This window comes from Tenacibaculum sp. MEBiC06402, assembly GCF_049239625.1.
Classification (GTDB): Bacteria; Bacteroidota; Bacteroidia; order Flavobacteriales; family Flavobacteriaceae; genus Polaribacter.
Map to the genome: position 1 here is coordinate 1 of NZ_JBMKKT010000099.1, position 57,671 is coordinate 57,671.

The 57,671-nt window shown below is 31.9% G+C and carries 55 protein-coding genes and 1 tRNA gene (1 of these 56 running past the window's edge); 39 read left to right on the forward strand and 17 right to left on the reverse strand.

Features of this window, described 5'->3' with window-relative positions; all coding sequences use genetic code 11:
- The first annotated feature begins 98 nt into the window (after positions 1 to 98).
- The 4 genes from ACOSP6_RS11820 to ACOSP6_RS11835 all read left to right on the forward strand — a co-directional run bounded on the left by ACOSP6_RS11820 (position 99) and on the right by ACOSP6_RS11835 (position 5,178).
- A complete protein-coding gene (locus tag ACOSP6_RS11820; RefSeq protein ID WP_422094630.1) occupies positions 99 to 2,252 on the forward strand; it encodes a tetratricopeptide repeat protein in 2,154 nt (717 codons plus the stop codon).
- An 84-nt stretch (positions 2,253 to 2,336) separates the two neighbouring features.
- A complete protein-coding gene (locus ACOSP6_RS11825) occupies positions 2,337 to 3,707 on the forward strand; it encodes a DUF1800 domain-containing protein (protein ID WP_422094631.1) in 1,371 nt (456 codons plus the stop codon).
- Positions 3,708 to 3,718: 11 nt separating this feature from the next.
- On the forward strand, positions 3,719 to 4,915 hold the full coding sequence (locus tag ACOSP6_RS11830) for a DUF1501 domain-containing protein (RefSeq protein WP_422094632.1): 1,197 nt from the start codon (positions 3,719 to 3,721) through the stop codon (positions 4,913 to 4,915).
- A gap of 98 nt (positions 4,916 to 5,013) precedes the next feature.
- Positions 5,014 to 5,178 (forward strand): hypothetical protein, encoded by a 165-nt coding sequence (locus tag ACOSP6_RS11835; RefSeq protein ID WP_422094633.1) that lies wholly within the window; start codon positions 5,014 to 5,016, stop codon positions 5,176 to 5,178.
- Between the two features lie 80 nt (positions 5,179 to 5,258).
- Here ACOSP6_RS11835 and radA read toward each other — a convergent pair whose 3' ends face one another.
- The 6 genes from radA to panC all read right to left on the reverse strand — a co-directional run bounded on the left by radA (position 5,259) and on the right by panC (position 10,490).
- The gene (gene radA / locus ACOSP6_RS11840; RefSeq protein ID WP_422094634.1) at positions 5,259 to 6,620 is read right to left on the reverse strand and encodes a DNA repair protein RadA; all 1,362 of its coding nucleotides are present in this window, start codon (positions 6,618 to 6,620) and stop codon (positions 5,259 to 5,261) included.
- 38 nt (positions 6,621 to 6,658) lie between these two features.
- Positions 6,659 to 7,330, reverse strand: coding sequence for a hypothetical protein (locus ACOSP6_RS11845; protein WP_422094635.1), 672 nt, complete (start codon positions 7,328 to 7,330; stop codon positions 6,659 to 6,661).
- A gap of 21 nt (positions 7,331 to 7,351) precedes the next feature.
- The gene (locus tag ACOSP6_RS11850; protein WP_422094636.1) at positions 7,352 to 8,212 is read right to left on the reverse strand and encodes a hypothetical protein; all 861 of its coding nucleotides are present in this window, start codon (positions 8,210 to 8,212) and stop codon (positions 7,352 to 7,354) included.
- A 71-nt stretch (positions 8,213 to 8,283) separates the two neighbouring features.
- Complete coding sequence (locus tag ACOSP6_RS11855) at positions 8,284 to 9,231, reverse strand: lysylphosphatidylglycerol synthase transmembrane domain-containing protein (RefSeq protein WP_422094637.1); 948 nt, start codon at positions 9,229 to 9,231, stop codon at positions 8,284 to 8,286.
- A gap of 12 nt (positions 9,232 to 9,243) precedes the next feature.
- A complete protein-coding gene (gene panD / locus ACOSP6_RS11860) occupies positions 9,244 to 9,594 on the reverse strand; it encodes an aspartate 1-decarboxylase (RefSeq protein WP_422094638.1) in 351 nt (116 codons plus the stop codon).
- Between the two features lie 44 nt (positions 9,595 to 9,638).
- Positions 9,639 to 10,490: a pantoate--beta-alanine ligase gene (gene panC / locus ACOSP6_RS11865; protein WP_422094639.1), complete on the reverse strand. Its 852-nt coding sequence runs from the start codon at positions 10,488 to 10,490 to the stop codon at positions 9,639 to 9,641.
- A gap of 93 nt (positions 10,491 to 10,583) precedes the next feature.
- On the opposite strand from panC, the gene ACOSP6_RS11870 reads away from it, so the two are divergent.
- Genes ACOSP6_RS11870 through glmS form a run of 3 tightly spaced genes read left to right on the forward strand, consistent with a single transcriptional unit; the run spans position 10,584 to position 14,846 of the window.
- On the forward strand, positions 10,584 to 11,405 hold the full coding sequence (locus tag ACOSP6_RS11870; protein WP_422094640.1) for a glycogen/starch synthase: 822 nt from the start codon (positions 10,584 to 10,586) through the stop codon (positions 11,403 to 11,405).
- A gap of 16 nt (positions 11,406 to 11,421) precedes the next feature.
- Positions 11,422 to 12,963 (forward strand): DUF4270 domain-containing protein, encoded by a 1,542-nt coding sequence (locus ACOSP6_RS11875; protein ID WP_422094641.1) that lies wholly within the window; start codon positions 11,422 to 11,424, stop codon positions 12,961 to 12,963.
- Positions 12,964 to 12,989: 26 nt separating this feature from the next.
- Positions 12,990 to 14,846 (forward strand): glutamine--fructose-6-phosphate transaminase (isomerizing), encoded by a 1,857-nt coding sequence (gene glmS, locus ACOSP6_RS11880; protein WP_422094642.1) that lies wholly within the window; start codon positions 12,990 to 12,992, stop codon positions 14,844 to 14,846.
- Between the two features lie 47 nt (positions 14,847 to 14,893).
- Here the strand turns inward: glmS and ACOSP6_RS11885 are convergent, their stop codons facing one another.
- Both ACOSP6_RS11885 and prfA read right to left on the reverse strand, forming a co-directional pair.
- Positions 14,894 to 15,844, reverse strand: coding sequence for an endonuclease/exonuclease/phosphatase family protein (locus ACOSP6_RS11885; protein ID WP_422094643.1), 951 nt, complete (start codon positions 15,842 to 15,844; stop codon positions 14,894 to 14,896).
- A 50-nt stretch (positions 15,845 to 15,894) separates the two neighbouring features.
- Entirely contained in the window at positions 15,895 to 16,971 is a 1,077-nt protein-coding gene (prfA, locus tag ACOSP6_RS11890; protein WP_422094644.1) for a peptide chain release factor 1, read from the reverse strand.
- Between the two features lie 85 nt (positions 16,972 to 17,056).
- Here prfA and ACOSP6_RS11895 point away from each other — a divergent pair, with 85 nt between their 5' ends.
- From ACOSP6_RS11895 to ACOSP6_RS11910, 4 genes are all read left to right on the forward strand, one after another.
- Positions 17,057 to 17,482: a hypothetical protein gene (locus ACOSP6_RS11895; protein ID WP_422094645.1), complete on the forward strand. Its 426-nt coding sequence runs from the start codon at positions 17,057 to 17,059 to the stop codon at positions 17,480 to 17,482.
- A 15-nt stretch (positions 17,483 to 17,497) separates the two neighbouring features.
- Positions 17,498 to 18,019, forward strand: coding sequence for a hypothetical protein (locus ACOSP6_RS11900; protein ID WP_422094646.1), 522 nt, complete (start codon positions 17,498 to 17,500; stop codon positions 18,017 to 18,019).
- Between the two features lie 90 nt (positions 18,020 to 18,109).
- Positions 18,110 to 18,670, forward strand: a complete 561-nt coding sequence (locus ACOSP6_RS11905; RefSeq protein WP_422094647.1) for a YceI family protein — start codon at positions 18,110 to 18,112, stop codon at positions 18,668 to 18,670.
- Positions 18,671 to 18,672: 2 nt separating this feature from the next.
- Entirely contained in the window at positions 18,673 to 19,734 is a 1,062-nt protein-coding gene (locus tag ACOSP6_RS11910; protein ID WP_422094648.1) for a hypothetical protein, read from the forward strand.
- A 60-nt stretch (positions 19,735 to 19,794) separates the two neighbouring features.
- Here ACOSP6_RS11910 and ACOSP6_RS11915 read toward each other — a convergent pair whose 3' ends face one another.
- A complete protein-coding gene (locus ACOSP6_RS11915) occupies positions 19,795 to 20,973 on the reverse strand; it encodes an AIR synthase related protein (RefSeq protein ID WP_422094649.1) in 1,179 nt (392 codons plus the stop codon).
- A gap of 204 nt (positions 20,974 to 21,177) precedes the next feature.
- Between ACOSP6_RS11915 and ACOSP6_RS11920 the strand changes: the two genes are divergently transcribed.
- Positions 21,178 to 21,372, forward strand: a complete 195-nt coding sequence (locus ACOSP6_RS11920; protein WP_422095725.1) for a hypothetical protein — start codon at positions 21,178 to 21,180, stop codon at positions 21,370 to 21,372.
- Positions 21,373 to 21,388: 16 nt separating this feature from the next.
- Here the strand turns inward: ACOSP6_RS11920 and ACOSP6_RS11925 are convergent, their stop codons facing one another.
- The gene (locus tag ACOSP6_RS11925) at positions 21,389 to 23,572 is read right to left on the reverse strand and encodes a glutamine synthetase III (RefSeq protein ID WP_422094651.1); all 2,184 of its coding nucleotides are present in this window, start codon (positions 23,570 to 23,572) and stop codon (positions 21,389 to 21,391) included.
- A 156-nt stretch (positions 23,573 to 23,728) separates the two neighbouring features.
- On the opposite strand from ACOSP6_RS11925, the gene ACOSP6_RS11930 reads away from it, so the two are divergent.
- Positions 23,729 to 24,739, forward strand: a complete 1,011-nt coding sequence (locus tag ACOSP6_RS11930; protein ID WP_422094652.1) for a glutamine synthetase beta-grasp domain-containing protein — start codon at positions 23,729 to 23,731, stop codon at positions 24,737 to 24,739.
- A gap of 65 nt (positions 24,740 to 24,804) precedes the next feature.
- Here ACOSP6_RS11930 and ACOSP6_RS11935 read toward each other — a convergent pair whose 3' ends face one another.
- Positions 24,805 to 25,746, reverse strand: coding sequence for a calcium/sodium antiporter (locus tag ACOSP6_RS11935; protein ID WP_422094653.1), 942 nt, complete (start codon positions 25,744 to 25,746; stop codon positions 24,805 to 24,807).
- A gap of 518 nt (positions 25,747 to 26,264) precedes the next feature.
- Between ACOSP6_RS11935 and ACOSP6_RS11940 the strand changes: the two genes are divergently transcribed.
- The 6 genes from ACOSP6_RS11940 (at position 26,265) to ACOSP6_RS11965 (ending at position 29,522) form a co-directional block, all read left to right on the forward strand.
- On the forward strand, positions 26,265 to 27,596 hold the full coding sequence (locus tag ACOSP6_RS11940) for a hypothetical protein (protein ID WP_422094654.1): 1,332 nt from the start codon (positions 26,265 to 26,267) through the stop codon (positions 27,594 to 27,596).
- Positions 27,597 to 27,699: 103 nt separating this feature from the next.
- Positions 27,700 to 27,852, forward strand: a complete 153-nt coding sequence (locus ACOSP6_RS11945; RefSeq protein ID WP_422094655.1) for an SsrA-binding protein — start codon at positions 27,700 to 27,702, stop codon at positions 27,850 to 27,852.
- A gap of 17 nt (positions 27,853 to 27,869) precedes the next feature.
- Positions 27,870 to 28,097, forward strand: coding sequence for a putative signal transducing protein (locus ACOSP6_RS11950; RefSeq protein WP_422094656.1), 228 nt, complete (start codon positions 27,870 to 27,872; stop codon positions 28,095 to 28,097).
- Between the two features lie 44 nt (positions 28,098 to 28,141).
- Positions 28,142 to 28,215 (forward strand) — tRNA-Arg (locus tag ACOSP6_RS11955).
- A 196-nt stretch (positions 28,216 to 28,411) separates the two neighbouring features.
- Positions 28,412 to 28,930: a hypothetical protein gene (locus tag ACOSP6_RS11960; protein WP_422094657.1), complete on the forward strand. Its 519-nt coding sequence runs from the start codon at positions 28,412 to 28,414 to the stop codon at positions 28,928 to 28,930.
- A gap of 37 nt (positions 28,931 to 28,967) precedes the next feature.
- The gene (locus tag ACOSP6_RS11965) at positions 28,968 to 29,522 is read left to right on the forward strand and encodes a hypothetical protein (protein ID WP_422094658.1); all 555 of its coding nucleotides are present in this window, start codon (positions 28,968 to 28,970) and stop codon (positions 29,520 to 29,522) included.
- A 35-nt stretch (positions 29,523 to 29,557) separates the two neighbouring features.
- On the opposite strand, the gene ACOSP6_RS11970 is transcribed toward ACOSP6_RS11965, so the two are convergent.
- The 3 genes from ACOSP6_RS11970 to ACOSP6_RS11980 are packed head-to-tail and all read right to left on the reverse strand — an operon-like array spanning position 29,558 to position 33,610.
- Positions 29,558 to 32,137: a carboxypeptidase-like regulatory domain-containing protein gene (locus ACOSP6_RS11970; protein ID WP_422094659.1), complete on the reverse strand. Its 2,580-nt coding sequence runs from the start codon at positions 32,135 to 32,137 to the stop codon at positions 29,558 to 29,560.
- Positions 32,138 to 33,046 carry a FecR family protein gene (locus tag ACOSP6_RS11975; protein WP_422094660.1) on the reverse strand — a complete coding sequence of 303 codons (909 nt, stop codon included), beginning with the start codon at positions 33,044 to 33,046 and terminating at the stop codon, positions 32,138 to 32,140. It lies immediately after the preceding gene.
- Positions 33,047 to 33,100: 54 nt separating this feature from the next.
- Positions 33,101 to 33,610 carry an RNA polymerase sigma factor gene (locus ACOSP6_RS11980; protein WP_422094661.1) on the reverse strand — a complete coding sequence of 170 codons (510 nt, stop codon included), beginning with the start codon at positions 33,608 to 33,610 and terminating at the stop codon, positions 33,101 to 33,103.
- Positions 33,611 to 33,903: 293 nt separating this feature from the next.
- Here ACOSP6_RS11980 and ACOSP6_RS11985 point away from each other — a divergent pair, with 293 nt between their 5' ends.
- From ACOSP6_RS11985 to ACOSP6_RS12000, 4 genes are all read left to right on the forward strand, one after another.
- Positions 33,904 to 34,239 carry a hypothetical protein gene (locus tag ACOSP6_RS11985; RefSeq protein WP_422094662.1) on the forward strand — a complete coding sequence of 112 codons (336 nt, stop codon included), beginning with the start codon at positions 33,904 to 33,906 and terminating at the stop codon, positions 34,237 to 34,239.
- Positions 34,240 to 34,515: 276 nt separating this feature from the next.
- Positions 34,516 to 35,421 carry a hypothetical protein gene (locus tag ACOSP6_RS11990; RefSeq protein ID WP_422094663.1) on the forward strand — a complete coding sequence of 302 codons (906 nt, stop codon included), beginning with the start codon at positions 34,516 to 34,518 and terminating at the stop codon, positions 35,419 to 35,421.
- Between the two features lie 103 nt (positions 35,422 to 35,524).
- Positions 35,525 to 37,066: a glycine--tRNA ligase gene (locus ACOSP6_RS11995; RefSeq protein ID WP_422094664.1), complete on the forward strand. Its 1,542-nt coding sequence runs from the start codon at positions 35,525 to 35,527 to the stop codon at positions 37,064 to 37,066.
- Between the two features lie 81 nt (positions 37,067 to 37,147).
- Positions 37,148 to 37,363 (forward strand): hypothetical protein, encoded by a 216-nt coding sequence (locus ACOSP6_RS12000; RefSeq protein ID WP_422094665.1) that lies wholly within the window; start codon positions 37,148 to 37,150, stop codon positions 37,361 to 37,363.
- Between the two features lie 52 nt (positions 37,364 to 37,415).
- On the opposite strand, the gene ACOSP6_RS12005 is transcribed toward ACOSP6_RS12000, so the two are convergent.
- On the reverse strand, positions 37,416 to 39,074 hold the full coding sequence (locus tag ACOSP6_RS12005) for a G-D-S-L family lipolytic protein (RefSeq protein WP_422094666.1): 1,659 nt from the start codon (positions 39,072 to 39,074) through the stop codon (positions 37,416 to 37,418).
- Positions 39,075 to 39,086: 12 nt separating this feature from the next.
- Positions 39,087 to 41,936: a TonB-dependent receptor gene (locus ACOSP6_RS12010; RefSeq protein ID WP_422094667.1), complete on the reverse strand. Its 2,850-nt coding sequence runs from the start codon at positions 41,934 to 41,936 to the stop codon at positions 39,087 to 39,089.
- A gap of 182 nt (positions 41,937 to 42,118) precedes the next feature.
- Here ACOSP6_RS12010 and ACOSP6_RS12015 point away from each other — a divergent pair, with 182 nt between their 5' ends.
- Both ACOSP6_RS12015 and serS read left to right on the forward strand, forming a co-directional pair.
- A complete protein-coding gene (locus ACOSP6_RS12015) occupies positions 42,119 to 43,051 on the forward strand; it encodes a bifunctional riboflavin kinase/FAD synthetase (protein WP_422094668.1) in 933 nt (310 codons plus the stop codon).
- A 59-nt stretch (positions 43,052 to 43,110) separates the two neighbouring features.
- Positions 43,111 to 44,385 (forward strand): serine--tRNA ligase, encoded by a 1,275-nt coding sequence (serS, locus tag ACOSP6_RS12020; RefSeq protein ID WP_422094669.1) that lies wholly within the window; start codon positions 43,111 to 43,113, stop codon positions 44,383 to 44,385.
- A 65-nt stretch (positions 44,386 to 44,450) separates the two neighbouring features.
- Here serS and ACOSP6_RS12025 read toward each other — a convergent pair whose 3' ends face one another.
- Complete coding sequence (locus tag ACOSP6_RS12025; protein WP_422094670.1) at positions 44,451 to 44,594, reverse strand: hypothetical protein; 144 nt, start codon at positions 44,592 to 44,594, stop codon at positions 44,451 to 44,453.
- A 120-nt stretch (positions 44,595 to 44,714) separates the two neighbouring features.
- On the opposite strand from ACOSP6_RS12025, the gene ACOSP6_RS12030 reads away from it, so the two are divergent.
- The 14 genes from ACOSP6_RS12030 to ACOSP6_RS12095 all read left to right on the forward strand — a co-directional run.
- Positions 44,715 to 46,490, forward strand: coding sequence for a tetratricopeptide repeat protein (locus tag ACOSP6_RS12030; RefSeq protein WP_422094671.1), 1,776 nt, complete (start codon positions 44,715 to 44,717; stop codon positions 46,488 to 46,490).
- Positions 46,491 to 46,508: 18 nt separating this feature from the next.
- Positions 46,509 to 46,838 carry a DUF4286 family protein gene (locus ACOSP6_RS12035; protein WP_422094672.1) on the forward strand — a complete coding sequence of 110 codons (330 nt, stop codon included), beginning with the start codon at positions 46,509 to 46,511 and terminating at the stop codon, positions 46,836 to 46,838.
- 2 nt (positions 46,839 to 46,840) lie between these two features.
- Entirely contained in the window at positions 46,841 to 47,569 is a 729-nt protein-coding gene (gene bla, locus ACOSP6_RS12040; RefSeq protein WP_422094673.1) for a subclass B1 metallo-beta-lactamase, read from the forward strand.
- A 17-nt stretch (positions 47,570 to 47,586) separates the two neighbouring features.
- Positions 47,587 to 48,411: a 16S rRNA (adenine(1518)-N(6)/adenine(1519)-N(6))-dimethyltransferase RsmA gene (gene rsmA, locus ACOSP6_RS12045; RefSeq protein WP_422094674.1), complete on the forward strand. Its 825-nt coding sequence runs from the start codon at positions 47,587 to 47,589 to the stop codon at positions 48,409 to 48,411.
- The gene (mgtE, locus tag ACOSP6_RS12050) at positions 48,380 to 49,729 is read left to right on the forward strand and encodes a magnesium transporter (RefSeq protein ID WP_422094675.1); all 1,350 of its coding nucleotides are present in this window, start codon (positions 48,380 to 48,382) and stop codon (positions 49,727 to 49,729) included. The genes rsmA and mgtE overlap by 32 nt, the downstream gene beginning before the upstream one ends.
- 4 nt (positions 49,730 to 49,733) lie before the next feature.
- Complete coding sequence (locus ACOSP6_RS12055) at positions 49,734 to 50,288, forward strand: Crp/Fnr family transcriptional regulator (RefSeq protein ID WP_422094676.1); 555 nt, start codon at positions 49,734 to 49,736, stop codon at positions 50,286 to 50,288.
- 273 nt (positions 50,289 to 50,561) lie between these two features.
- On the forward strand, positions 50,562 to 51,323 hold the full coding sequence (locus ACOSP6_RS12060) for an SDR family oxidoreductase (RefSeq protein ID WP_422094677.1): 762 nt from the start codon (positions 50,562 to 50,564) through the stop codon (positions 51,321 to 51,323).
- 11 nt (positions 51,324 to 51,334) lie between these two features.
- Positions 51,335 to 52,558, forward strand: a complete 1,224-nt coding sequence (locus ACOSP6_RS12065) for an acyl-CoA dehydrogenase family protein (protein WP_422094678.1) — start codon at positions 51,335 to 51,337, stop codon at positions 52,556 to 52,558.
- A complete protein-coding gene (locus tag ACOSP6_RS12070; protein ID WP_422094679.1) occupies positions 52,558 to 53,625 on the forward strand; it encodes a phosphotransferase family protein in 1,068 nt (355 codons plus the stop codon). The genes ACOSP6_RS12065 and ACOSP6_RS12070 overlap by 1 nt, the downstream gene beginning before the upstream one ends.
- A gap of 18 nt (positions 53,626 to 53,643) precedes the next feature.
- Positions 53,644 to 54,465, forward strand: a complete 822-nt coding sequence (locus ACOSP6_RS12075; protein WP_422094680.1) for an SDR family NAD(P)-dependent oxidoreductase — start codon at positions 53,644 to 53,646, stop codon at positions 54,463 to 54,465.
- A 120-nt stretch (positions 54,466 to 54,585) separates the two neighbouring features.
- Positions 54,586 to 55,293: a hypothetical protein gene (locus ACOSP6_RS12080; RefSeq protein ID WP_422094681.1), complete on the forward strand. Its 708-nt coding sequence runs from the start codon at positions 54,586 to 54,588 to the stop codon at positions 55,291 to 55,293.
- A 180-nt stretch (positions 55,294 to 55,473) separates the two neighbouring features.
- Positions 55,474 to 57,126: a SulP family inorganic anion transporter gene (locus ACOSP6_RS12085; protein WP_422094682.1), complete on the forward strand. Its 1,653-nt coding sequence runs from the start codon at positions 55,474 to 55,476 to the stop codon at positions 57,124 to 57,126.
- Positions 57,127 to 57,212: 86 nt separating this feature from the next.
- On the forward strand, positions 57,213 to 57,581 hold the full coding sequence (locus ACOSP6_RS12090) for a DUF2200 domain-containing protein (RefSeq protein WP_422094683.1): 369 nt from the start codon (positions 57,213 to 57,215) through the stop codon (positions 57,579 to 57,581).
- A gap of 87 nt (positions 57,582 to 57,668) precedes the next feature.
- On the forward strand, positions 57,669 to 57,671 hold the 5' portion of the coding sequence (locus tag ACOSP6_RS12095; protein ID WP_422094684.1) for a DUF4287 domain-containing protein. 540 nt of this gene lie beyond the right edge of the window; only the first 3 of its 543 coding nucleotides appear in the window; it begins with the start codon at positions 57,669 to 57,671; its stop codon lies off the right edge, out of view.

Genomic DNA, 57,671 nt, shown 5'->3' on the forward strand with positions numbered 1-57,671 from the left:
AAAACAAAAACCTCACGAATTCGTGAGGTTTTTGTTTTTTATAGTTTTTATCTAAATTAGCTTACCAACTTAATTCATACTATTAACGCTTCATTTACATGACTCAAGAGGGAAATAACAGCGAGAAAAAATGGCAAAAAGTTCTAAAATTTTTAGCAGCATATTTAGTTGCTGCCTGGACTTTTTTACAATTTGTTGACTGGGCATTAGTACGCTATAACATTTCTCCTTACTGGGTGGATATGCTACTTTGGATTTTTATTGGAGTTATCCCTTCTCTTTCTATTTACCTTTACAATAAAGAGAGGATTAATAAGAAAATTCTTAAACTTAGAGAAAAAATAATTTTTCCGTTAAACGGTCTTGTAGTTGCTCTTGTGCTGTTTTTTGGGTTTGGTAATAGCGATTTAGGCTCTACAACCAAAGATGTTAGCTATACAGACGACCTTGGTGAATTACAAACCGCTACAATTACAAAAGAAGAATTTAGAGTTGGTGCTCCAATTTATAATTTTCAACAAAAATCAAAAGACAGTGTTAATTCATGGCTTGGAAACACCATTAATAAACTCTTAGAATTAGATTTAAAACAGGATAAAAATATTTCTTCAGAAGCATGTTATGCAGAAAACACCATTGATAAAATTAAATCAAGTTCTGTGTTTAATAAATATTATGTTGATGGTTCTTATGAATTAAATAATGGAACTTATTCTATTACTCCTGTTATTCATAATAGTAAAAACGGAAAAGAAATCTCGAAAAAGACCTTTACTGGCTCAGATTTTTTTGAATTAATTGATCAAATAAGTATTTACATTAAAGACAACGTTGGAATAGTTGAAGAAATGCGAGATCGTTATATAGATTTGAGTATTAAAGAGATGACTACTGAATCTATGGAAGCACTTAAAGCATGGGCAAACAAAGATTATGATGAAGCAGTTAAAAAAGATAGTTCTTTTACATTAGCATACTTTTATAATGCGGTTCGTAGAAATAGATTTAGCCATGGTGAACTAGAAGAAAAGTATTTGATTGACAAAGCCTATGACTTAAAAAACAATCTACCAATTCAGAGTCAATTCGAAATTTTAATGTATAAACATATCATCTACAACAGATGGTCTGATGCCGAAGAGTTAATAAAATATCAGCTAGAAATAGAACCGAATAACGAAGATTTTAATAGGTTACTAGAAATGGTTTTTAGCGAAACTCAGAATATTGAAGGCTATTACAAGCATGCTTTAAAAAGATTCGATAAGTCCAAAAATGAAGATAATGCAAGAAGTTATTACATGTCATTAATCCTAAATGAAAAGTATGACGAAGCCATTAATTTAATCAAAGCCTATGAGTTACTATCACCAAATACGGAAGAGGTACAACGTATTAAAGCTTATTCTTATTTGGCTGCAGGAAGAATAGGAGAAGCTAAAAAAATCTATTCCAAAATTAAACTCACCTGGCCTGAAGAATCTATCTATCAAAAAACAATTGACGATTACATTGACAAAAAGCAAAACAAAACTCTAAATTTTGACAACGAGTCATTTAATGGAATTTACAGGTCAACCGCTTCTGAACAAGAAGTAAATTACTTCGAAAAAGGGAATACTCATTTTTTACATTATAAAAATCAACTATTAAATAAAGCATTTGTTTATGATACTAATGTATTATTATCTTTTGATGCAGGTTGGGTTTCAGGAACAAAGCATGTATTCCAAAAAGACAGCTTGGGTAAAGTATATAGAGTGAAAGTTGATCAATTCAACCGAAATAGACTGTCTAACTTTTATTATTATGCTGAAACTAATGAAATTACGGAAGCATATAATTTACTCAAATCTCATCAATATGAAAATCTTGATAAAGTTTTTGAAAGTTTAATTTTGAAATATCCGGAGCATTGGTTTTTAAAGGACGCCTTGACTCATATTCTATATAGAAATAATATTGAAAAAGAAGGGCTCTTGGAACAATTCGAAAATATAGCGGGAACCTATGGAGCCAGAAAGTTCTGGGTAGAAAAAGGAAAACTATTTTATAAAAGAGATAATTTACCTAAGGTAGAGCTTTATCCTATAGCAAAAAATAGATATATCAATTTATCAAACTACGAAACCCATTATGGTTTCGAAACAAATGACAATCAAAGAATGGCTTCTTTTTCATGGTCTTTTGATGTCGAAAAACAAAAATGGATAAAAGCAGATAACGATACAAATTACCTGTTAAAAAATTAATACAATTCTAAAAACCAAACTATTCAGTTTGGTTTTTTTTATGTTTTAGATTAAACTTTAATATAAAATTAAAGTCATAATTATATGGATAAAAGACACTTATTACATCTGTATAATCGAATTGGTTTTGGAATTCTCCCAAAAGAATTAAACAAATTGTCTTCTAAGAATCGTGTAGAAATAATAAACGAAATCTTTGATTCATCAGAAAAAACTAATCCAATACAAATTGATATTAGTTTTTTAAATTCTTATTCAAGAGGTTTGAAAAACAAATCTGATAAACAGCAACTCAAAAAACGTAGTCGGATAAAAATTAAAGAACTAAATGCTCTTTGGATCGATCGATTTGTATCTAACGATGCAATGCTCAGAGAAAAAATGACTTTGTTTTGGGCTAATCACTTTGTTTGTGAAGACAAAAACATATTGCATGTTTTACAATATAACAATACACTTAGACAACATGCATTAGGCAACTTCGGTGATTTTGTAAAAGCTATTTCGAAACAAGCGGCAATGCTCAAATATTTAAACAATAAACAAAACAGGAAGAGCAGTCCAAACGAAAATTTTGCACGTGAACTCTTAGAACTTTTTACACTAGGTCAAGGAAACTATACTGAAAGAGATATTAAAGAAAGTGCAAGAGCTTTTACTGGATATAATCATGATTTTAGCGGTGTATTTAAATTCAGGAAGAAGCATCACGATTTCGGAGAAAAATCGTTTTTAAATGAAACTGGAGATTTTGATGGAGACGATATCATCGATATTATTCTAAAGCAAAAACAATGTGCCCGTTTTATATGCGAAAAAATATATAAATATTTCGTAAGTGATAAAATCAATCCAGAAAAACTAGAGGAAATGACCACTGTTTTTTTTCGTGACTATAACATTAAAAACCTCATGAATCATGTGCTTTTATCAGATTGGTTTTATGATGATACATACATTGGGATTAAAATAAAATCACCTATTGAATTACTTGTTTCTATAAAGAAAACAGTTCCCTTTACCTTTATAAAATCAAATCATCAACTTCTTATTCAAAAGCTTTTAGGTCAAATTTTACTTTCTCCACCAAATGTAGCTGGTTGGAAAACTGGAAAAGGATGGATTGATAGTAATACAATGGTTACTAGACTCAGGTTAGCATCTATTTTGCTTAATAACGCAGAAATAACATACTCTGATAAAAATGACTTTAAAGCAGTTGTAAATTCTGTCAAGAGAAAAGAAAGGACAAAAAAAACCTTTATAAAAACAGAAACAAACTGGGAAGTATTTTACCTAAATTACAAAGATATTTCTAATGAAAAGCTTTTAGATAGTTTAATTATTTCTCCAATTTCTTCTGGAACTAAAGAGCTTATTAAAGATTATATGGAATTACCAAAAAAGGACTTCTGCGTTCAATTAATGTCGTTACCTGAATATCAACTTTGTTAACTATAAAAAACATGAAAAGAAGAAACTTTATAAAAAGAACATCATTGGCTTCTGGAGGTATGTTTTTTATACCTCAATTTCTTAAAGCCTTTGAAAATAATGCGCTAAACTTAACGAGTAACAAAAAACTTGTTATAATTCAACTTAAGGGTGGTAATGACGGTTTAAATACCATTATTCCGTTTCGAAATGATTTATATTATAAGAATCGAGAAAAAATAGCCATTCAAAAAAACAACTTGTTGTATTTAAATACCGAGTTAGGATTTCATAATAGTTTACTTCCATTTAAACGATTATACGATAAAGGTTACGTTAGCATTATCAATAACGTAGGATACCCAAATCCTAATCGATCTCATTTTAGATCTACTGATATTTGGCAAACTGCAAGCGACAGCAACCAATACTTACAATCTGGATGGATAGGTCGATTTTTAGATGAAACAAACGCCAAACCCTACAAAGCTATTGAAGTAGATGAAAGTTTATCTTTAATGCTAAAAGGGAACAATTTAAATGGACTCGCAATTACAAATCCTAGATTATTCCATCGACTATTAAATCAACCTTTTTTTGATAATGTTTTTAATAACTATACTCAAGATGCTCATTTAAGTGAACACAACCTTGGTTATTTATACAATACCATGATTGATGCGAAATCTTCTGCCTCCTATATTTATGAAAAAACAAAGATGAAATCATCAAGCGTAACTTATCCTAAAAATGCTTTTGCCAAGCAACTAAAAACAATCTCTGAGTTTATTTCTTCTGGATTAGACACGCAAGTTTACTATGCTGGTTTAACTGGTTTTGATACACATGCCAACCAGAACAATCGACAGTCACGACTATTAAAAGTTTACGCGGAAAGCATAGAAACTTTTGTAAAAGATTTAGAAAAGAATGATATGTTTAAAGACACATTGATTTTAACTTTTTCGGAATTTGGAAGAAGAGTAAAGCAAAATGGATCTAACGGAACGGACCATGGAACTGCAAATAACGTGTTTGTTATTGGAAAGAATTTAAAGCAAAATGGAATTTATAACAACTTACCAAATCTAACTGATTTAGATATGAATGGCGATTTAAAATTTTCAATTGATTTTAGAGAGGTTTATGCTACGTTATTAGACAAATGGCTTTTAGTTGACAATAAAAAGATTCTAAACAAAAAGTTTTCAAACCTAGATTTCATCTAAATAAAAACGGTTCTACAGCATTTTACATATTCTCCTGATATAATTATTTGACTTTTTTTCATAACTTACTAGAAATTAACCTCATTAAAATGAAAATTATGTTAAAAAACATTTCAAACTTAGGAACACCATTAAGTAAAAACGAACAAAAAAACGTTAACGGAGGCTGGATTTATATCATGTGCAGCGAAATTCATTGCTATGAACCATTACCACGTGGTTACATTTGCATGAATGAAATACCGTGTGGTATTCCTTACTAAAATCAACAAAGCATTTATTTAAAAATGAATAACTATTTTACTTTAGTATGCAATAGCTGCATCGAAGTAAAATAGTTTTTTTATGCAAATAATGTAGCAAAGGCTTCTTCTATTTTACCAACCAAAATTAATTTGATAGCGTAATTCTTTGAAGTAATTTTATTGTATTTAGAGGTTACAAAGGTTTTATATCCTAACTTCTCGGCTTCTACAATTCTCTGGTCTATTTTTGGTACTGGACGTATTTCACCAGCTAAACCTACCTCAGCGGCAAAACAAACATCAGGATTTATAGCTATGTCTTGGTTTGAAGATAAAATTGCTGCTACAACAGCTAAATCAATTGCCGGATCATCAATATAAATTCCACCAGTTACATTTAAAAACACATCTTTAGCTCCCAGTTTAAAACCAGCTCGTTTTTCTAAAACCGCTAAAATCATATGTAAACGTTTTAGATTGTAACCCGTTGTAGAACGTTGTGGAGTACCATATACTGCAGTACTCACTAGCGCTTGTATTTCTATCATTAATGGACGAACCCCTTCTAAAGTTGAAGCAATGGCTGTTCCACTTAAATCGTTGTCTTTTTTTGAAATTAAAATCTCTGACGGATTCGTAACTTCTCTTAAACCATCCGACAACATTTCGTAAATTCCTAACTCTGCGGTTGATCCGAATCTATTCTTTTGAGACCTTAAAATTCTATACGTATGGTTTCTATCTCCTTCAAACTGAAGAACTACATCAACCATGTGTTCTAAAATTTTTGGTCCAGCAATATTTCCTTCTTTATTAATATGGCCAATTAATAAAACTGGAGTATTGGTTTCTTTAGCAAACTTTATTAACTCAGCAGACGTTTCTTTAATTTGAGAGATACTTCCTGGAGAAGCTTCAATGTTATTTGTGTATAATGTTTGAATAGAATCAATTACCAACACATCGGGTTCGACTTCTTCAACATTTCTAAAAATCTGTTGCGTATTTGTTTCGGTAAGCACTAAGCAATTCGAGTTTTGATTCGCCAAGCGCTCCGCTCGCATCTTAATTTGAGATTGACTTTCCTCTCCTGAAACATACAATACTTTTTCAGTAATTTGAAGTGCAATTTGAAGCAATAACGTTGACTTTCCTATTCCCGGTTCACCTCCCAACAGAACAACAGATCCTTTTACCAATCCACCTCCTAAAACAGTATCAAGTTCATTGTTCTTAGTATAGATCCTTTCCTCCGTATTCAATTCAATTTCTTGAATTTTTAAAGGCTTACTTACTATTTTTTGGGAATTTGATGGAGATTTCCAGTTTCGCTTTTCTTCTTTTTGAACTACTTCTTCAACAACTGTATTCCATTCTTTACAATTTGAGCATTGTCCGACCCATTTAGAATGTTGCGCTCCACAATTTTGACAGAAATACGTTGTTTTAATTTTAGGCATTTAGAAGTAATTAAAAAATCAATACAAAGAAAAGAAATTTATAGGTATCGATCTTTTAAAACTTCCCACTCATACATTTCTGTTAACTCTGAAAGTTTCTTCAAACCATTATTAAGTTTAATATTCAAAACCTCTTCTTTATCTTCTTTTGAATCTTCTGAAATATTACCAGACTTAATCGTCAATTTCTTCTTTTTAAAATCATATACTAACTCCTCCAAATCACCTGATGCAGCATGAACACTATTAGTTTCAGCTCCTACTAAGCATACGTTATTCTCAATCATCTCAAACCTATAACTCTGGTTTCCTCTTGTGTACTGATAATAAATTGTAAATTGATAATTATCGAAATGAATTTCAGGTTTTAAATTAGACATCATTCCTCTTTCATCTCCACGAGCAATAAACGTATTATTTTGAACAACAACTCTACCATCAACTAAGACTACCAATATTCTCGCTGTATTCTTTCTTACCTTATCTCCTGCTCGTTGTTCTCCTATATTATCTTTCGATTCTAAAACTAAAACGGCGTCCTTTATTTCATTTTTATTTAAAAATCCTTCTACTTTCGTTAGAACATTCCAATTTTTATAAATTGACAGTTTTTCTAAACTATAATTTAAAAATTCAGGATACGTTTTATCATCCTGTGAATATGCAAATAGCACACTAAGTATTAATACAACTTCTAATAATCTTTTCATTTTTTTATTGATGTATAATTATTACTCAAAAAATTCTTTTAGTAAATCTGATTTTAAAGCAACACTGTCTTTAACAGTTTTACTTGGTGTTTGTTGCATAATAAACCTACTACTCTTGTAAATCCCAACATACCTCTTGTAAAACTCGTCCTTTAAGACACTATTGATGCAAAAATCTATTTTGTTGTAAAATTTCTTCTTTTGATCTTCAGTATAACTATTATAGTCTGGAGCTTCAATAAGTATTAATATTTTATCCTCTTTTATCTGTGTAATGTAACTGATGCTATACTCCTCTATAAAGGGTAATTTAGGTTCTAAACAATTCTTTAAGTTATAAGAAATAGGTTTTTTTACGATACTTGGGTCTGTAAGTGAAGAAAACATAATATTTCTTAAGTCCTTTTTCCACTCTGGCATTGCTTTTACTTTTTCTCGGTAAATATCTTCCTCACTCTTGTAGACTTCGATGTTTTCGTTATCCTTTGCATCCAAGTTCGTATCATTTTTAGAGTTTTTAAACGCATTTACTGTCAAAGCATAAAATGTCATTAACAACACTATAATAAAAAGAGCCTCTATTGAAAAGCAACCTAAAGAATGCCATTTAGGCGACTTCATTGTTTTACCTTGTAGAATAGTATCAACAACTGGCTTTAAATCATTCGGTATTTCTTTTTCTTGATAAGTTTTTTTACAATGTAAACAGGTCACCTCAACGGTTCGTCCGAAAGACATAATCGGTATCCAAAACACGTGAAAATAAGAACCATAAACACTTATACTTAAATTGTTTTCGACATTACAGTAATTACAAGAAACATTTTTCCTAATTACTGAAGATCCTATTAAAGGCGATCTAGTTCCGAAGAATATTAACATAACATATTTTTAGCCCAAATATAATTATTTATTTGAGTATAAAATATTGTTGAATACACAGTTACTGTAAACTAAGATTTATTTCTATTGTAAACTGGTAATAATAAAAATGATAAACCTCCAAATATAATAATCATGGCAGTTTGAGCAGTCCACATAATCCATCCAAAAGCATTTGCTGGTTCTTCAGGAATATTGAATAATGCAAAAGCTCCTGCTACTGCTACTGGGTACAATCCAATTCCTCCATTAGTTGCAGCGATGCTAAATCCACCTGCAATAAAACCAACTAAAACTGCTCCAAATGGCACGTTAAAATTCTCGATTGCAGGAACGGTCGCCCAAAACATGGCAACGTACATTACCCAGATAAAAATCGTATGAAAAATGAAAGCCCATTTATTCTTCATTTTGAAGATACTCATGGCCCCTTCTATTAGCCCAGAGACGAAATTTTTTATTTTTAATCCTATTCCGTCTTTAGCTTTTTTTACAAATCTTACAAAAACAAAAAGTCCTATTACCAATCCACCAAGAAGAATTAAAATTTTACTCGGGGAAAAATTCCTAGTTAGTAATTCAAAAATAAAGTCAAATTGCACGAACAACGTAATACAAACAATTAATAACATCATGATTAAATCAGCTATTCTTTCTGCTACAATTGTTCCGAAACCTTTTTCAAAAGGAATATCTTCATAGGTAGTCATAACGGTAGCTCTAAAAACCTCACCCGCTCTAGGAATCGTTAGGTTAACTAAATATGCCACTAAAACAGCCATTGTGCTATTTCCGAAATCTGGTTTATATCCTAAAGGTTCTAATAAAAACTTCCATCTGTAGGCTCGAGACAAGTGACTCAACACACCAAAAAATAATCCTAAGGCAATCCACCAATAATTGGCATTTTTAAAATACTGAAGTAATGTATCTAAAGAAACTTTTGATAAAGAATACCAAACTAAAAAACCTCCCAAAGCGAGAGGTAATATTGTTTTTAATAATTTTTTTATAGACAAACTAGTGTAATTTTATTCTAATAAATTTGTTTCCTCATTTGGAAAAACTAGCTGTGGCTTAAACTTTCTAGCTTCCTCAATATCCAAAAATCCGTAAACAATCAAAATTAATACATCTCCTTTTTGAACTCTTCTGGCTGCGGCTCCATTTAAAGTTATCTCACCACTTTTTCTAGGCCCTGGAATTGCATAAGTTTCTAAACGTTCTCCATTATTGTTGTTTACAATCTGAACTCGTTCTCCTTCAACAATTCCGGCTGCATCCATCAAATCTTCATCAATGGTGATGCTTCCTATATAATTTAAATCTGCACCTGTAACTTTTACTCGGTGAATTTTTGATTTTACTACTTGTACTAACATGCTGCAAAAATACTGTTTTTAAAGAATCTACCTTTTATAATTTGTTAATTGTTTTTAAAACGGACATTGTCAATCAAACGAATTTCTCCTGCAAATACTGCAATAAATGCTCTGTAACGCTTATTTTTCTCGAATTCGTCAGCAGAAACTAACGTTTTTTCTTCCGCAATCGTGAAATATTCTAATTCCAATAGCGGGTGTTCTTCAAATTGATTTTCTACCCATTCCGTTATCTCCTTAACATTTTTTGTGCCAGATTTTTTTCTTGCCTTCTTTAATACTTTATGAATAAAAGGTGCCGCCTCTCTATGCTCTTTGGTTAGTCGAGCATTTCTTGAGCTCATGGCCAAACCATCTTTTTCTCTAAAAATAGGCATTCCTTTAATTTTTACAGGAATATTGTATTTCTCAACTAACTTCTTAATGATTTGTAATTGTTGAAAATCTTTCTTTCCAAAATAAGCTACGTCTGGTGTTACAATTTCAAACAATGCTTTTACAATTGTTCCTACACCATCAAAATGTCCATCTCTAAACTTTCCTTCCATTTGGTGTTCTAAACCATCAAACTCAAACTTTTCAGCAACCACATTTTTATCATAAATCTCGTTAACAGAAGGAGCAAATAAAACATCACAATTTACGCTTTCAAGTAAACGAATATCATTTTCTAAAGTTTGTGGATACTTATCTAAATCTTCTTTATTATCAAACTGAGTTGGATTGACAAATATGCTAACTACGGTAACGTCTGTTTTACTAAGAGCTTTTTCTACTAAGGAAAGATGTCCTTCATGCAAAGCTCCCATAGTAGGAACAAATCCGATACTATTTCCTTTCTTTTTTTCCTCAACTAAATAGTTTTTTAAATCGGATTTTGATTTGAATATTTTCATTAAATGTATGTTACGATATCGGCAAAATTAGCAATTTAACAGGATTTTAGCATAAAATTTCGTAGTTTTGCGCCTTTAAAAGAGTTAGATTTAATGAAGGATAAGAGAATATTGTATGTTTCTTCGGAAGTGATTCCTTACTTACCAGAAACAGAATTATCATCTACTGCATTCAATGTCGCAAAATTTGCACATTCAAAAGGAGTTCAAACTAGAATTTTTATGCCAAGGTTTGGTGTAATCAATGAAAGAAGACATCAGCTACACGAAGTAATTCGATTATCGGGTATGAACCTAATAATTAACGACATGGACATGCCTTTAATTATCAAGGTTGCTTCTATTCCTAAAGAAAGAATGCAAGTTTATTTCATCGACAATGATGAATACTTCAAAAGAAAAGCAATTTATACGGATGAGGATGACAAGCTTTTTGAAGATAATGATGAAAGAATGATTTTCTTTGCTAAGGGAGTTGTTGAGACAGTAAAAAAATTAAACTGGGCTCCAGATATTATTCATGTTCATGGATGGATGGCTTCATTATTACCAATATATTTAAAAGAATATTACAAGGAAGAACCTTTATTTACTGACAGTAAAATTGTAACTTCTTTATATAACAATGAGTTTGATGGAGAACTAAATAAAGAACTTATCAATAAAGTTAAGTTTGATAAAATTGACAACGATAGTGTTTCTCATTTAGCAAACCCAACTCAGGAAAATATATTAAAGAATGCTATTTTAAACTCTGATGCTATTATAAAAGGAAGCGATAATTATTCTGAAGAATTAGAGCAATTCATTAGCGAAAATAACGTTACAGTACTAGACTACCAATCTGAAGAGTATTTAACAGAAGCTTATCTAGATTTCTATAAAGAAAATGTACTAGAGCTTCAAGATTCTTAATTTTTTTCAAACAAATATGACTAAAAAAATTGTTTACCTAAGTGTAGCTTTCGTCTCACTTTTATTTGTTATTTCATGCGAAAAAGATTTTCGTGAAATAGGAGGAAATGTAATTAGTAATAATGCATTTGACACAAAACAAATAACTCTTGATGTTATCATTAAAGATAGCATTGTTGAAGCAGTTAGAGCAGATAATCTTGGAATTGGTAGCTTAGGAGAATACTTACTTGGGGTATACAACAATCCTGATTACGAAAGAATAGAAGCTTCAATTATTAGTCAACTTGGTCTTGTGATTAATCCTCAAACGGTACAAAATACTACAAAAGCTGAAAGTGGTGATGATGAGGATTTAGATTCTATTTACGTTTTTAACCAAGCCGTACTGGAAATACCTTACACTTCTACAAAATTAGATGATGAAGCCGATGGAAAACCAAAATTTAGGTTGGATTCGTTATTAGGTAATTCAACAATACCTGTTGCGTTAAGTGTTTACAGAAATGGAACTTTTTTAAACAATTTAGATCCTAACAATCCTTCTCAACAAAATAATTACTTGTCTAACCATGAGTATCTTGAATCTGAATTATTAAACGAAGATCCCGGATTTACATATACTCCTGACCCGACAGATACATTATATGTCTTTGATAGAGAGCTAAGTACTGGCGAAACCTTCAAGGACACTACAAAATTAGCAAATAGCATTCCTTTTTTAACGGTTCCGTTAAATAAAACTAGAATGAAAGAATTATTCTGGGATAAGTTTGGCGACTCTGAGTTTACCACACAAAATGATTTCAATAATTATTTTAGAGGTTTAATTTTAAAAACAGAGGGAACTGATGGTTCAATGGTTCCTTTATCATTAGGAACAAATGCTCCTAGAGTGAAATTTTATTACACCATCACAACTTTAGATGAAGGAGTTGTTAAAGATACTATTGTCGGTAATTATACCTTCAGTTTTGCCGGTGTCACGAATAGTAAATATAAAATGACTGCTCCACAAAACGCTGTTCCTTCAAATAGTTTCGCTATTCAAGGAACTGCCGGTACAATGGCAACAGTTAATATATTAAATGGCACTGAACTTCAAGATTTAAGATCACAGAACATTTTAATAAATGATGCTTCTTTAGTTTTTAACATCGATTCTTCTAGAGATACCACTAAAGTACCTTTAAGGCTTTTATTATTTCAAAACAATGGAATCGGTGATGGAGAACACCTAAAGGATAGTTATGAGTTACCACAATTCTTTGGTGGATTTTTGGGTGATGATGAGGAAGGAAAGCCGAAAGAGTATATATTTAGAATTACGGATCATATATCTGAATTAGTTTCAGGACAAATTGAAGAAAATGTTCCTTTGGTATTGAAAGTATATAACTCTGGTACAGATGTTTCAGTAATTAATAACTTTATTCAAGAAGAGGTTAGGACCTATAACTGGAATCCAAGAGGGGTTACTTTACTAGATCACTCGTCTTCTCATGGCGAAAAGAGAGCAAAATTGATTATCTCATATTCAGAAGAAAAAGACAACTAACTAATCGAAAACCTTAAAAAATTATTATGTGTGGAATTACAGGTTATATTGGTGATAGAGATGCCTATCCAATTGTAATCAATGGTCTTAAAAGACTTGAATATAGAGGTTACGACAGTGCAGGAATAATGATGTATGATGGTGATAAAATGATTCTTTCAAAAACGAAAGGAAAGGTTTCTGATTTAGAAGTCATCACCAACAATGAGGAAAGTAGAAAAATCGGAAAAATTGGTATAGGTCATACAAGATGGGCAACACACGGAGTTCCTAATGATGTAAATTCTCACCCTCATTTTTCAGAATCAGGAGATTTGGTAATTGTACATAACGGAATTATTGAAAACTACGACACTATTAAAAAAGAATTAATTACTCGTGGTTACAAATTTCAAAGTGATACAGATACTGAGGTCTTAGTAAACTTAATCGAAGAGGTTAAAAAAAGAGAAAACTGTAAACTAGGAAAAGCTGTTCAACTAGCTTTGACCAACGTAATTGGAGCATACGCTATCGCGGTTTTTGATAAAACGAAGCCAAACGAATTAGTTGTTGCCAGATTAGGTAGCCCAATAGCAATTGGAGTTGGTAAAAACAACGAAGAATTCTTTGTTGCATCTGATGCCTCTCCTTTTATTGAATACACAAAAGATGCTCTGTATTTAGAAGATGGAGAGCTTGCTATTATAAAGAAAGGAAGAGGAATTAAGGTTAGAAAAATCGATAACGACAAACCTGTAGATCCAGATATTCAAGAGTTAAAATTAAGCTTAGATCAAATAGAAAAAGGTGGTTACGACCATTTTATGCTAAAAGAGATATACGAGCAACCAAAAGCAATAATAGATACTTATCGAGGTAGAATGTTACCAGATGACGGTATTATTAAAATGGCCGGAATTGACGACAATATTAGCAAGTTTTTAAATGCCGATAGAATTATTGTAATTGCTTGTGGAACTTCATGGCATGCAGGTTTAGTTGGAGAATATTTAATTGAAGACATGGCAAGAATTCCAGTAGAAGTGGAATATGCCTCTGAATTTAGATATAGAAATCCAATTATTACACCTAAAGACGTTGTTATTGCTATTTCTCAATCTGGAGAAACTGCAGACACCTTAGCGGCTATCAAATTAGCCAAATCAAAAGGAGCATTTGTTTTTGGAATATGTAATGTCGTTGGTTCTTCGATTGCACGAGAGACACATGCAGGTGCCTATACACATGCTGGGCCAGAAATTGGGGTTGCCTCTACAAAGGCATTTACGACTCAAATTACCGTGTTAACTTTAATCTCTTTAAAGTTAGCCCAAGCCAAAGGAACTTTGTCTAAAACAGCTGTAAATACTTATTTGCAAACGATGCAGCAAATACCAAGTCAGGTGGAACAATTATTAAAAATTGACCCAATTGTAAAGGATATTGCAGATCATTATAAAAATGCTACCAATTGTTTGTATTTAGGTAGAGGATTTAATTTCCCTGTTGCTTTAGAGGGAGCTTTAAAACTTAAAGAAATATCATACATTCATGCAGAAGGATATCCAGCTGCAGAAATGAAGCATGGGCCAATCGCTTTAATTGATGAGAACATGCCTGTTTTTGTAATCGCCACAAGAAAAGGCCATTATGAAAAAGTTGTTAGTAACATTCAAGAGATAAAGTCTAGAAGCGGTAAAATCATCGCTATTGTTACTGAAGGGGACGAAACTGTTAAGGAAATTGCAGATCATGTAATCGAAATTCCTGAAACAGAGGAAGCTTTAACTCCATTATTAACAACAATTCCTTTACAATTACTTTCGTATCATATTGCGGTCATGTTAGGAAAAAATGTAGATCAGCCTAGAAACTTGGCGAAATCTGTAACTGTAGAATAATTACATTTAGTATATAAGAAAAAACCAGCTTCATAAAGCTGGTTTTTTTAGTTCTTAGATAAACTCACAAAGACAGGAAAGTGGTCCGAAAAACCTCCTTTATACCAAGGACCAATGAATGTTCTAAATGGACTTCCTTTGTGCTTTCCTTTATGTGTGGTTAACCATTTTTTATTGAAAATAGTTGCAGATATAAACCTATGACTTGTATCTTCTTCCTTAAAGTTTTTAGATAAAATTATCTGATCAAATAAATACCATTGTTTTTGAAACGTTAATGTACCATTTCCTCCCTCATATAATGGCAGCATAGGATTAAAAAAGTCATCAGTTACCAAATGCTCTCTCACACTTTCTGAGGTCGGGTTATCGTTAAAATCACCCATAATAATAATTTTCGCATTTGGATCTTTACTTGCTATTTGATCAATAGCTTCTTTTACAACATCTGCTGCCTTAATTCGTTTTGGTTTAGACAGCTCTTCTCCTTCTCTTCTAGATGGCCAATGATTTACTATCACATGAACTAACTCACCATTCAAAAAACCAGACACTAATAATACATCCCTTGTATGGTCAAAACTACCATTTTCATCTAAAAAGCTAAACTGCATTCTATCTGTCGAAACAGGATCAAAAAATTTATCTCTATATAACAAAGCTGTATCTATTCCGCGCTCATCATTAGAATCAAAATGGACATACCTATAACCGCAATTTTGTAAACTTTTCTGATTCACTAAATCTTCCAATACTCTCGTATTTTCAACTTCAGCTAAACCTACTAAAACCGGAGTTTCAGTAGAATTTTTCTTTCCTATCTGAGAAATCACATAACTAATCTTCTTGATTTTCCTATAATAACGTTTATACGTCCAATTTCGCTCTCCTCTAGGGGTAAACTTATCATCATTCGTATTCGGATCATCTATTGTATCAAATAGATTCTCTACGTTATAAAATGCAATGTTAACAATCGCGTCTCTGCTATATTTCATAAGACAACAAATATAGGAACTAAAAACGCAACCAATGGTTGCGTTTATTTTTATATTGTTTCTCCTAATTCTTTAAGTTTCGAAGTATTTTCTGCCAGCATTAACTCATCTATAATTTTCTGAATATCTCCGTTTACAATATTCTGCAAATCATACAATGTAAGTCCAATTCTGTGATCGGTTACACGACCTTGAGGATAATTATAAGTTCTAATTTTAGCCGAACGATCCCCAGAAGTTACCATTGAACCTCTTTTTGCAGCATCTTCTGCTTGCTTCTTTGCTAACTCTAAATCATATAATCTAGAACGTAATACTTTAAATGCTTTCTCCTTGTTTTTATGCTGAGATTTTTGATCTTGACATTGGGCTACTAAACCTGTCGGAATATGCGTTAAACGAACCGCTGAATAAGTTGTATTTACAGACTGACCTCCTGGCCCTGAAGAACAGAAATAATCAATACGAACATCTTTTGGGTTAATTTCAACATCAAACTCCTCTGCTTCTGGGAAAACCATGCAAGTTGCCGCAGATGTATGAACACGACCTTGAGTTTCTGTTTGTGGAACACGTTGTACACGATGCACTCCAGCTTCAAACTTTAATGTACCATAAACATCCTCACCTGATACTTCAAACTGTATTTCCTTAAAACCACCGTTGGTTCCTTCGCTATAATCTACAATAGAAACATTCCAACCTTTTCCTTCACAATACTTAGAATACATTCTGAACAAATCACCAGCAAAAATACTAGCTTCATCACCTCCTGTACCCGCACGAAGTTCTACTACAGCATTCTTACTATCTTCAGGATCTTTTGGAATCAACAAAAACTTGATTTCCTCTTCTAAAGCAGGAATACGATTTTTAGCCTCTTCCATTTCCATTTTAGCCATTTCAACCATTTCAGCGTCACTTCCGTCTGAAATAATCTCTTTAGCCTCTTCCATGTTGTTTAAAAGCATTTTATATTCATCCGCTTTTTTCACAACCTTTCCTAAATCCTTGTATTCCTTATTTAGTTGAACATAACGTTTTTGGTCAGAAATAACATCAGGTTGAATGATTAAATCTGAAACTTCATCAAAACGTTGTTTTACGATCTGTAATTTATCTAGCATTGTTTTCTTCGTTGGAGTGCGAATTTACGACTTTTCTTTAAATTTGTTGAACTGAAAATCAGCACAACCACTTAAATTATATTGTATGCGTTATCTTTTTTTACTTTTAATTAGTTCTTTCCTTTTCTCTTGCCAAGACAAACCAAAGAATCCTGATTTCTTAATTGGTAAATGGCAACGAATTAATGAGGACTCTTCGAAAGTAACATATGAGATTTGGAATAAAGATTTAACAGGACTTGGTTATACATTAAAAGAAAAGGATACAGTTTTCAAAGAAGTTTTAAACATTATTTCGTCAGAAGGAAAACAATATTTTGAAGTAACAGGTGTAAATCAAGAACCAACTTTATTCCTTATTACTGAGCTTACTGAAAACTCAATAGTTTGTAGGAATAACGAAAATGAATTTCCAAAAGAGATTTCTTATTGGATTGAAAATGAAATACTAAAAGCTAAGGTTGCTAATGACGATTTTGCTATAGATTTTGAGTTTAAACGCATTCAATAATAACGCAAAAAAACTATGGTTATTGAGGAGTTTAAAAGATTATCGGAGCTATATAATGGTGAATTATATATCAATGATGAGACTCTTACAACTTACAATGGAGGAAAGGATTTCTTTTACACTTTATTTCTACGTGTTCATTATAAAGGAAGAGCTATTGATATTAAAAACACGACGGGTGCACCAGTGGGAAGCGTAACATGTAATTTTGACAAACAAAAAGACGATTTAAATTTCTCAATGCATACCAGAGATGTATTTATAAGCCTATTTTTTAAAGGCAGTAGATTCAAATTCAAGAACTCCTCTCCAAATATTAATCGCTTTTTTCGAAATAGCAACTCCTTTACGCAGTTAAAAGAAATAGCAAAAACAACCGCTTTTGAGCCATCAATTATTGGAGAACATCAAAACAACAACTATCAACTTAAATTTTTGTATAGTCTAAAATTTGATAACTGGTCGCAGGTAATTGAACCAATTCTTAACTTTTATAAAGAATTTATTGATGAGTTCATACCTGATTCGAACTTTTAATTCTTCAATTTTGACACTTCTTTTACATTGATTTGACATTTTTTACGTAATGTGAGAATAGTTTTACTCAGAATTTTAAAAATTATATTCATGAGAAAAATTATTACTCTTATTGTAACTGTACTTTCATTTTCTATTTGTAACTCACAAGAAAAACTTCCTATAAATATTGAAAAAAGCACAATCAAATGGATAGGTGAATTAACCTTTCATTTTGGAGGTCATGACGGGTTTATACAATTTAACGAAGGTTACTTTATAAAAACGGATGATAAAATTACTGGCGGTGAATTTACCATTGATATGAATTCTATGACGAATACAGATATTAAACAAGAAGAAGGAAAGAAAAATCTAATTGATCATTTAAAAGATCATGATTTTTTCGATGTGAAAAAGCATCCTCTAACAAAACTGTTAATCACAAAAGTTACCTATTCAGATGAAACACATGCAAGAATTGAAGCTAATTTAACCCTTAAAGGAATTACCAAACCAATTAACTTTAACGCAGAATTTAACTATCAAGACAAAACAATGTTTACTCGGTTTAAAATAGATAGAAGAAAATGGAATGTTTATTACACAAGTAAAGTTAAAGATTATGCTATTTCCGATGCATTAGGTTTTGAAGTAACGGTTAAATTATAATAATGAAGCAAACTTTTACAATATTATTTATTCTCTTTTTAAGCTCAACTGGTTTTGCTCAAGATGATAAAGAATTGTCAATCTTTGAAAACTCTAAAAAATGGAAAAGAGAAGTGATTAAGTTCCCTGTTAAATGGGCTCCTGGACTTAAAATTAATGGTTTTGAAGAACTTCTTTTTACTCCAAAATGGTCAGATTCTAAAAGTGAAGAATTTTGGTCGTTAGTTATTGGTTGGAAAATAGACACTTCAAATGCTTTAGAACTAAAGAAAATTGAAGCTAATTTCAAAGCTTATTTTGACGGGCTCATGATACCTAATCACTGGGCAAAAAAATTTCCTAAACCAGTTGTTGATTTTATAAAATCTGAAAATGGATTTGTTGGAAAAATGACCTTTTTTGATGGATTTCATACTGGAGAATTAATTACTGTGAACATAAAAGGAAAACAATTCTTTTCTCAGAAGAATAATGAATCAGTAATTGTATTTCGTTTGTCTCCAAAAGAGTTTAACCATAAAGTATGGAATAGTTTAAATGCGATACAAGTAAAACAAGAGAATAGAACAATTATCAATTTAGATAAGTCTTGGGCCAATGAGACTTTTGAATTCCCTATTAGCTTTGCTCCTAACATTAACTATAAAGGCGTTGCTGAAGTAAGATTTCCAAAAGGATGGATAAATCCAGAGCACCCTAATTTTTGGTCTTACACCTATGTTTGGAAAATCAATATGGAAAGAAAAATTGATGCTTCGGAGTTAGCGAAAAACTTAGAACTATATTTTGATGGTTTAAATAACATCAATCAAAATAAAGAGCTACAGATATATAAAGCAGTAGCTAACATTATTAAAATTAAGTCTTTAGATAACAACTCAACATTTATTGGAAGGGTTACAACTTATGATCGTTTTGGTACTAACAAAAAATTGATATTAAATGTTTTAATCGACTCATACTATCATCCAACTAAAAAACAAGGTATGATTCATTTTAAATTTTCACCAAAAGAATTTGGACATAAAACGTGGGAAATGTTAGCTGAAATTGAACTAAATTAAAAAGAACAACACTAAAAAAGCCTCAGTTTTCTGAGGCTTTTATTTTATATGTCTGTGTTTTTAATATTCAAAAACTCCGTACTCACTCTTTATGGTAAGTTTTTTATCTGCGCTCTCTTCTACTCTACCGACAATTTGAGCATCAACATTAAACGATTTTGAAATCGTAATGATTTCTTCTGCAACTTCTGGAGAAACATATAATTCCATTCTATGTCCACAGTTAAACACTTGATACATTTCTTTCCAATCTGTTTTTGATTGCTCTTGTATTAATTTGAATAACGGTGGAATTTTAAACATGTTATCTTTAATAACATGAACATTATCTACGAAATGTAATATTTTAGTTTGTGCACCACCAGAACAATGAACCATTCCATGAATATCATCAGCATTATACTTAGATAAAATAGCTTTTATAATTGGCGCATAAGTTCTTGTTGGTGATAATACTAACTTTCCAGCATCAATAGGAGAATTCTCAACCTCATCTGTTAACTTCACATTTCCAGAATATACTAAATCAGAAGGTACAGCAGCGTCAAAACTTTCAGGATATTTATCAGCCAAATATTTGTTGAATACATCATGACGAGCAGAAGTTAAACCATTACTTCCCATACCTCCATTATACTCTTTCTCGTAAGTAGCTTGACCAAAAGATGCTAATCCAACAATTACATCTCCTGGTTTGATGTTTGCATTATCAATTACATCAGTTCGCTTCATTCTTGTTGTTACTGTAGAATCAACAATAATAGTTTTCACTAAATCACCAACATCAGCTGTTTCTCCACCAGTAGAATGAATAGTAACACCAAATTCTTTTAATTCTGCGATTAATTCTTCCGTTCCGATGATGATTGCTGAAATAACCTCACCAGGAATTAGGTTTTTATTTCTACCAATGGTTGAAGAAAGCATAATATTATCTGTAGCTCCAACGCATAATAAATCATCAATATTCATGATTAATGCATCTTGCGCTATTCCTTTCCATACAGAAACATCTCCTGTTTCTTTCCAATACATGTAAGCTAAAGACGATTTTGTTCCAGCACCATCAGCATGCATTATTAAACAATGCTCTTCGTCATTTGTTAAGTAATCAGGAACAATTTTACAAAAGGCCTTTGGAAATAAACCTTTGTCTATATTTTTAATTGCATTATGCACATCTTCCTTAGAAGCAGAAACTCCTCTTTGCGCATATCTTTTAGAAACTTCTTGACTCATTTTGTTGTGTTGTTGTTGGTTGCGAAATTAATTTAAATACCGAAAACAATCAAAGTTATTACAGCTTTAAATTTGGCCAAATGTTCTTTTTATCGTTTAGCACCCTGTTTTAACCCAGAATTTACCTTGTTGATTTTCAGTAAATCCCCTAGATATATAAATTTTTTCGATTCATACTTTTGAATACATTAAAAACATATTAAAATGAATTGGTCTTGTATTTTTAAAATTGTCATTATGTTAATTGGCTTTGCCGCAGCTGCAGCCTTTGGAATCGCTTCTGTATTTGCCTGCGCAGGTAATATTGTATGTATCGCTCTAACTATAGCTGCTACTGCAATAGTAATTGGTCTTGGTTTTTGGGTTATTTACAATTTACTTCAAAACTGTAGAGATTAAACAGTTCTATCTCTTTTTATTTGGTGAATAATAACTCTCTGTATTTTGTTAATGGCCATAAATTATCATCTACTAATAATTCTAGTTTATCTACATGATAACGAATATCTTCTAAATATGGCTTTACTTTGTTACAATAGACATCAGCATTTTTCTGACCTTTAAATTTGTTCGCCTTTTTACGCTCCTCAGTCATTTGTTCAATTTTGGAATTAATTTCAGCAATATGATTAGATATCCGTTTGATTAAATCTATTTGCTCCGAAGCATACTGTTCGAAACCTTTTCCAAAAATCTCTTTTAACCCTTTAACATTTTCTATTAATGTATTCTGATATTGAATAACTATTGGAATAACATGATTTCTAGAAATATCACCTAAAACACGACTTTCAATTTGAATACGTTTTGCATACTCTTCCAGTTCAATTTCATGACGCGCTTCCACTTCAACCTTATTCATCACTCCCATTTCTTCAAAAAGCTCTATGCTTTTTGAAGAAATTTTAGCTTTTAAAGCTTCTGGTGTGGTTTTATTATTACTTAAACCACGTTTTTTAGCTTCTTTCTCCCAAGCTTCTCCGTAACCATCTCCCTCAAAACGAATCTTTTTAGACGCTTTTATGTATTCTCTTAAAACATTAAAAACAGCTTCGTCTTTTTTCAATCCTTTCGTATCAATTAAAACATCAACCTCCTTTTTAAAGTCTTTTAATTGTTTTGCTATGATTGTATTTAAAACAGTCATTGGTCCAGCGCAATTAGACCAAGAACCTACAGCTCTTAATTCGAACTTATTTCCAGTAAAAGCAAAAGGTGAAGTTCTATTTCTGTCTGTATTGTCGAGTAGTATTTCTGGAATCTTACCAACGATATTTAATTTTAAATCTGTTTTTTCCTGTGGCGACAACTTTCCTTTGGTTACATTTTCTAACTCATCCAATACTTCAGACAATTGCGAACCAATGAATACAGAAATAATTGCTGGCGGAGCTTCATTCGCTCCTAGTCGATGATCATTACTTGCACTTGCAATAGATGCCCTAATTAACTCCTCATAATCATGCACTGCTTTAATAGTATTTACAAAAAAGGTCAGAAATTGTAAATTCTTCATCGGAGTTTTACCTGGACTCAACAAATTAACGCCAGTATTTGTGCTTAAACTCCAATTATTATGCTTACCTGAACCATTAATTCCTTTGAATGGTTTTTCATGAAACAATACTTTAAAGTTATGACGTTGAGAAACCTTTTCCATCACATCCATTAATAAAGAATTATGATCTACAGCTAAATTGGCCTCTTCAAAAATTGGAGCAACCTCAAATTGATTTGGAGCTACTTCATTATGTCTAGTTTTAACAGGAATTCCTAATAACATACATTCCTGTTCAAGATCCATCATAAAATTCATAATTCGCGTAGGAATTGAACCAAAATAATGATCTTCTAACTGCTGACCCTTGGCGGAAGAATGACCTAATAGTGTTCTACCTGTCATCATGATATCAGGTCTCGATGCCGCTAAAGCTTTATCTATTAAAAAGTACTCTTGTTCCCAACCCAAAGTGGCAGTAACCTTTGATACATTCTTATCAAAATACTTACAAACTGCTGTGGCAGATTCATCAATTGCTTGCAAAGCTCTTAATAACGGTGCTTTATTATCTAGTGCTTCACCCGTATAGGCTACAAAAATTGTTGGAATACATAATGTTGTTCCATATATAAAAGCCGAAGATGTAGGATCCCAAGCGGTATATCCTCTGGCTTCAAAAGTATTTCTTATTCCTCCGTTTGGAAAAGAAGACGCATCTGGCTCTTGTTGTACTAATTTTCCTCCATCAAACAACTCCATTGCTTCTCCATCTGAAGTAGTTTCAAAAAAAGCATCGTGTTTCTCTGCCGTTGCCCCAGTAAGTGGTTGAAACCAGTGTGTATAATGAGTAGCACCTTTTGATAGTGCCCAGTTTTTCATACTTACCGCTATCTGATCTGCTATACTCCTATCTATCTTATGTCCGAACTCTATTGCATCCTTGACACTTTTGTATGCCTCCTGTGTCATATACTGTAACATTGCCTTATCATTAAAAACATGCTCAGCAAATAGTTCAGAACGCTTTTTATTCTCTTCGATTTGAATCACTTCTCTGTTTAGAGCTTCTTGTAATGCGTTAAATCGTATTGTAGCCATTTTCAAAATTTGAAGCTAAAATAATATTAATCCCCTAAAAAAATAGGGGTCAAATTATTTTTTTATTAAAATTAGGACTTTTACCCCTAAAAATTTGGGGGTGTTTAAAAAAATATTCATTTTTGCATCATTAAACTAATTAACGATAAAAAAATCATGGCTAAGTCAAAATTAGAGTACATTTGGTTAGATGGATATTATCCAACTCAAAACATGCGTAGTAAAACTAAAGTTGTAGATGACTTTAGTGGAAAATTAGAAGACTGTCCTATTTGGTCTTTTGATGGTTCTTCAACAAAACAAGCAGAAGGAGGAGATTCTGACTGTTTATTAAAACCTGTTGCTATTTATCCAGATCCTGCACGTGAGAATGGATTCTTAATTATGACTGAAGTTTTAAATGCTGATGGTACGCCGCATGAATCAAACGGAAGAGCTGGTATTGATGATGATGATAATGATTTTTGGTTCGGATTTGAGCAAGAGTATTTCATCATGGATACCCACACTCAATTACCTTTAGGATTCCCTATTGGTGGTTATCCTGGACCTCAAGGAATGTATTACTGTTCTGTTGGTGGTAAAAACACCCACGGTCGTGACTTCGTTGAAGAGCATGCTGATTTATGTATTGCTGCCGGATTAAACTTCGAAGGAATTAACCAAGAAGTTGCTTCTGGACAATGGGAATTCCAATTATTTGCTAAAGGAGCTAAAAAGGCAGGTGATGAAATTTGGGTTGCTCGTTATTTATTAGACAGATTAACTGAAAAATACGGATATTATATTGAATATCACCCAAAACCAATTAAAGGAGATTGGAATGGATCTGGTATGCACGCAAACTTCTCAAACACATTATTAAGAACTTGCGGAAGTAAAGAGGTTTACGAAAAAGTATGTGAGGCATTTAGACCTGTAACAAAAGAGCATATTGCTGTGTACGGAGAATTTAACGACCAACGTTTAACAGGATTACACGAAACTGCTTCTATAAAGGATTTCAGCTATGGAGTTTCAGATAGAGGAGCTTCAATTAGAATTCCAATTATTACTGTTGAGAAAGGTTGGAAAGGTTGGTTAGAAGACCGTCGTCCAGCTTCAAATGCAGATCCATATAAAGTTGCAGGAAGAATCGTTGAAACAGTAAAAAATGCAAAAATTTAAATCTTAAGATTTAAAACACAACATAAAATTGTTTATAAATGCTCACTGAATTCAGTGGGCATTTTTTATACGAATGCGACCAAATAAATAAAAACAACATAAGCTAAAAACAAAACAAATCCCTTAATTCTATTTAAAACAAACTTTTTAGGAATAAACGCTAAAGGCAAAATAATGAATGCAAACCCTAACATCCAAAAAACATCACGTGACAAAATTTGAGGTTCCGTCACCGGAATTTCTTTAATTAGCGATGTTAACCCTAAAACTGAGGCAATATTAAAAATATTTGACCCAATTAAATTCCCTAGAGATATCGCCTTTTCTCCTTTTACTGCTGCAATAACAGAGGCTGCTAATTCGGGCACGCTTGTTCCAATAGCAATCATAGTTATTGATATCACTCCTTCACTTACTCCAACACTTTTAGCCAATGTTTTTGCTCCATTTACCAGTAACTCAGAACCAAAATACAACGCGGCTCCACCAACACATAACCATCCCATTATTTTGGCATATCCAACAGTGGCTAACTTGTCGTCAACTTCATCATTAGCCTCCTCTTCTTTAGCAGATTTAATTAAAACCACCAAAAAAACAACCAGTCCTAAAAACAAAATAAGACCTTCAACCTTGTTCAATTTCTGATCATTTGCTAAAAAATAATATAACAACAAAGAGAAAACCATCATTACTGGCCAATTAAGCTTGTAAAAATCTTTACTCACCACAATTGGGCCAATTATAGCTGTAATCCCTAAAACCAAGGCAATATTAGCAATATTAGAACCAATAACATTATTTATAGCAATTGCAGGAGAACCATCCATTGCCGCCTGTAAACTAACTAATAATTCTGGTGCAGATGTGGCAAAAGAAACAACCGTCATTCCGATAACCATTTTAGAAATATTGAATTTAAAAGACAGACCAACAGATGATCTTACTAAAAATTCACCACCCAAAACCAACAGCACTAACCCTAAAACAATGTAAACAACACTCATGAAAAAAATTTTTACGAATATAGGAATATTCATACTGTGACAACTGACCAATTTTAATGAAAAATGGGCGATTACATTTTTCTAAAAAAACAAACTTCTTTACTTAAGAAAAAATTGAAACACCAAAAACACCTAGTTCTGAAAACAAGATTTCCTTTACTTTTCAAAAACCTCAAAAAAAGAGCCTTTATTTTATTACAGTATTATTTGTTTAGAACAAAAATCAATTACAATACAAAACCATAATTAAGTCAATAATGTTTCATATTAAAACTTTTTTAACATTTTTGACTTCATATGTAAATTCAATTTAATTAAATCGTTTCAAAAAGTTTGGAAGTAGGATTTCTTTCCTGATATATTCGAAGAACAATTTCGAAATTATACTATTTACTAACACGAAAACGACTATAAAAAATGATTGTATTTCTATTGAAACTAACTATGGCTTTAACTGAATTTTTATCCAGTTTAATTCAAACAATTTTTTAATATCAACTTTTAAAAACTAAATATATATGCTAACATTTTTTGGAATTTTAATAATCCTACTAGGCCTTGCGTCAATTGTTATAAAACCTTTCTTAGAAAAAAACAAGAATTTAGATTGGCTGACAACTCAAAAGAGTTTGACCGCAATTATCGTAGGTGTATTAATGAGCATTGTATCAGGAATGTTCTTCTATGCGGAACCAGGTACGGCTTACGCAGTTCAATACCCTTGGGGAGGCCAAAAAGCAGTATTTCAACAAGGTTTAAAAACTAAGATGTGGGGAAGGTTAATTCCTATTCAGTTCGAAATCCCAGTAAAATATGTAATTCCGAACCAAAAAGGTCAATTAGGAGACCAAAGTCAGTATGCTTACGTAGATAAATCTCGTCAATGGGAATTTAACGACGCTGTAAAAGGAAAGATTGCGACATCTATTGTGATTAGCATTGATATATCAGATGAAAAGCAATTCTTATCGGTTGCAGACAGAAATAAAACAGAAAAGAATTTAATCAGATCGAGAATTATTCCAAACATCGATCAATCTATTAAAAACACCTGTAAGTTAATGGCTGCTCAAGATTATATCTCTGGTCAGGCTGCAGATTTCGATAGGTATTTTCAAGATCAATTAGAAAACGGAATGTATGTACTTGAAGAGTATGTAGAGAATCAAAAACCAGAAATTATTGGAGATAGCACTGTAACCAGAACTATTCCTAATAAAGAATCTCGTCAAAAAAGATTCAGAATAAAAATGAAAGATGGTGAACCAGTCCGTGTGAAAGGAAACTCGCTTAAATCATATGGTTTAACTGTAGTTCAAGCCGTAGTTACAGAAATTGATTGGGAAGAAACTTTCGATAACAGATTACAATTGCAAAAAGAAGAAGTTGCTCAAACGCAATTAGAAAAACAACAAGCTGAAAGAGAGTTTTACCGTGCGCAAAAAGAAAAAGCAAAAGGAGAAGCAGAAAAAGCAAAAGAAAGAGCTAGACTAGAAAAAGCCCAAATTCAACAAACAATTGCTGCTGAAACGGAAGCAAAAGTTGCAGAGTTCAACTTAATAAAGGAAAAGAAACAATATGAAGTTGAACAATTTAAAGCAAAAAGTAAAAAATTAGCTGCGGACGCGCAGGCATATGAAAATCAGCGATTAGTGGGTGCAGGACTTACACCTCAAGAAAAAGCTGAATGGGAATATAAAACTGCAGTGGGAGTTGCTAAGGAATTGAAAGATTTAAAACTACCGACAACTTATATTGAAGGTAGCACAGGAAATAAGAACAGTGGGAATTTGCTACAATCATTAATCGGTGCTGAATTGGCTAAAAAAATGATTGAAAAGAAAAAGTAGAAAAACGAAAGAAAAGAAAACCAGAAAAAGAAACACAAAGTGGTGAGCTGCTAACTCATCACTTTTACTCAATTTTCATTATATTTGAGTATATCAGACGATAATGAAAAAACAACTTTTTAAGGCATTAGCCAAGATCAATAAAACTGTTTTACCATCGTTTACCAAAAAACAGTTAGATATTTCTAAAGCCTCTAAATTTCAATTAGCCATAATTGGTTGGAGAGCTTTTGTAACAATGAATTCTTTAGATTAATTAAAATACAATGTGTTATGAGTAATCATATAAAATTATATTCAGGAACTTCTATTTTAGTAAATAGATTAGCTTATATCTTAGATGAAATAGGTATTTCATCAATAATAAAAGACAATAAAGAGTCAAGTAGGTTAGCTGGTTTTGGACCTCTAGGTCAGTCAGTTGATTTATTAATTAATGAAGAAGATTATGAAAAAGCGAAGGACTCATTAGATATTTTTCAGAAAGAAATTTCTAAATAGTTTTACAGTTAAGAAAAATGATTTATATTTGCATCCGCAAAAACGGCCTCGTAGCATAACTGAATAGTGCACTTGATTACGGCTCAAGAGGTTGCAGGTTTGAATCCTGCCGAGGTCACAACAAAATCCTTTAAGATTATTTCTTAGAGGATTTTTTAGTTTTATCTACTCAATCAGCATCACTTAAACACTCTTCTTATTAACTATCTAAAATGTTTTTATATCTTTAAATCAAACTGATATGAATAAGACTTCTACTTTCCCAAATTCCATATCCTAATGTTATATCTAAGAATTGAGCAACATAATACAAAATGAAACACACTCAAGACCCAATATCAAAGGTTAAAAACATGATTAATTTTCTCTTCCTACTATTTTTTTTATTTAACTGTTCTTCATATAAAAAACATAACACTAATAATGATATAGAAGAAATTTTATCCCTTTTATCCAAGAAAGAATCTATTTACTACAAGACTATAAATCAAGATTTGGATCAAAGTTTAGGAACCTTTATAAATCTAAATTCTTTTGATTTTGAATTATGTATTGACGGCAAAGAGGTTATTGTAAAAGAAGAAATAAAATATATAAAGGAAAAAATCAAGGATTTAAAAAAGGTAAACCTAAAGAGACTATATCCTAAAATTGGCTTTAAAACTAAAAGAGAACATTCAAAAGCCTCTTTCATTTCTTACCCAATTCTTTTTAGGGAAAATAAAGCTGCCATATACTATCAAAAAGGACGTTATGGAGGTTCTTTTAGTTTGTTGATAAAGAAACAAAACAAATGGATATATAAATGCTCTAAAAGCATATGGATTGAATAATAAGCAAAATATTTTAATACATCTAAATTCTATGATTTTGAAACTATATAAAGTTCAAATCCTACTATTCGTTTTTATTTTAACGTCTTTAGTTTCTTGTAAAGCTCAAGAACAAAAAAACTTTAAAACCTGTAAAGATATTGAACTCATTAAAGAGCTTATAAAGCAAGAGTTAATCACGCAAAAGGATTCGTTTGATAATGTTATAGATCATAAAGTCTTGAATCGAACAATTTCAAAAGAAACTCTTGAGATTTTCTTAAAACCTGAAGCCCTTTCAATGATGACAAAAATTGAAATTAAATCCGAAAAGGATATTATTGATTTTACAAGTTTTTTTAATGACAAAGACTTTGAATTTATGCATTGCCAACTAAACCAAAATAAAATTAATAATTGGAAACAGCTGATAGAGTCAAGTTTTTTTAACTCGAATAAAAACAGATTAAGTTATTCGATTCCGTTGTTTTCTATTGACAAAAACTATGCTCTTATTTACAGAGAAAGCATAGCTTCAGGAAGTTTGTTCTTATTAAAAAAATCGAATGAAAAATGGAAGCACTACGCTAAGCAATTAATTTGGATAGATTAAGCTTTAAATTAACTGCAATTAAAAAGAAGATACGATTAATTATAAATAATTCGAAACATAACGTTTGGTGTAAAGCCAAGGGAAACTGTATCGGTAGTTCCTAAAATAATATTTGAGTCTTGATCTCTAGTAAGAAAAAAGTTTCTTTGTAGTGTATTACTTCTATCAATAATATTCAGAAAAGAAACACCTAATTTAGCTTTCCATTTTTTATCTCTTGAGATATTAAATTTATAAGTAGAAGAAAAATCAAGTCTTTGATAACTATCCAAACGCCTTCCATTAACATCTCCGAAAGAAAACTCTTGTGTTCCGTTATTATTAGTTTCGATAACTTCTGTAAAAGGAATCCCAGTTCGATATACCCAACCTAGAGAAAAATCAAAATTTCCGACTTCATAACTGTTGGACCACCTAAAGCGATGTGTAATATCATTACTTCCAGAAAAAGGCTTCCCATCATTGGTTTCAGGAAACTCAAACGTAGTATCTCCAAAACTATAACTCACCCAAGAAGTGTAATTGGTAAATTGTTTTTTAAGCAACACGTTAATTCCTTTTGAAACACTGCTCCCATTCGCCGTAATATTAGCATTTGTAGCAACACCTTTGGCAAGAGATGTCAACCCATCAATTGTTTTATAAAAAGTATTTACATCTAACATCCAACTATCCTTTTTAAATACAAATCCAGTTGATACTTGATCGGAATTTAAAATTGGAATTTCATTTTTGTTTGATAAACTCCATACATAATTCTCTAGCCCAAAATCATTCGTAGAAAACTCTATTAACTGACTGATGTTTTGCTGCTTTTTTTCGTAGGAAAAGTTCACCCATAACGACGGAAATAACTTCACTTGTGCGTATAACCTTGGTTCAACAAAGAATGTATTCTCCAAAGAAAAGTAAGTGTTTCTTAATCCTACATTGATGTTTACTTTATCTTCTTTATCGAACTTGTAATTTCCATAAAGCGCATAAATAGTGCTGGAACTAGCCTCTTCGATATTATAATCGCTCTCAGGGGAAAAAGAGTACGTTCTCCCTAAATTATAACTTACATCATTATTAATTAACTCAAAACCAAAACCTAATTGATTATACTGGTTCAAATTTGTATTTACCCCAGTTTTAAAATTAAACTCTTTTATAGAGTTTTTCTTAATTGAAGATTGCGAAAAAACAGGATCAACATTTTGTTCACCTATAAAATTATAGTCTAATTCGTAATCCGAAAAATAAAGACTTGTTTCTTGGGTTACATTATTGTTCCATTTTCGAGTCCAGTTAGCACCTAAACCTAAATTCTCGACATCTAATTTATCGTTTTGTAAAAAAGTACCATCACTTAATCCGAAGCGATAATCAAGCTTATTACTTACAAATAATTGATGCATCATCAACTGGTCTTTTTCTCCAATATCGAAGATTAGTTTCGTGTTAAAATCAAGAAAATAAAACTTATTGTTTTTATCAAAAACCTGATCAACATCGTTTTTTTCATTTTGATCGATAATAGTATTCTGGAACACTTTTTTCGCTAGACTTTGAAAAGTAGAGGTTTCAAAAATATCCGATAACGAGCGTCTTCCAGAAATTAATATTGAAGCTTTATCCCATAATGGCATTTCTAAAAAAGCATCTGCGTGTGTTAAATTGGTACCTAAACTCGCTTTGGTTTTATTTGCTACTTTCGATTTAGTTCGAATATCAATTACACCAGAAACATGATTCCCATATTGCGCTCCTACTCCTTCACTTAAAACATTTACTTCATCAATTATATAAGGATTAAAAGCGGAAATCATACCGAAGAAATGCGCTGGATTGTATACTCGAATTCCGTCGAAAAGAACCAAGTTTTGATCTGGTGTTCCTCCTCTGATGTGTAAACCTGATGAAGTTTCATTTGGACTTAAAACTCCTGGTAATAACTGAATGCTCTGCAATACATCCGGCTCGGTTAACCCTGGCAAAATTTCTCTTTGTTGCGGCTTAATTGCTATAGAACCGTCTTTGTTTTTGGTAATCCCATTAACCAAGTAACTATTGATTAAAACTTCATCTAACTTAGAAGAATACTCTTCAATTTCATAAGTATTACAACTCGCAGTAACAAGAGAAACAATCTCGGCTATAGTTTTATAACCTGAATAAGTTATTAATAACTCATCTTCCTTTGAAACTTCTTTTAGCTCAAAATAACCATCATAATTAGTAATGGTTCCAATACTCTTAGTTTTTACATAAACACTCGCCCCTTCAATAGGTTCTTTAGAATACTTATCTATAACATAACCGCAGATAGTTTTATCAGAATTGATGTTTTTTTCAAGGATTAAAATATATCGATTTGTAGTTTGCTTAAATAATAGATTGGTTTGTTTCGCAAGATTTTTCAACAACTCATCAAGTGGTAATTCAGCAGAAAAATTTTCAATATTCTTATTATGAATTACTTCATCAGAATATGAAAATTTCACTTGATACTGCTCTTCTATTTTTAATATAACTTGTTTTAGTGGAACTACATTTTCTTTTGTTTGAGAATGAAGGCCAGCCGTCAATAAAAGAGCAAAAAAAATAACAATGCGAACTTGACTAAAACCCATTTATTCTTCAACCAATATAATCTTATTTTTTTCTAAAATGGTAGCTTTAATTTGCAGGGGTCTGAATACTGTTTCTAATGCAATGTTTAAATCTTCATGTGTAAATGCTCCGGTAAACTTATTATCTAAATTTACTCCTTTAGCGCTTATGTTAACACTGTATTGATTCTCGATTGCTTTTATCACATATTTTAAAGAGATACTTGTAAAAGAACTTTCTCCATTCTTCCAACTAGGCTCTGTATTTTTAAACTCCCATTCTTCAGAAACGCCATCTATATTTCTAAAAGCTTTTCCTTTGGTTAAAAATACTTCTTTTTCTTGAGATTCAACTTTTACTTTTCCTTCATAACAACTAACCTCAATTAAATCGTCATTTGTTGTAACATTAAATTGTGTTCCCAAAACCGATACATTTCCTGTCCTGGTGTTTACCGTGAAGTTACTTCCTTTTTCAACTTTAAAAAACGCTTCTCCTTTTAACTCAACATTTCTGCTAATGACCCAATTTCTTTCACTAAAAGAAATCTCTGATTTAGAGTTTAACATTACCTCAGAACCATCAGGAAGATGGACTGCCATTTGTTCTCCAAAATCTGTAGTATGTATCGTTGGTGCGTTATATAAATAAAGTAGCCCAAAAACAATTGCAACAGATGCCGCAACTGCGATAGAAGCAACCTTATACAAAGGTTTTACTTTATTCTTTTTTGGAGCATTTACTTCCTTTTGAATTCTAGAAAATAATTGATTTTTATCAAAATCAGGTGTACTTAATTCCTTAGATTTTGTAGCTATTCTTTTATACAACAAGTAATCTGGATGGGTTTTAAACTCATCCAATTCAGAGTCACTCAATTGATTATCAATCCATCGAGCCAAAAAAGTATCATCGTATGCTTCCTTCATAATTATGCTTTGTACTTTTTATTAAAAAACAGTTTACTAGCAAATTACCCTACTTTATAGTAATTCAATTTTCTCTCTAAGACTTTTTAGAGCTAGTGACATTCTCTTTTCCACAGCTTTTACAGATATCCCAACAATTTCGGAAATTTCCGTGTAAGTTTTCTTATCTATTCTATTTAACAAGAAAACTTCTCTTTGCTTTTCAGATAAATCAGCGATAGCATTTTGTAATTTATCCATAAACTCTTTCTCTTCTAAAATAAATTCTGGAGTTTCTTTAGTGTATTGCTTCGGAGTTTGTTTTTGATGATTTAGTACAACTTTTTTATGCGCAACAACATTTAAAAACAAATTACTAGCAACTGTAAACAAAAACGATTTAGCTTTTGCTATTGAAACTTTAGCACAACTTTTCCAGAGCTTTACAAAACTTTCTTGCACCAAATCCTCTGCCAAATGCATGTCGCCAGATTTGTAATACAAATAATTTCTAAGCCCCTCAGAATGATTATCAAAAATGTCTTCAAACACTTTAGGTTTGCATATTGATTCTTCATGCTTCATAGAAAGCAAACTTAATTTTTTTTTATCAAAAAGTAGGGTATTTTTTTGGAAGTCTGTTTAATAGCCATATAAAGCGAAATAATTACCCTCATACATGGAATATTTAAAACTTCAACAGTTCAAATTACATGCAACCATTCGCTCTTATATAATAATCCAAACCTAAGAAGCCCCCATCAATGTTAATAACTCTAGCTTCTTAGGTTTCTTTAAATAACTTAAAAATGAAAACCTCCTATTTCATTTTGTTTAGTCTTTTTATAGCTTCAAGTTGTCAAAACGATTTGAAAGTTATGAGTGCTAAAAGAAAAATTATATACTCTGACGTAAAAACACACAAACCATGTGTTAAATTTAGTATTGCTCTACAGGCAACAAAAAAAATTAATATTGATAGTGTAACAGTAATTGACAACAATACATGCTTTAAACTTGATAGTATTCATAGCTCTTCAAAAAATTTAACCTTTTTAAGACAATACTCTATTGAAGCGTTTTTTAAAGGAAACGAAGAAAAAACTCCAAATTGCAATTCTTCGAAAAACGGAATGCTTTCTATATTTTATTCCTCTTTAAATAAGCAAAATGTTCTTGAAATCGCATCTTTCATGAATCATAACAAAAAATAAAAAATCAATATATCACTCGATTTATTGCTAAATATTGAAAAACTGCAGAGATATTATTATAATAATTTTCTTATCAATAAGTTATTAGTAAAAACAACTTGATTTGTATATTCTTTTAAGTTTTTATTAACTATTGTAATAATATATTATCTTTGGAAACCAATTTTTTGATTAAATTCAAAAAAATGTAGCTTAAGTTATTAAGCTTTCCCCCTGCTCTAATATGAATTATTAGTTAAAGTACGTGTAAAGTTAAACCCCAATATTAGCAATATAATGAGCTCTAAAATTACCATTAAACCCAGCGGTTTTAAATACTTAATTGCGGCATTGGTCATATTATTGATTGTTTATTCCTTTAAATTAAATAGTGATTATCAAAAACTTGAAGATGCATTCTCTGAACAAAAAATAGAACTTCAAGCAGAATTAGATGAAATAATCGAGGATTATAAAAATGTAAATGTTAAGAATAAGGACTTATCGCAACGCTTAGTAAAAGAGATAAATAAAATAATTTTACTAAGAGATTCTATCAAAAACCTTGAGAAATCTAACTATAATTTAATTGTAAAATACTCTAGAAAAATCGTTAAACTGGAGCGTGAAAACAGACGATTATTTATTCAAGTAGACTCATTAAACAAACAAAATTATGAATTGCTTCAAGAAAATATTGTTGTAAAACAACAATTGGATGAAAATGAGGAATCTCAAAAAAATCTAAGACGTAAAAACATCACACTCCAAAAAAGACAAGCTCAATTAAAAGCTAAGGTCGATATCGCTGGTATAATTAAAGTTAGCAACATAGTTGCTGAAGCGATGAAAGAACGTAGTAGCGGAAAATTAACAAGTACTTCTAGATCTAGAAGAACAGATGCTTTTAGAGTTAAATTCGATTTATTAGCAAATCCCGTAACGAGTCCGGGGAAAAAAGAAATACTAATTCAGATTTTAGATGAGGAGAAAAAAGTTGTCGCCTCTAAAGGAAATAAAGACATTAAAGACGGTTCAAATGTTTTCTATAGCGACAATATGTTTGCTAACTATGATAATAATAGACTAGGAGTTGTGTCTTTAATTCTAGTTAATCGCGATGATATTAAAAAAGGTACTTATACTGTGAACGCATATGTCGACGGAGTATTTTCAGCGAGAACTCAGTTAAAACTAAGATAAAATTCGCAAAAAACACATCAATAAAAAGTGAAGAATGTAATTTCTTCACTTTTTTGTTTTTAGACTACAATAAATTCAAACCATATTATATTTTTGCAGTATTATGGCAAAACAAGAAGATCAATTTAAAAAGGTTATTTCACACGCTAAAGAGTACGGTTATATTTTTCAATCATCTGAAATATATGATGGGCTTAGTGCTGTTTATGATTACGCTCAAAATGGAGTTGAGTTAAAAAAGAATATTAGAGATTATTGGTGGAAAGCAATGGTACAAATGAACGAAAACATCGTTGGTATTGATGCCGCTATTTTAATGCACCCGACAACTTGGCAAGCTTCAGGTCACGTTGATGCATTTAATGATCCATTAATTGATAATAAAGATTCTAAGAAAAGATATAGAGCGGATGTTTTGGTTGAAGATTTTAGAGAAAAAATCAATGAAAAAATCATCAAAGATATAACGAAAGCTAAAAAACGTTTTGGAGATGATTTCGATGAAAACGAATTTAGATCGACAAACCCTAACGTTCTTCGCCGCCAAAAGCAGATCGATGAAATTACTGTTGAATTAACGAGAGTTCAAGAAGAAAATGATCTAGTTGGTTTTAAACAACTAATTGAAGATTTAGGAATTGTATGTCCTGTTTCAGGGTCAAAAAATTGGACCGAAGTTAAACAGTTTAACTTAATGTTTGGAACTCAATTAGGTGCTTCTGCCGATAGTTCTACAAAAGTATATTTACGTCCTGAAACAGCTCAAGGTATTTTTGTAAACTTCTTAAATGTGCAAAAAACAGGAAGAATGAAAATTCCTTTCGGAATCGCACAAACAGGAAAAGCCTTTAGAAATGAAATTGTAGCCAGACAATTCATTTTCAGAATGCGTGAGTTTGAACAAATGGAAATGCAATTCTTTATTAAACCAGGAACCCAACAAGAATGGTATAAACACTGGAAAGAAGCTCGTTTAAAATGGCATTTATCGTTAGGTTTAGGAGAAGACAATTACCGTTTTCACGATCATGAAAAATTAGCCCATTATGCTGATGCTGCTGCTGATATTGAGTTTAAATTCCCATTCGGATTCAAAGAATTAGAAGGAATTCACTCTCGTACAGATTTTGATTTAAAAGCTCACGAAGAGTACTCAGGAAAGAAATTACAATATTTCGATCATGAGGAGAATAAAAGTTATGTCCCATATGTACTAGAAACATCAATTGGTTTAGACCGTATGTTCTTAGCTGTTTTCTCAAACTCATTACAAGAAGAAGAACTTGAAAACGGAACTACGAGAACTGTATTAAAATTACCAGCAGTATTAGCACCAACTAAAGCCGCAGTTTTACCTTTAGTGAAAAAAGATGGTCTTCCTGAAATCGCACGTAAGATTATTGATGATTTAAAATGGGATTTTAGTGTAGCTTATGATGAAAAGGACGCAGTAGGAAGAAGATATCGAAGACAAGACGCAGCAGGAACTCCTTTCTGTATTACTGTAGATCATGATACATTAGAGGATAATACAGTTACTATTCGTCATAGAGATACGATGGAGCAAAAACGTGTCAAAATAGACGATTTAAGAGATATTATTAAGCAAGAGGTTGATATGCGTGCTTGGTTAATGAAAATGTAAAAAAACACTCTTTAAATAAACTTATAAATCCTGTTAGTAATCTATTAACAGGATTTATATTTTTGTGACAAATAATAAGAAATGAAGAATTTACTAAAAATATTATTTATCATCTTTCTAATCTGGATGATTGTTGGAATATATCTTTTAAACACACAACATGAAAAAGCTCAGATAGTAATGGGACTGGGAGTTATGTACATGTCATTCATTTTAATGCCTATCTTTATATATGATAGGTATAGAGATGGAAAGTATAAAAAATATATTATTGAAAATAAAAAGGAAGAAAAATAAAAAGGTTGGGAATTACCCCAACCTTTTCACATTATGATATTATTAAAACTATCTACCTCAACATTGGTGAATAGTTTGTTGGTAAATCATTTGGATTAGCTAACCCATCCGTAGCTAATGTAAAGTTACTTCCATAAGTAGCATCAGTTGCTTTTAAAAACTCGTTAGCCATTAATCCGTAACCTCTAGCAGTTAAGTGAACTCCATCTAAACTCACTAATCCACCTGTAACTAAGTTGGTAGTCATAGTAAAATCTCCAAAGTTTAATCCACTAGTAGCAGCCTCTTGTAAAATAGCATTGAAATCAACAAAAGCTAAACCTTTACTATCGGCAGCAGCTTTAATCGTAACATTATAGGCATCAGTCGCTACTTTAATATTGTTTTGCTCTTGAGGTGTTAACACCCATTTATCTGCTAAAGGTAATGTAATACCATTTGCAGAAAACTGTCCAGCTAACGTTGCAGGTAATAATCCACCACTCTGCGCAACTAAAGCAGCAGCAGCATCTGTATCGACAGTACCAATTACTGCACTACTAGTTAAAACAAATAAGTCATTTTCTGTAGCCGATCTTGCCTTTCCGTATTGTTGTCCTAATAATTGAGCAACTAATGGCGCAGCAGCAGCCGGTAAACCTAATGACTGAACAAAAGGCACAAATGTTGGACTAGCACCTAAAGTAGCAGTAATAGCCGCAGACAAGTCCGTAGCATCTTCATCATAAATAACCATTGCGTTTGGTCCGTCTGTCGAGAAAACTATCGATCTTTCAGGTTGCCCTGCTCCAGCGTAAATTTGATTAATCGCTCCAAAAACATTATTTAATAACGGAATTTGTCCAGCTAACTCAGCATTTGTTGTTGGGTCTAATGGATTGTAAGGAACCGTTGTAAAGTGCGCTAAAGATGTAATGTAAGGAATATTACCTACCACTCCTTTTGCTCCATTTGACGTTAAAGTCTCAACCATCCCATCAAATATTTGTTTGAAAAGACCTGGATCTGTAATATCCGCAGACCCATAAGAACCAGCATTAGGATTTCCAGTTTGATCTACACCAGCTCCACCACCTAAGGCATACCCTAAAACATCATTTCCTCCAATTTCAGAAAGCGTGAAGAATGTAGGAGCATTTGCAACTGCATCTCCTAAAACTGTAGCAGTTTCACTTGAAGAAATTCTAGCGAAATAAGGATTAGCTTGACCTAATGGAACAGCATTTACACTACCATAACCAGCGGCAACAAAATGATAACTCTTTGCTCCTGGAATACCGTAGTTATTTAAATTACTTGGTAATTTTGTAGTTACCTCAGTCGTAGGAACCGCTCCTAATGTAGCTAATGATGCTGGTCCGCTTCCGTTAAAGAATAATCTTGGACCTTGAATCATAGTTCCACCAAATAATAATCCTCCAACATTATCATTCATTAATGGTTGAACAAAATCTCCACCACCTGCTAATTGAAACTTTTTACTAATAATATTTGGGAAAGAATTTTCCTGTGCAGCGATAAATAATGCATTATCAGTAAATCCAGCACTAAACGAAGCACCTACCGCAACATAATTTGATAAATCTAATCCGGTAGCATCAACTTGTACAACAGGAGCTTCAACTTCAGGAATAGCCTCTAATTCATTATTTATATCACATGCTGTTAACCACAATAAAGCAATTGGTAACCAGCTATATTTAAATTTCATTTTTTTCATCTTTTAGTTATTAATTGTCCAAGAAATATAGTATTGAGAACCAATAGCACCAACTCCAGGAGCACTGAAGTATTCTTGACCTGTTAAGTTAGCTCCTCCAATTTTAAATACAGATTTAATCGAAGGAATCTTATAGTTCATTTGAGCATCTATAACCGTTCTGGCATCAATTACAGCATCGTGGAAAGTAGATTCCCATAAGTAATCATCTTGCCATCTTACATTAACATTGAAACCAAAGTTTTCGAAAAGATTTGTGTGTCCGAATTGAAACTTAACTTTATGCTCTGGCGTATTGAAACCAGCCTCAAAATCAGGATCAGAAGCTTGATCAAAATCAAATTTAGACCATGTATAGTTTAAACCAACATTGAAACCATTAAATACCTTAGTGTTTAATCCGATTGTTGTACCATAAGAACTAATGTCTGCACTAGAGTTTGTATATGCATTAAATGTAGTAAAATCTCCATTTGCTAAAGCTGCTAATGCAACTGGAACCTGAGATCCTCCAGGACCAATTGGAGCAGTATCAGATAAGTCTGCTTGCCCATATAACGGAGCTACAACTACCTCATTTGCAATGAAATCTTGGTAATCATTGTAGTAAACACTTAAGTCTACACTTAATTTATTATCTCCAGTTGGAATTGCACCCCGGTATCCAACTTCATAAGCAGTAACCTTTTCTGGCTTTACTAAACCAACATCTGCTTTTACTGGTGCAGCAACATTTCCAGCCACAAAGTCCTGAACTGAAGTTGAAGAGAATGCATTTTCATAAGCTGATCTACCCGATAAAGATACAGAAGCAGCACCTGCTAAAGCAGCACCATTACCACTTAATGCAATGTTTGGTGTATTATATCTATCTAAGTTATCAGGAGCAGAACCTACTAAGAATGCTCTACCTACATCTAAACCAATATATTGATCTTGAGTAGTTGGGTTTCTAAAACCTGTTTGGAAAGAAGCTCTAAAGTTATGGTTTTTAGTCTCTCCTGCAGCATATGCTAAAGATACTCTTGGTGAGAAGTTTCCATCAAAATTTTGAGCCTTATCATAACGAACAGATCCAGTAAACTTTAATCTGTCATCTAAAAACTTCTTTTGCATTTGAGTATATATACCAAACTCGTCATAATCGATCGGCCCATCAAAATCAGTATAAATTGTTCCTCTAGAACGTAAAGAATACTCTCTGTATGATCCACCAACTTGGAATTCAGCAAAATCGATGTAAGGACTTAAATTTAAGTTTGCATCAACGTGACGAATTTGAGATTGATCTTGGAATTTAGATCCAGTACTTAAATCTGGGTCATTGATAACTTGATTAAAAGCATTTTGGAATTCAGCAGTACCAGGAACTAGTGCTCCTTGTTGAGCAGTCGTACGAGCTATGTTGTGTGCAGCATCATTGGTAGCACCGCCTAAAACAGCTCCTAAATAACCTCCAACGTACTCTCCAAACCAAGTTTGATCATCTTTCCAACTTCTGTTTAAGTTAATCGCAGTAAATCTTGAGTCATAAGAATTACCAGCGTCTTCAGCTGTCATATAACCTCTTACGAAGAAATACTTTCCTCTGAATTCTAATTTGTGTTGCTCCATAAAGAAGTCCTTAATGTAGTAACGGTTAGCTCCCTGATAGATAGTATTACCTCTACCAAATTTAGAATTCCAGATAATTTCTAAACGATCGTTACCCCAAGGACGATAGTGCATAGAAGCTCCAAATTTCATACTTCTTGCATCATAATCCATTAAATCTCTTTCAGCATATCCATTTCTACTTACGTTCACACTAGGAACTAAAGCAGAAGCACCTGAAGGAATTAATCCTAATCCTTCTAAAACCTGAGCTACACCTCTAATATTTGTAGAAACCTCATCACCATAAATGTTTAATCCATCATAGTTAATATCAGAATCTCTAGTACCAGCAGCATATTCTCCATTGAATGTGTTTCTATCATCAGTAGCGAACCATTCAGTACCTTTTAAATAAGATAAAGTCGCTTTTGCAGCAAAGTAATCATCAAAAGTATGAGCCATACGAATACTAGTATCGTAAAACTCGTTGCTTCCAGCAGCCTCTTGATTTGTTAAACCTGTTTTAAAAACAAAGCTTACTCCTTGATCATTAAAAGGATTTTTACTTCTCATAAACATAATACCGTTAAATGCATTTGCCCCATATAAAGCAGAAGATGCACCAGGAAGTAATTCTACACTCTTCACATCTAACTCAGATAAACCTAATAAGTTTCCTAATGCGAAGTTTAATGCAGGTGAAGAATTATCCATTCCATCAACTAACTGCATAAAACGTGTATTTGCAAAAGTTGCAAAACCTCTTGTGTTTACAGACTTAAAGGTTAAACTGTTTGTGTTAATGTCAACCCCTTTTAAATTTTCTAACCCATCATAAAAAGACGGAGCAGAAGTGTTCTTGATAGCTCTAGAATCAAACCTTTCGATAGTTACGGGAGATTCCATAACTCGTTCTGGTGTTCTAGATGCTGAAATTACAACTTCATCTAAAGCAGTAGCGTTCTCTTTAAGAGCCACTTCTACAACTTGATTATTTTTAGTAATTTCTACAGTTACAGTTTGATACCCTAACGAAGAAATTTCGATTGTAAAAGGTGGTGTATCCGTAACAGTTAGTGTAAATTTTCCGTCGAAGTCAGTATTTGTACCAACAGACTTTCTAGAAACTTTAATGTCGGCCCCAGGTAAAGGACCTCCAAGTGTCGCATCGTTTACTGTTCCTGTAACAGTAGTTTGCCCCATCATTAATGAGCTACAAAACAGTGTAAACGCAGCCAATAATAACTTTTTTATCATAATGTAAATAATTTGTTAACTATATCGCAAAATACAATTTTTTTTCATTCATAAAATATTTTGTCAGTTTTTATTACTATTCACACATTAAACACACCTTTTTTTTATGATTATCACATTTTATGTTCTATAATATATTTTTGATAATTTAACTTGTAAATTTGCCTAAAAATTAATTCAATTTGGAGACAGTCCATTCAATTTTTGACTTTACACCTACTCATGAAACGTATGTAACTATTGGTACATTTGACGGTGTTCATATTGGTCATCAGAAAATTGTAAAAGATTTGGTGAAACAAGCATCTGATAATAATAAAAAATCAGCCTTACTTACATTTTTCCCTCATCCTAGAATGGTATTACAAAAAGATGCGTCGATTGAGTTAATTAATACCATTGATGAACGCATTAATCTTCTAGAAAAAACAGGATTAGATTATTTAATAATCCACCCTTTTAGCAGAGAGTTTTCAAGATTATCAGCTATGGATTTCGTAAGAGATATTCTGGTAAATCAACTTAGAGTTTCAAAACTAATTATAGGATATGACCATCATTTTGGAAAAAACCGAGAAGGCAATATCGAACAACTTACGGAGTATTCCTATATATACAATTTCAAAGTACAAGAAATCCCTGCTCAAGATATAGATTCAGTTGCTGTAAGTTCAACCAAAATAAGGAGAGCTCTTAAAGAGGGTGCATTAAAAACCGCTAATAACTATTTAGGTTATAATTTTACCTTGAAAGGAAAAGTAGTAGATGGGAAAAAAATTGGAAAAAAAATTGGCTTTCCTACCGCGAATATTGCAGTTGAAGAAAATTATAAATTAATTCCTAAGGCGGGAGTTTATGTTGTGAAATCTACAATTGATAATAATGTTTACTATGGAATGATGAACATTGGAAACAGGCCCACTTTAAACGGAAATCATCAAACTATTGAAGTTAATTATTTTGACTTCTCTCAAGATTTATATGGTAAATCACTTGTTATTGAACTTTTATATTTTCTAAGAGAAGAACAAAAATTTGATTCTTTGTATATTCTTACCGAACAAATAAAACAAGACAAAAAAGACTCATTAGAATACATTCGTAATAATATATAAATACACGTTGTTTAAGTGTAGCGCTTATTTTATCTTTGTCGCTTAAATTTTTAAACATCATGTTACAAGTTCAATTTATTCGAGAAAACAAACAAACTGTTTTGGACGGATTAGCAAAAAGAAATTTTGCCAATGCTGAAGAAATACTTGATCAAGTATTAGAAGCCGATGAAACTAGAAGGTCTACTCAAGTTTCATTAGATGAAACACTTGCAGAATCGAATAAATTATCCAAGGAAATTGGAGGCTTATTTAAATCTGGTGAAGTTCAAAAAGCAAACATCTTAAAAGAAAAAACTGGGCAATTAAAGGATAAGTCAAAAGCTTTAACTGAAGAGTTACATGCTGTAACCGATAAATTACAAGAGCTTTTGTACCAAATCCCTAATGTTCCGCATACTTCTGTTCCAGCTGGAGCAAACGAAGACGATAACGAAGAAGTTTTTAGAGAGGGAACAATTCCTGATTTAGGTGAAAAAGCCTTGCCTCACTGGGAGCTAGTTAAAAAATATGATATTATTGATTTTGATTTAGGCGCAAAAATTACTGGTGCTGGTTTTCCTGTTTATAAAGGAAAAGGTGCTCGTTTACAACGTGCTTTAATTAACTATTTTTTAGATAAGAACATTGCTGCTGGTTATAAAGAAGTTCAGGTTCCTCATCTAGTAAATGAAGCATCTGGTTTTGGAACAGGACAATTGCCAGATAAAGAAGGTCAAATGTATCATGTTACAGGTGATGACTTATATTTAATTCCGACTGCTGAAGTACCAGTTACTAATTTATTCCGTGGAGATTTGTTAAAAGGAGATGAATTACCAATTGCCTTAACAGGATACACGCCATGTTTTAGAAGAGAAGCAGGAAGTTATGGAGCTCATGTACGTGGATTAAATCGTTTACACCAATTCGATAAAGTTGAAATCGTTCGTATAGAACATCCTGATAATTCTTATGATGCATTAAACGGAATGGTTGAACATATCAAAGGAATTTTAAGGGAGTTAAAATTACCATATCGAATTTTACGTTTATGCGGAGGAGATACAGGATTTACCTCAGCCTTAACTTTTGACTTTGAATTGTATTCAACAGCTCAAGAAAGGTGGTTAGAAATTAGCTCTGCATCAAACTTTGAAACGTTTCAGGCGAATCGCTTAAAATTACGTTTTAAAAACAGTGAAGGTAAAAACCAATTAGCACATACTTTAAACGGAAGTTCTTTAGCTTTACCACGTGTGCTAGCAGGTATTATAGAAAATTATCAAACCGAAGAGGGAATAAAAATACCTGAGGTATTAATCCCTTATTGTGGTTTTGATATTATAAATTAAAAGTTTTAAAAGTCAGTAATCAGTGCGCGCCGCTGGTTACTGGATTTCTTCAAACAATGTATATATTAATTGGCAGCAATAGCAACCATTAATCTCTTATATTTATTCATTTCAAGCAAAGCTTCAAAATACTGTGTTATTTGACCGTTTTTCATAAACTCCTTTGCTTTCTTACTTGACAGTTCGTATTGTTTCGTTACGTTTTTCATAATAAATTTGTATTAGTTTCTATGTATAAGACAAATTCCGTGCCAAAACATTACACTAATCTCAAAAAAAAGCATCACTTTTAATTAAAATTTAACATTTAACTTCCTTATTTTTGGTTGATGAGATTTCGAATAATTTTCTTAATACTGCTGATTATTAGCACTTTTTCCCAAGCACAGTCCAGTACTTTTGCCTTAGCAGAGAATTATTTTAGAAATAGTGAGTATGAGAAAGCCACTCAACTTTATAAAGATTTAGTCAATAGAAGTCCTTATAATACTACTTATTTACAAAGACTAATTAGTTGTTATCAAGAAACGAATCAATTTGAGTCTTCAAAAAAATTACTTGAAGAAAAAATTCGAAGAAAACCAAAACTTACTTTTTTAAACGTAATGCTTGGTTATAATTATGAAAGACAACAAAGCACCAAAGAAGCACAACGATTTTATAAAAAGGCATTAAATTCCATCTCAAAAGAACCGGGTTATGGTGGAACTATTGCGCGTCTATTTCAAGATTATAATAAATTAGACTTAGCTATAAAAGCCTATAAAGAAACATCAACTTTTAATCCGAACGCACATTACGAATTCCAAATTGCTCAAATATATGGTGAAAAAGGTGATTTTGAATTTATGTTTAATGAATACGTAGACTATCTAGATAAAAACGATAATTATTTGAATATTGTTAAGCGATATTGTGCAAGATATATTTCTGATGATAGCGAAGATGAGAATAATATTCTATTCAAAAAGGCATTGTTAAGAAAATCAGCTAGCAATCCAAAAGATGTTTGGAATGATTTATTACGTTGGCTGTTCATTAAACAAAAAGACTATGGAAAAGCTCTAATTCAAAACAAAGCTCTCTATGCGAGAAATAATGATCGTTTGGTGAGTATATATCAGCTAGGAGAAATTGCTTTTGATAATGGAGACTATGATACCGCCAAAAAATGCTTTGATTTTACCATTGAAAAAACCAACTATCAAAGAGATAAGTTTAATGCCATTCGGATGAATTTGCAGATAGCTGTAAAACAAAATGATCCAGAAGTATCACAAAAGTTCAATGCTGTATTCAAAGAATTTGGTGTTAATAGTAATACATTTTCAATTCAAATTGCCTACGCAGATTACCTAACTTTTACTAAAAATCAACCTGAAGAAGCAAAAAAAGTACTTGAAACAGCTCTTCCTTTTTCACAAAGTAAATTTCAAAAAGCAAGGGTAAAGTTAAAACTGGCAGATGTTCACGTATATCAAAGTTTGTTTAATAAAGCATTGATATACTACTCTCAGGTTCAAACTCAATTTAAAAACCATGAATTAGGTCAACTAGCAAGATATAAAGTAGCTCAAACATCTTATTTTAAAAGCGATTTTAAATGGGCTAAGGCTCAGTTAAAAGTTTTAAAAGGATCTGCCACTCAATTAATAGCAAATGATGCAGCTGACCTATTTTTAATTATTTCTGATAACCAACCAAAAGATAGTGTTCCATCTGGCTTGAAAGAATATGCGAGAGCTGACTTATTAGCTTTTCAAAATAAAAATGCAGAATCACAATCAATTTTAAACGATATTTTAAGTACATACAAAGGTCAACCCATTGAAGATGAAGCCTTATTTAAACAAGCACATTTATTTGTTAAAATAGGGCAACATACAAAAGCTATAGAAAATTACAATGCAATTATTAACATTGACAAACAAGGGATTTTAGCGGATGATGCTTATTATTTAATGGCAGAATTGTATGCGAACGAGCTAAAAGATTTAGAAAAAGCAAAAGAGTACTATCAAAAAATTATTTTTGATTACCCATCTAGCATTTATTTGGTTGATGCTAGGAAGAAATTTAGAAAATTAAGAGGCGACTCTATTTAAATAGAATAAAACGAAAGAATGTATATATACAACGTAACGATTAATATTGATGAGAGTGTAGAAAAAGAATGGTTAACATGGATGCAATCTCATATCCCTGAAGTATTAGCTACTGGAAGGTTTATTAGCGCTAAAATGACTCAAGTTCTTGTAGAGGAAGAAATGGGTGGAGTTACCTACTCTGTTCAATACACAGCAAAAACTAGAGAAGATCTAGACAACTATTACAAGTACGACGCAGAAAAATTACGTTCTGATGGCATGAAACTTTTTGCAGATAAAATGGTTGCCTTTAGAACGGAATTAAAAGTTGTTGAAGAGTTTTTTCCTATAGTTGCGAGTAACTAAATATGAAAAAAATTGCTTTTCTGTTTTTAGTTCTACTATTAGGTTGTAAAGTTGAAGTAGAAAACTACAATTCTGATTCAATTAAAATCACAAAGATTTCTAAGCATGTTTGGCAACATACATCCTATTTAAAAACAGCATCTTTTGGTAACGTTCCTTGTAATGGAGCAATTATGGAGCACGATGGAAAAGCAATTATTTTTGATACCCCTGTTGGAAAGAAAGCCACAACTGAGTTAATTACTTGGATTCAATCTGAACTCAATTCAGAAATTATTGCAATTGTACCAACTCATTTTCACGTTGATTGTTTAGATACACTTGATGAATTTCACAAGGCTAATATAGAATCTTACGCTACTGAAAAAACCATCGAACTCGCAAAAAATAACAAATCTAGTATTCCTAAAAACGCATTCAATTCATTCAAAGAATTCCATTTAGGCAAAACCAAAGTGTATGTTTCATTTATGGGAGAAGGACACACAAAAGATAACGTGATTACCTATTTCCCTTTAGACAAAACATTATTTGGAGGATGCTTAGTTAAAAGTTTAAAAGCTCCTAAGGGTAATTTAGCGGATGCTAATATCAACGAATGGTCTAACACTATTCAAAAGATAAAGGAAACATTTCCTGACATAGAATTTGTGATTCCTGGACATGGAAAATCTGGAAATTCCGAATTATTAGATTATACGTACCAACTATTTAAAGAAAGCTCTATATAACTTCCTATCTTTGCAGTATGAGTGTACGTGCAAAGAAACATTTAGGTCAGCATTTTTTAACAGATGAAAATATTGCTAAAAAAATAGCAGATACATTAACTGAAACTGGTTATGAAAACGTTTTGGAAATTGGTCCAGGTATGGGTGTTTTAACCAAATATCTTTTAGAAAAAAAACCTAAAGTTACTGTCTTGGAACTCGACTCAGAATCCGTGACCTATTTACAAGAAACTTTTCCTGTTGAACACATTAAACTAGACACTTCTAAAGATAAATTCCAAATTATAGAAGGCGATTTTTTAAAACAAAATTTGCAACAGTTATTTAACGGAGAACCTTTAGCGATTATTGGAAATTTTCCCTACAATATATCAAGCCAAATAGTATTTAAAGCTATTGAAAATAGAGATATTGTTCCAGAGTTTTCCGGTATGTTTCAAAAAGAAGTTGCGCAACGAATTGCAGAAAAAAAAGGAAGTAAAGCGTATGGTATTATATCGGTTATAGCACAGGCTTTCTATGATGTTGAATATCTATTTACCGTTCCTCCTACTGTATTTAATCCACCTCCTAAAGTTGATTCAGGTGTAATGCGTATGATTCGTAAAGAGAATTATACTTTACCTGTTGATGAAAAATTATTTATAAGAGTTGTAAAAACTGCATTCAACCAAAGAAGAAAAATGCTTCGCAGCAGCTTAAAATCATTGAATCTTTCGAATAGCTTAAAAGAAGACCCTATATTTGCGATGCGTCCCGAACAATTATCGGTACAGGAATTTATAGAACTCACAGATAAAATTGCAAGTCATGGCGATAGAGATAACAACAGAACTTCTTGAAAATGTTTCTAATCTTATAGCAAATAAAAAAGATACTGACCTCTCTAATTTGTTTTTAGATGTTCACCATGCTGATATTGCTGAAGTTTTAGACGAACTTACTTTTCATGATGCAGTTTATATTATTCGTTTATTAGGAAGTGAAACAACATCTGAAGTTTTAATGGACGTTGATATAGATGTTCGTGAAAAAATTCTAGAACAATTGTCTGCTAAAGAGATTGCCGAAGAAATTGAAGAGCTTGATACTGATGATGCAGCCGATGTTATAGCTGAACTTCCTGAAGAGCGAAAAGAAGCAGTAATGCTACAAATCGAAGATGAAGAGCATGCTAAAGAAATTGTTGAGCTTCTACGTTTTGATGAAAATTCTGCTGGTGGACTAATGGCCAAAGAATTGGTAAAAGTGAATGAAAACTGGTCGGTATTAGGATGTGTTACTCGAATGCGAGAGCAAGCTACTGAAGTTACAAGAGTACATTCTATCTACGTAGTTGACGATAGTGGTAAATTAAAAGGTCGATTATCTTTAAAAGACTTATTAATGGCGTCAACTAAGTCGAAAATCGCAGATGTATATATCCCAAGAGTTGATTTTGTAAGTGTTCATGATAGCGCTGAAGAAGTTGCTAATAAAATGCGTAAATACGATTTAGAAGCTATTCCAGTAGTAGATGAACTAGGTATATTAGTTGGGCGAATTACCATTGATGACATTGTAGATGTTATTAAAGATGAAGCAGATAAGGATTATCAATTAGCGGCAGGTATTACCCAAGATGTAGAAGCAGATGATACTATTTTACAACTTACTCGAGCACGTTTACCTTGGTTATTCCTAGGGTTAATTGGTGGAATTGGCGCTTTCCTAATTATGGGTGGTTTTGAAGATTCTTTTAAAGAAAATGCTGTGCTATTTTTCTTTACTCCATTAATTGCTGCGATGGCGGGAAATGTTGGAGTACAATCTTCTGCAATTATTGTTCAAGGTTTGGCAAATGATGATGTTAAAGGAAGTATTAATAAACGCTTAATAAAAGAAATGCTATTAGCAGCTTTAAATGGTATGGCTTTAGCTATTGTATTATTCATTTTTATTTGGTTTTATAATAATGACTTACAAACTTCTTTTGCCGTTTCTGTCTCGTTGGTTGTAGTGATAATTGTAGCTGGGTTAATCGGAACTTTTATTCCGTTATTTTTAGATAAACGAGGAATTGATCCTGCAATTGCAACAGGGCCATTTATCACCACAAGCAATGATATTTTTGGTATTCTAATTTATTTTACCATTGCTAAACTAATTTTAGGAGTATAATTCTATGATTAGAATTGACGATTCTTTAATAACTCCAGAAGTAAAACAAACGCTTTTAGCAAACTCAGAACAATTCACTTTCCAAAAAAATGAAATCTTAGTTGATTCTGGAAAAATATGCAATTACCTCTTTATCATTGAAAAGGGAATGCTTCGTAGTTTTTACTATAACAAAAAAGGTAATGATGTCACCAATTGGTTTTCAAGTGAACAAATGATTATTACTGAAGCCTACAGTTTTTTCAAAAGGAAACCGAGTAATATAATTATAGAAGCTATTGAAGAAACATCCGTAAAAGCGATTTCTCATGACCAACTTGAAGCTATTTTAAGTCATTCAAAGGAAGTAGAACGCTTCATGCGACTTCTTGTAACCGAAATTATGCTAACCTTAGGTAAAAAAGTAATTTACTATCAAAACAAAACCGCCAAAGAACGTTACGACGATTTACTAAAAACCCATCCAGATATTTTCAAAAGAGCTAAACTAAGGCACATTGCAGGCTATTTAGGTCTTACACAACAAAGTTTGAGTAGAATTAGGTCTAAGTCTGAGTAATTACATTCACTAAAACGTCATTGCGAAAAAACGTAATAAAATGAAGTTTTTGCGGCAATCTCTATATTCTAGACCAAATTCAAGTTTATAAAAGAAAGATTACTTCACTCCGTAAACTACGTTCGTAATGACACATATTTATTAACTTTTAAGATAGTCTTCTGCTTTTTAAGTTCATTTCTATACTAATTACATTTCCTTTTTTAACATAGGTGAAAAAATAAGCCATTTCAATTCCTTATTTTTAGAGTACTCAACTTTAATTCAACTACTTTGAATCGAAAAAACATACTCATTACTGGAGCAAGCTCTGGTTTAGGGAAAGGAATGGCCATAGAATTTGCAAAACAAGGCTGCAATTTAGCACTATGTGCCAGACGTACAGAAAAGCTTGAAGCTCTTAAAGAAGAACTCCTTAAAATCAACAGTAATATCTCTGTTTTTATTCGGCCTTTAGATGTTACCAAGCAAGAAGATGTGTTTTCAGTTTTCAACAGTTTTCATGAAGATTTTAAAGCTCAAAACGGAACTTTAGATAGAGTTATCGTGAATGCAGGAATGGGTAAAGGAGCTTCTATTGGTAAAGGATTTGCGAATCAGAATATGCAGACTGCTGTTACCAATTTTTGTGGTGCCTTAAATCAAATGGAAGCTGCGATGGAAATTTTTCGAGCACAAAACTCTGGTCATTTGGTTGTAATCTCCTCTATGTCTGCTTTCAGAGGATATCCAAGAGCAATGTCAGTTTATGCTGCAACAAAAGCTGGTGTTAGAAGTTTAGCTGAAGGGATTAGAGCAGATGTTTTGAAAAAACCAATTAATGTTTCTACTATATTTCCTGGATACATTCAATCTGAAATGACAGATTCTATTGGTAAACCTCCACCGTTTATGATTCCTTTAGAAAAAGGTTCTAAGCTTTTAGTAAAAGCCATCAATAAAGAAAAAGCCAATGCTTTTGTTCCTTTTTGGCCTTGGCGCTTTTTCAAATTACTAATGCCGTTTTTCACATTAAAAATGTTGAGAAAATTTTAAGCTATATCATAATGAATTTCAGTCCTTCTCAAAAATCTAAAGACTATTTAAGTCGACTTAAAAAGTTCATGGATCAACATGTCTATCCAATAGAACATGAATTTACTCAATATTACAAACAACATAATTCTTCGGGAAACTGGAAAGAATGGACAGAACATCCAAAACTAGAACATTTAAAAAAACTTGCTAAAGAAGCTGGCTTATGGAATTTGTTTTTACCAGATAGCGAATTAGGGCAAGGGTTAAGTGTACTTGATTATGCACCACTAGCAGAAGAAATGGGACGTGTTTACAATGCTGCAGAAATTTTTAATTGTAATGCTCCAGATACAGGAAATATGGAAGTGCTGTATCATTTTGGTTCTGATGAACAGAAAAAAGAATGGTTACAACCTTTACTTGATGGAAAAATAAAATCTGTATTCTGCATGACAGAACCTGATGTAGCTTCTTCTGACGCAACGAATATAGAAACATCTATAATTAAAGATGGAGACGATATCGTAATCAATGGAAAGAAATGGTGGTCTACAGGATTAGGACATCCTATGACAAAATTGGCAATTGTATTGGGAAAAACCGATACCTCTCAAGAAAAACACAAGCAACATAGTATGGTGTTAGTTCCGTTGGATACGCCTGGAGTAGAAATAAAACGGATGCAAAATACATTTGGTGTTTATGATGCACCTGCAGGACATGGAGAAGTTCATTTTACCAACGTACGCGTTCCTAAAAAGAATTTAATCATAGATTTTGGAGCTGGTTTTGCTATCGCACAAGGAAGATTAGGACCAGGAAGAATTCATCATTGTATGCGTTGTATTGGCGCAGCTGAACGTGCTTTACAATTAGCCATAATTAGAAGTGGAACTAGACAAGCTTTCGGAAAACCTTTGGCTAAACTCGGCGGGAATTCTGAACAATTTGCTAAAGCCCGAATTGCTATAGATCAGGCTCGTTTACTAACGCATTATGCTGCTTGGAAAATTGATGAACATGGTGTAAAAAATAGTATGACTGAAATTTCTGCCATAAAAGTAGTTGCGCCAAACGTTTTACAAGAAGTTAGCGATATGGCTATGCAAATTCATGGAGGAGCTGGATTATCAGATGATTTTCCTCTAATTAATTTCTTTATACAAGCTAGAGCTTTACGATTAGCAGACGGACCGGATGAAGTTCATTTAAGAATGATTTCTAGACTTGAATTTAAAAAATACTTGAGCTAATGTCGAACACAATTAAAGATTTGGAAAAACAACAACGCTCAGGTGAGGAATTAGACCTTACTAGTTTGCTCCCATGGATTAAAAATCATATTCCAACTATAGATGATAATCCGACAATAACCCAATTCTCAGGAGGAGCTTCAAATTGGACATATCGCCTAAAGTTTAATCAACATGATATTATTCTTAGAAGAGCGCCACTTGGAAAAAAAGCTGCAGGAGCGCATGATATGCCAAGAGAATATTATCTGCAGCAAAAATTAAAACCGCATTATCCGTATGTTCCAGAAATGATTGCTGTTTGTGAAGATGAATCTGTATTAGGATCTACCTTTTATTTAATGGAACGATTGGAAGGAATTATTCTTAGAAAAAATCCACCTAAGGGCATTCATTGGGATGAAGATACAGTTAGGAAAATATGTTATTCTTTCTGGGATAAAATGATTCATTTACACAATGTAGATTATAAAAAAGAAGGATTGCAAGATTTAGGAAAAGGTGAAGGATATGTTGAACGTCAAATTCTAGGTTGGAATAAACGATATGTAAACGCTAAAACATGGAATGTTCCTTCAGGAAAAAAGGTAAGACAATGGTTAGAAAACAATATGCCGAAGGAAGAAAATCTTTGTATCATCCACAATGATTTTCGATTAGATAATGTTGTAATCGATCCGTCAGATCCAGAAAATATTCTAGGTGTTTTAGATTGGGAATTAGCTGCCATTGGCGATCCTATGATGGATTTAGGAAATAGCTTAGCCTATTGGGTACAAGAACAAGATGATTTCTTTGTGAAATCCATCCGACGACAACCAAGTAATATGCCTGGTATGCTAACTAGAGAAGAAATTATAGCATACTATTGTCAACAAACGGGAAGAACAATTGACGATTTCCGTTTTTATAGAGTTTACGGATTATTCCGACTAGCAGGAATTGTTCAACAAATCTACTTCAGATATTCAAAAGGCTATACAAAAAACAAAGCCTTCAAAAACTTTTGGTTAATCTCTATTTACTTAATCAAAACTTGTGAAAATATTATAAAACGTAAAAAGTAACTTCTAACAACAACCTTTATGAATCTAAAAAAACTAAATGCTTTATATCCTAACAAAGTTGCTTTTATCACTGGAGCAGGTTCTGGATTGGGCGCAGCTTTTGCTAAAGTACTTTCCGAAAATAATTGGACACTTCATTTAAGTGATATCAATGAAAATGCTTTAAAAAATATCGTTGGAGATTTACAAACGAATGAAAAAATATTTCAATATGTTTTAGATGTTAGCGATAAGCATCAATATGAAAAAGTTGTGAAAGAGGTTTATGAAAACACTGAATCGGTAGATATTGTAATTAATAATGCAGGAATTGGTGATGGACTTTTGTTTAAAGATTATCCTATTGATAAATGGGAAAAAATGATTCAAGTAAATCTTATGGGAGTTTATTATGGTTGTCATTTTTTTACACCTCATTTAATCAAACAGAAAAGAGGATTGATACTTAATGTTGGAAGTTCAGCTGGTTTTATGAATGCTCCGGCTATGTCTGCTTATAGCACTTCAAAAGCAGCTGTATATTCACTATCAGAATCTATATATCACGAATTAAAACCATACAATATTCTAGTGAGTGTATTAACACCAACGTTTTTTAAAACTAATATTATGGCAAAAGCTAGTTCTAGTATGTTTAAAGGTTTTGCAGAAAAACAAATGAAATATTCTAAAACCGATGCTAATGAGGTTGCTTGTATTACACTTGAGCAAGCATCAAAAGGAAAATTTCAAATCATACATCCAACTGATGCAAAAACTAAGTTTTTCTATAAAAAGTGGTTGCCGAAATTGGTTTCTAAGCAATACAAAAAAATGATGATGAAGATTGTTAATATCTAATCTTTTATAAACAAAATACAATGTTTTAAATGAATGGATTTCATAATTAAACAATGACCTTTAAAAGATAATATTTCCACTATATTAGACGTTTTAAAAATTAAAAACATTGCACTAATTATGAAAAACATCATTAAAATACTAATTCTAGTATTTACTTATCAAGTTTGTAATAGTCAAACAAACTACACTAGCAAAAAATTTGATGTTATTATTCCCTACTGTGGAATAGAGAATGATTTGGATGAGTTAAAAGACACTTTAGGCTCAAGTTATTTTGCAGTATATCAAAATAAAGATTACCATAACTGGGATAATTTTCAGATAAAAAAATACAATCCTAAACAAAGTCCTTTACCAAAGTTTTTAATAAAAGGGCTCAAATTAAAAGACAACACATTTACAACAGGTAAATGGATTAATCGTATGTTTTATCCTGGAGAGTCTATGTCTTTTACTGTAGTTAATATCAAAAATGAAGAGAATAATAAAAGTTATTATATCTACGCTAAAGGAAAACTTATTGAAACTAAACAAAATGAATTTCCTTATTTCAGTAAATTAAAAGACTATGAACTAATTGTAGTTTCTACTAGAGACAAAATAAAACAAAATATTCGAAAAATGGATATACCTTCGTGGAGTGCTGGTGGTTTTGAAGGAGGTGTATTTATATATTGGATTGGTGATATAAATGGTGATTACAAGCTTGATATGCTTATTGGGACATCTAGTCATTACGCATTTACAGAAATTTCTTTACTACTTTCTAATGATGATCAAAAGTTATTTATTGAATACAAAGCTGGAGGATGTTCTTCTGATTAAATAGCCAAATAATTAAAAATCTACTAATAAAGATTATTAGTAAATTCGCATACGAAAGTAATTACTAAACTTGTTTTCAAACAAAAATTCAACTGATTTAATTACCTTTAGAAAATATTGAAAAATGATGCTAATCGTTTTTCTAAAATCGACCAAAACAAAACGTTTTAATAGAAAACTATGAAAAAAAAGCTTTTTGACTTTAGTAATTTAAAAGGAGATTTCACAGGTGGTTTAGTAGCGGGTGTTGTTGCTTTGCCTTTAGCCTTGGCTTTCGGAGTTCAATCAGGAATGGGAGCAACAGCAGGTTTATATGGAGCGATAGCTGTTGGTATTTTTGCAGCTTTATTTGGTGGAACCGAAACACAAGCTAGCGGACCAACTGGTCCTATGACTGTTGTTTCTGCTGCCTTAGTTGCAACAGCGATTCAATCTCATGGAAGTTTGGATAACGCAATGAGTGTTATATTACTTACTTTTTTAGTTGGTGGGTTGTTTCAAGTAATTTTTGGTTTTCTGAATATTGCTAGTTATGTTAAATATTTTCCCTATCCTGTAATCTCAGGATTTATGAGTGGTGTAGGATTAATTATTGTTATTCTTCAATTATTCCCTTTTGCAGGATTAGGCTCTTCAAAATCTACACTAGCTGTAATTCAAAATTTACCGACTTTATTTACAGAATTTAATGTTTCTGCACTTATTTTAGGTGCAATTACAATCGCAATATATTATCTATTCCCGAAAATAACTAAGGCAATTCCTAGTGCTTTAGTAGCGCTTATTGGAGCTACATTAATTGCTTACTTTACTAAAATGGAGGTTCCTTTAATTGGTGAAATCCCTTCAGGATTACCTGCTTTTAAACTTGGTGGAATTTTAAATGTTGATGCTAGCGTGTATTCATTAGTTATAGAATATGCTTTAGTATTAGCAGTTCTTGGAAGTATTGATTCTTTACTTACTTCGGTGATAGCAGATAACATGACTAAAACAAAACACAACAGTAATAGAGAACTTATTGGTCAAGGAATTGGAAATATGTTAGCTGCTGCTATCGGTGGAATTCCTGGTGCTGGAGCAACAAAAGGAACTGTTGTAAACATTAACGCTGGAGGAAAAACAAGATTATCTGGAATTATTCATGGACTAGTTTTATTAGCCGTTTTATTAGGACTAGGAAAATTAGCTGCTCATATTCCACTTTGTGTTTTAGCTGGTTTATTAATTCCGATTGGTTTTAAAATTGTAGATTTTAAAGGTTTAAAACACTTAACAAAAGTTCCTAAACCAGATGCAGTTGTTTTGGTTTTAGTATTATTAATTACAACTTTTGGTAGTTTAATTCATGCTGTAGGAATTGGAATTACACTTGCTTGTTTATTATTCATGAAAAAATCTGGAGACATTAGTGAGAAAGGATTAGAAGTAGGAAAAATAGCAGACTTAGACAATTCAAAACCTTGGCAAGATGAGCAAGAGTTCTACGAAAAATATAAAGACAAAGTAATTATCAAACACTTGTATGGTCCTTTATTCTTTGGTTTTACTTCTTACTTTAAAGATCAAATTAAAGCTTTACCAGACGATATTAAGGCCGTGATTTTAAGAATGGACAGAGTGCCATATATTGATCAATCTGGTTTATATACCATCGAGGAAATAATTTTCGATTTACGTGCTCAAGGTACAGAAGTCATTATTGTTGGACTTGATGAACAACCAAATGACATGTTTAAAGCTATTGATATTATTCCAGATCTAGTACCTGAGGAAGATTTATTCGACAATGTTGAAGACAGTTTTGTTTATTTAAGAAGTAAATTAAAATAACATTCTTATTTCTTTTTTAGTTGATTCTAAGAGAAGTAATTTTCATATCTATTTTTTTTCTAATTTTAGATTACAATTATTTACATATGGAAGTTACAGCTAAAAAAAACGAACAAGTTGCAAACATGAAGTTTTCTTCTGTTTATCCACATTATGTTGCTAAAGTGGAAAAAAAAGGTAGAACCAAAGAAGAATTACATCAAGTTATTGAATGGCTTACTGGTTTCGACAGTAACAAACTACAATCACTTATTGATGAAAAAGTAACCTTCAGAACTTTTTTTGAACAGGCAACAATTCATCCTAATGCTCACATGATTAAAGGCGTGATTTGTGGATATCGTATTGAAAATATTGCCGACGAATTTGAAATTTATAGGCAATGTAGATATTTAGATAAGTTAGTAGATGAATTAGCAAAAGGACGTAAAATGGAAAAAATTTTACGTGAATAATAGAATTTTCTTCAAGAAATAATTCATAAAAATAGCTTTTCAGAGTTTTTTTAATTTATAATCCGAACATCATCAAACCATAATATTATG

Coding starts and splice junctions, on each gene's coding strand:
- ACOSP6_RS11820 (WP_422094630.1), top strand. CDS start 99: ATGACTCAAGAGGGAAATAACAGCGAGAAAAAATGGCAAAAAGTTCTA.
- ACOSP6_RS11825 (WP_422094631.1), top strand. CDS start 2,337: ATGGATAAAAGACACTTATTACATCTGTATAATCGAATTGGTTTTGGA.
- ACOSP6_RS11830 (WP_422094632.1), top strand. CDS start 3,719: ATGAAAAGAAGAAACTTTATAAAAAGAACATCATTGGCTTCTGGAGGT.
- ACOSP6_RS11835 (WP_422094633.1), top strand. CDS start 5,014: ATGTTAAAAAACATTTCAAACTTAGGAACACCATTAAGTAAAAACGAA.
- radA (WP_422094634.1), bottom strand. CDS start 6,620: ATGCCTAAAATTAAAACAACGTATTTCTGTCAAAATTGTGGAGCGCAA.
- ACOSP6_RS11845 (WP_422094635.1), bottom strand. CDS start 7,330: ATGAAAAGATTATTAGAAGTTGTATTAATACTTAGTGTGCTATTTGCA.
- ACOSP6_RS11850 (WP_422094636.1), bottom strand. CDS start 8,212: ATGTTAATATTCTTCGGAACTAGATCGCCTTTAATAGGATCTTCAGTA.
- panD (WP_422094638.1), bottom strand. CDS start 9,594: ATGTTAGTACAAGTAGTAAAATCAAAAATTCACCGAGTAAAAGTTACA.
- panC (WP_422094639.1), bottom strand. CDS start 10,490: ATGAAAATATTCAAATCAAAATCCGATTTAAAAAACTATTTAGTTGAG.
- ACOSP6_RS11870 (WP_422094640.1), top strand. CDS start 10,584: ATGAAGGATAAGAGAATATTGTATGTTTCTTCGGAAGTGATTCCTTAC.
- ACOSP6_RS11875 (WP_422094641.1), top strand. CDS start 11,422: ATGACTAAAAAAATTGTTTACCTAAGTGTAGCTTTCGTCTCACTTTTA.
- glmS (WP_422094642.1), top strand. CDS start 12,990: ATGTGTGGAATTACAGGTTATATTGGTGATAGAGATGCCTATCCAATT.
- ACOSP6_RS11885 (WP_422094643.1), bottom strand. CDS start 15,844: ATGAAATATAGCAGAGACGCGATTGTTAACATTGCATTTTATAACGTA.
- prfA (WP_422094644.1), bottom strand. CDS start 16,971: ATGCTAGATAAATTACAGATCGTAAAACAACGTTTTGATGAAGTTTCA.
- ACOSP6_RS11895 (WP_422094645.1), top strand. CDS start 17,057: ATGCGTTATCTTTTTTTACTTTTAATTAGTTCTTTCCTTTTCTCTTGC.
- ACOSP6_RS11900 (WP_422094646.1), top strand. CDS start 17,498: ATGGTTATTGAGGAGTTTAAAAGATTATCGGAGCTATATAATGGTGAA.
- ACOSP6_RS11905 (WP_422094647.1), top strand. CDS start 18,110: ATGAGAAAAATTATTACTCTTATTGTAACTGTACTTTCATTTTCTATT.
- ACOSP6_RS11910 (WP_422094648.1), top strand. CDS start 18,673: ATGAAGCAAACTTTTACAATATTATTTATTCTCTTTTTAAGCTCAACT.
- ACOSP6_RS11915 (WP_422094649.1), bottom strand. CDS start 20,973: ATGAGTCAAGAAGTTTCTAAAAGATATGCGCAAAGAGGAGTTTCTGCT.
- ACOSP6_RS11920 (WP_422095725.1), top strand. CDS start 21,178: ATGAATTGGTCTTGTATTTTTAAAATTGTCATTATGTTAATTGGCTTT.
- ACOSP6_RS11925 (WP_422094651.1), bottom strand. CDS start 23,572: ATGGCTACAATACGATTTAACGCATTACAAGAAGCTCTAAACAGAGAA.
- ACOSP6_RS11930 (WP_422094652.1), top strand. CDS start 23,729: ATGGCTAAGTCAAAATTAGAGTACATTTGGTTAGATGGATATTATCCA.
- ACOSP6_RS11935 (WP_422094653.1), bottom strand. CDS start 25,746: ATGAGTGTTGTTTACATTGTTTTAGGGTTAGTGCTGTTGGTTTTGGGT.
- ACOSP6_RS11940 (WP_422094654.1), top strand. CDS start 26,265: ATGCTAACATTTTTTGGAATTTTAATAATCCTACTAGGCCTTGCGTCA.
- ACOSP6_RS11945 (WP_422094655.1), top strand. CDS start 27,700: ATGAAAAAACAACTTTTTAAGGCATTAGCCAAGATCAATAAAACTGTT.
- ACOSP6_RS11950 (WP_422094656.1), top strand. CDS start 27,870: ATGAGTAATCATATAAAATTATATTCAGGAACTTCTATTTTAGTAAAT.
- ACOSP6_RS11960 (WP_422094657.1), top strand. CDS start 28,412: ATGAAACACACTCAAGACCCAATATCAAAGGTTAAAAACATGATTAAT.
- ACOSP6_RS11970 (WP_422094659.1), bottom strand. CDS start 32,137: ATGGGTTTTAGTCAAGTTCGCATTGTTATTTTTTTTGCTCTTTTATTG.
- ACOSP6_RS11975 (WP_422094660.1), bottom strand. CDS start 33,046: ATGAAGGAAGCATACGATGATACTTTTTTGGCTCGATGGATTGATAAT.
- ACOSP6_RS11980 (WP_422094661.1), bottom strand. CDS start 33,610: ATGAAGCATGAAGAATCAATATGCAAACCTAAAGTGTTTGAAGACATT.
- ACOSP6_RS11985 (WP_422094662.1), top strand. CDS start 33,904: ATGAGTGCTAAAAGAAAAATTATATACTCTGACGTAAAAACACACAAA.
- ACOSP6_RS11990 (WP_422094663.1), top strand. CDS start 34,516: ATGAGCTCTAAAATTACCATTAAACCCAGCGGTTTTAAATACTTAATT.
- ACOSP6_RS11995 (WP_422094664.1), top strand. CDS start 35,525: ATGGCAAAACAAGAAGATCAATTTAAAAAGGTTATTTCACACGCTAAA.
- ACOSP6_RS12000 (WP_422094665.1), top strand. CDS start 37,148: ATGAAGAATTTACTAAAAATATTATTTATCATCTTTCTAATCTGGATG.
- ACOSP6_RS12005 (WP_422094666.1), bottom strand. CDS start 39,074: ATGAAATTTAAATATAGCTGGTTACCAATTGCTTTATTGTGGTTAACA.
- ACOSP6_RS12010 (WP_422094667.1), bottom strand. CDS start 41,936: ATGATAAAAAAGTTATTATTGGCTGCGTTTACACTGTTTTGTAGCTCA.
- serS (WP_422094669.1), top strand. CDS start 43,111: ATGTTACAAGTTCAATTTATTCGAGAAAACAAACAAACTGTTTTGGAC.
- ACOSP6_RS12025 (WP_422094670.1), bottom strand. CDS start 44,594: ATGAAAAACGTAACGAAACAATACGAACTGTCAAGTAAGAAAGCAAAG.
- ACOSP6_RS12030 (WP_422094671.1), top strand. CDS start 44,715: ATGAGATTTCGAATAATTTTCTTAATACTGCTGATTATTAGCACTTTT.
- ACOSP6_RS12035 (WP_422094672.1), top strand. CDS start 46,509: ATGTATATATACAACGTAACGATTAATATTGATGAGAGTGTAGAAAAA.
- bla (WP_422094673.1), top strand. CDS start 46,841: ATGAAAAAAATTGCTTTTCTGTTTTTAGTTCTACTATTAGGTTGTAAA.
- rsmA (WP_422094674.1), top strand. CDS start 47,587: ATGAGTGTACGTGCAAAGAAACATTTAGGTCAGCATTTTTTAACAGAT.
- mgtE (WP_422094675.1), top strand. CDS start 48,380: ATGGCGATAGAGATAACAACAGAACTTCTTGAAAATGTTTCTAATCTT.
- ACOSP6_RS12055 (WP_422094676.1), top strand. CDS start 49,734: ATGATTAGAATTGACGATTCTTTAATAACTCCAGAAGTAAAACAAACG.
- ACOSP6_RS12065 (WP_422094678.1), top strand. CDS start 51,335: ATGAATTTCAGTCCTTCTCAAAAATCTAAAGACTATTTAAGTCGACTT.
- ACOSP6_RS12070 (WP_422094679.1), top strand. CDS start 52,558: ATGTCGAACACAATTAAAGATTTGGAAAAACAACAACGCTCAGGTGAG.
- ACOSP6_RS12075 (WP_422094680.1), top strand. CDS start 53,644: ATGAATCTAAAAAAACTAAATGCTTTATATCCTAACAAAGTTGCTTTT.
- ACOSP6_RS12080 (WP_422094681.1), top strand. CDS start 54,586: ATGAAAAACATCATTAAAATACTAATTCTAGTATTTACTTATCAAGTT.
- ACOSP6_RS12085 (WP_422094682.1), top strand. CDS start 55,474: ATGAAAAAAAAGCTTTTTGACTTTAGTAATTTAAAAGGAGATTTCACA.
- ACOSP6_RS12090 (WP_422094683.1), top strand. CDS start 57,213: ATGGAAGTTACAGCTAAAAAAAACGAACAAGTTGCAAACATGAAGTTT.